Source organism: Ruegeria pomeroyi DSS-3, assembly GCF_000011965.2.
GTDB lineage: Bacteria > Pseudomonadota > Alphaproteobacteria > Rhodobacterales > Rhodobacteraceae > Ruegeria_B > Ruegeria_B pomeroyi.
In genome coordinates, this window is the sequence record NC_003911.12 from 3,423,984 (window position 1) to 3,465,000 (window position 41,017).

47 protein-coding genes, 1 tRNA gene, 2 rRNA genes and 1 pseudogene (2 of these 51 only partly in view) are annotated in these 41,017 nt (G+C 64.2%); 28 read left to right on the forward strand and 23 right to left on the reverse strand.

Features of this window, described 5'->3' with window-relative positions; all coding sequences use genetic code 11:
- The 3 genes in view from def (SPO_RS16295) to def (SPO_RS16305) are tightly spaced (each overlapping or abutting the next) and all read right to left on the reverse strand, a layout consistent with a single transcriptional unit that may run on beyond the window.
- Positions 1 to 305 carry the 5' portion of a peptide deformylase gene (gene def / locus SPO_RS16295; RefSeq protein WP_011048907.1) on the reverse strand. The gene continues 193 nt to the left of window position 1, outside the view, so the window shows 305 of its 498 coding nt (coding positions 1-305); its start codon is at positions 303 to 305; the stop codon falls past the left edge of the window.
- The gene (def, locus tag SPO_RS16300) at positions 302 to 799 is read right to left on the reverse strand and encodes a peptide deformylase (protein ID WP_011048908.1); all 498 of its coding nucleotides are present in this window, start codon (positions 797 to 799) and stop codon (positions 302 to 304) included. The genes def (SPO_RS16295) and def (SPO_RS16300) overlap by 4 nt, the downstream gene beginning before the upstream one ends.
- Complete coding sequence (gene def, locus SPO_RS16305; RefSeq protein ID WP_011048909.1) at positions 796 to 1,314, reverse strand: peptide deformylase; 519 nt, start codon at positions 1,312 to 1,314, stop codon at positions 796 to 798. Before def (SPO_RS16305) ends, def (SPO_RS16300) begins: the two co-directional genes overlap by 4 nt.
- Before the next feature lie 99 nt (positions 1,315 to 1,413).
- On the opposite strand from def (SPO_RS16305), the gene SPO_RS16310 reads away from it, so the two are divergent.
- On the forward strand, positions 1,414 to 2,586 hold the full coding sequence (locus tag SPO_RS16310) for a MalY/PatB family protein (protein WP_030003254.1): 1,173 nt from the start codon (positions 1,414 to 1,416) through the stop codon (positions 2,584 to 2,586).
- Positions 2,587 to 2,657: 71 nt separating this feature from the next.
- On the opposite strand, the gene SPO_RS16315 is transcribed toward SPO_RS16310, so the two are convergent.
- Positions 2,658 to 3,008 carry a hypothetical protein gene (locus SPO_RS16315; protein WP_011048911.1) on the reverse strand — a complete coding sequence of 117 codons (351 nt, stop codon included), beginning with the start codon at positions 3,006 to 3,008 and terminating at the stop codon, positions 2,658 to 2,660.
- 202 nt (positions 3,009 to 3,210) lie between these two features.
- Here SPO_RS16315 and SPO_RS16320 point away from each other — a divergent pair, with 202 nt between their 5' ends.
- Positions 3,211 to 4,200 carry a glutathione S-transferase family protein gene (locus SPO_RS16320; protein ID WP_011048912.1) on the forward strand — a complete coding sequence of 330 codons (990 nt, stop codon included), beginning with the start codon at positions 3,211 to 3,213 and terminating at the stop codon, positions 4,198 to 4,200.
- On the opposite strand, the gene SPO_RS16325 is transcribed toward SPO_RS16320, so the two are convergent.
- Positions 4,182 to 4,544: a response regulator transcription factor gene (locus SPO_RS16325; RefSeq protein WP_011048913.1), complete on the reverse strand. Its 363-nt coding sequence runs from the start codon at positions 4,542 to 4,544 to the stop codon at positions 4,182 to 4,184. The genes SPO_RS16320 and SPO_RS16325 overlap by 19 nt on opposite strands.
- A gap of 185 nt (positions 4,545 to 4,729) precedes the next feature.
- Between SPO_RS16325 and cobD the strand changes: the two genes are divergently transcribed.
- The 3 genes from cobD to SPO_RS16340 are packed head-to-tail and all read left to right on the forward strand — an operon-like array spanning position 4,730 to position 7,831.
- The gene (cobD, locus tag SPO_RS16330; protein WP_011048914.1) at positions 4,730 to 5,719 is read left to right on the forward strand and encodes a threonine-phosphate decarboxylase CobD; all 990 of its coding nucleotides are present in this window, start codon (positions 4,730 to 4,732) and stop codon (positions 5,717 to 5,719) included.
- Positions 5,716 to 6,636 (forward strand): adenosylcobinamide-phosphate synthase CbiB, encoded by a 921-nt coding sequence (gene cbiB / locus SPO_RS16335; RefSeq protein ID WP_011048915.1) that lies wholly within the window; start codon positions 5,716 to 5,718, stop codon positions 6,634 to 6,636. Before cobD ends, cbiB begins: the two co-directional genes overlap by 4 nt.
- Before the next feature lie 31 nt (positions 6,637 to 6,667).
- Positions 6,668 to 7,831, forward strand: a complete 1,164-nt coding sequence (locus tag SPO_RS16340; protein WP_011048916.1) for a lytic murein transglycosylase — start codon at positions 6,668 to 6,670, stop codon at positions 7,829 to 7,831.
- A 9-nt stretch (positions 7,832 to 7,840) separates the two neighbouring features.
- Here the strand turns inward: SPO_RS16340 and SPO_RS16345 are convergent, their stop codons facing one another.
- From SPO_RS16345 to SPO_RS16360, 4 genes are all read right to left on the reverse strand, one after another.
- On the reverse strand, positions 7,841 to 8,155 hold the full coding sequence (locus SPO_RS16345) for a hypothetical protein (RefSeq protein ID WP_230981748.1): 315 nt from the start codon (positions 8,153 to 8,155) through the stop codon (positions 7,841 to 7,843).
- A 104-nt stretch (positions 8,156 to 8,259) separates the two neighbouring features.
- Positions 8,260 to 11,715: a chromosome segregation SMC family protein gene (locus SPO_RS16350; RefSeq protein WP_011048918.1), complete on the reverse strand. Its 3,456-nt coding sequence runs from the start codon at positions 11,713 to 11,715 to the stop codon at positions 8,260 to 8,262.
- A gap of 128 nt (positions 11,716 to 11,843) precedes the next feature.
- On the reverse strand, positions 11,844 to 12,242 hold the full coding sequence (locus SPO_RS16355; protein WP_044028684.1) for a hypothetical protein: 399 nt from the start codon (positions 12,240 to 12,242) through the stop codon (positions 11,844 to 11,846).
- Positions 12,243 to 12,279: 37 nt separating this feature from the next.
- Positions 12,280 to 13,488: a PLP-dependent aminotransferase family protein gene (locus tag SPO_RS16360; RefSeq protein WP_011048920.1), complete on the reverse strand. Its 1,209-nt coding sequence runs from the start codon at positions 13,486 to 13,488 to the stop codon at positions 12,280 to 12,282.
- 153 nt (positions 13,489 to 13,641) lie between these two features.
- Between SPO_RS16360 and SPO_RS16365 the strand changes: the two genes are divergently transcribed.
- Positions 13,642 to 14,412, forward strand: a complete 771-nt coding sequence (locus SPO_RS16365) for a FadR/GntR family transcriptional regulator (protein WP_011048921.1) — start codon at positions 13,642 to 13,644, stop codon at positions 14,410 to 14,412.
- Positions 14,412 to 14,900, forward strand: a complete 489-nt coding sequence (locus tag SPO_RS16370) for a metal-dependent hydrolase (protein WP_011048922.1) — start codon at positions 14,412 to 14,414, stop codon at positions 14,898 to 14,900. The genes SPO_RS16365 and SPO_RS16370 overlap by 1 nt, the downstream gene beginning before the upstream one ends.
- A 109-nt stretch (positions 14,901 to 15,009) precedes the next feature.
- On the opposite strand, the gene SPO_RS16375 is transcribed toward SPO_RS16370, so the two are convergent.
- The 5 genes from SPO_RS16375 to SPO_RS16395 form a co-directional block, all read right to left on the reverse strand.
- Entirely contained in the window at positions 15,010 to 15,582 is a 573-nt protein-coding gene (locus tag SPO_RS16375; protein ID WP_011048923.1) for a F0F1 ATP synthase subunit B, read from the reverse strand.
- 5 nt (positions 15,583 to 15,587) lie between these two features.
- A complete protein-coding gene (locus tag SPO_RS16380; protein ID WP_011048924.1) occupies positions 15,588 to 16,133 on the reverse strand; it encodes a F0F1 ATP synthase subunit B' in 546 nt (181 codons plus the stop codon).
- An 86-nt stretch (positions 16,134 to 16,219) separates the two neighbouring features.
- On the reverse strand, positions 16,220 to 16,444 hold the full coding sequence (locus SPO_RS16385) for a F0F1 ATP synthase subunit C (RefSeq protein ID WP_011048925.1): 225 nt from the start codon (positions 16,442 to 16,444) through the stop codon (positions 16,220 to 16,222).
- 76 nt (positions 16,445 to 16,520) lie between these two features.
- Positions 16,521 to 17,228 (reverse strand): F0F1 ATP synthase subunit A, encoded by a 708-nt coding sequence (locus SPO_RS16390; RefSeq protein ID WP_144084073.1) that lies wholly within the window; start codon positions 17,226 to 17,228, stop codon positions 16,521 to 16,523.
- Between the two features lie 65 nt (positions 17,229 to 17,293).
- Positions 17,294 to 17,638 carry an AtpZ/AtpI family protein gene (locus SPO_RS16395; RefSeq protein WP_044029354.1) on the reverse strand — a complete coding sequence of 115 codons (345 nt, stop codon included), beginning with the start codon at positions 17,636 to 17,638 and terminating at the stop codon, positions 17,294 to 17,296.
- A gap of 230 nt (positions 17,639 to 17,868) precedes the next feature.
- Here SPO_RS16395 and SPO_RS16400 point away from each other — a divergent pair, with 230 nt between their 5' ends.
- A complete protein-coding gene (locus SPO_RS16400) occupies positions 17,869 to 18,210 on the forward strand; it encodes an ArsR/SmtB family transcription factor (RefSeq protein ID WP_011048928.1) in 342 nt (113 codons plus the stop codon).
- A gap of 9 nt (positions 18,211 to 18,219) precedes the next feature.
- Here SPO_RS16400 and SPO_RS16405 read toward each other — a convergent pair whose 3' ends face one another.
- Entirely contained in the window at positions 18,220 to 19,119 is a 900-nt protein-coding gene (locus tag SPO_RS16405) for a DMT family transporter (RefSeq protein WP_011048929.1), read from the reverse strand.
- Complete coding sequence (locus tag SPO_RS16410) at positions 19,107 to 19,985, reverse strand: LysR family transcriptional regulator (protein WP_011048930.1); 879 nt, start codon at positions 19,983 to 19,985, stop codon at positions 19,107 to 19,109. The genes SPO_RS16405 and SPO_RS16410 overlap by 13 nt, the downstream gene beginning before the upstream one ends.
- A 162-nt stretch (positions 19,986 to 20,147) precedes the next feature.
- Between SPO_RS16410 and SPO_RS16415 the strand changes: the two genes are divergently transcribed.
- A complete protein-coding gene (locus SPO_RS16415; protein ID WP_011048931.1) occupies positions 20,148 to 20,894 on the forward strand; it encodes an aspartate/glutamate racemase family protein in 747 nt (248 codons plus the stop codon).
- Positions 20,895 to 20,943: 49 nt separating this feature from the next.
- Here the strand turns inward: SPO_RS16415 and SPO_RS16420 are convergent, their stop codons facing one another.
- On the reverse strand, positions 20,944 to 21,489 hold the full coding sequence (locus SPO_RS16420; RefSeq protein WP_044028686.1) for a prolyl-tRNA synthetase associated domain-containing protein: 546 nt from the start codon (positions 21,487 to 21,489) through the stop codon (positions 20,944 to 20,946).
- A 313-nt stretch (positions 21,490 to 21,802) separates the two neighbouring features.
- Here SPO_RS16420 and nadA point away from each other — a divergent pair, with 313 nt between their 5' ends.
- From nadA to SPO_RS23530, 14 genes and pseudogenes are all read left to right on the forward strand, one after another.
- The gene (gene nadA / locus SPO_RS16425) at positions 21,803 to 22,855 is read left to right on the forward strand and encodes a quinolinate synthase NadA (RefSeq protein ID WP_011048933.1); all 1,053 of its coding nucleotides are present in this window, start codon (positions 21,803 to 21,805) and stop codon (positions 22,853 to 22,855) included.
- A 7-nt stretch (positions 22,856 to 22,862) separates the two neighbouring features.
- Positions 22,863 to 24,413: an L-aspartate oxidase gene (locus SPO_RS16430; protein ID WP_011048934.1), complete on the forward strand. Its 1,551-nt coding sequence runs from the start codon at positions 22,863 to 22,865 to the stop codon at positions 24,411 to 24,413.
- A 14-nt stretch (positions 24,414 to 24,427) separates the two neighbouring features.
- On the forward strand, positions 24,428 to 25,276 hold the full coding sequence (gene nadC, locus SPO_RS16435; protein WP_030003255.1) for a carboxylating nicotinate-nucleotide diphosphorylase: 849 nt from the start codon (positions 24,428 to 24,430) through the stop codon (positions 25,274 to 25,276).
- Positions 25,277 to 25,542: 266 nt separating this feature from the next.
- The gene (gene ffh, locus SPO_RS16440) at positions 25,543 to 27,075 is read left to right on the forward strand and encodes a signal recognition particle protein (RefSeq protein ID WP_011048936.1); all 1,533 of its coding nucleotides are present in this window, start codon (positions 25,543 to 25,545) and stop codon (positions 27,073 to 27,075) included.
- 1 nt (position 27,076) lies between these two features.
- Positions 27,077 to 27,619, forward strand: coding sequence for a GNAT family N-acetyltransferase (locus tag SPO_RS16445; protein ID WP_011048937.1), 543 nt, complete (start codon positions 27,077 to 27,079; stop codon positions 27,617 to 27,619).
- Positions 27,616 to 28,152, forward strand: coding sequence for a GNAT family N-acetyltransferase (locus tag SPO_RS16450; RefSeq protein WP_011048938.1), 537 nt, complete (start codon positions 27,616 to 27,618; stop codon positions 28,150 to 28,152). The genes SPO_RS16445 and SPO_RS16450 overlap by 4 nt, the downstream gene beginning before the upstream one ends.
- Positions 28,149 to 28,658 carry a GNAT family N-acetyltransferase gene (locus tag SPO_RS16455; RefSeq protein WP_011048939.1) on the forward strand — a complete coding sequence of 170 codons (510 nt, stop codon included), beginning with the start codon at positions 28,149 to 28,151 and terminating at the stop codon, positions 28,656 to 28,658. Before SPO_RS16450 ends, SPO_RS16455 begins: the two co-directional genes overlap by 4 nt.
- Positions 28,655 to 29,173, forward strand: a complete 519-nt coding sequence (locus tag SPO_RS16460; protein ID WP_011048940.1) for a GNAT family N-acetyltransferase — start codon at positions 28,655 to 28,657, stop codon at positions 29,171 to 29,173. Before SPO_RS16455 ends, SPO_RS16460 begins: the two co-directional genes overlap by 4 nt.
- Positions 29,170 to 29,772, forward strand: a complete 603-nt coding sequence (locus tag SPO_RS16465) for a GNAT family N-acetyltransferase (RefSeq protein ID WP_011048941.1) — start codon at positions 29,170 to 29,172, stop codon at positions 29,770 to 29,772. The genes SPO_RS16460 and SPO_RS16465 overlap by 4 nt, the downstream gene beginning before the upstream one ends.
- Positions 29,773 to 29,776: 4 nt before the next feature.
- Positions 29,777 to 30,073: a chorismate mutase gene (locus SPO_RS16470; protein ID WP_011048942.1), complete on the forward strand. Its 297-nt coding sequence runs from the start codon at positions 29,777 to 29,779 to the stop codon at positions 30,071 to 30,073.
- Positions 30,074 to 30,137: 64 nt separating this feature from the next.
- The gene (gene rpsP, locus SPO_RS16475; RefSeq protein ID WP_011048943.1) at positions 30,138 to 30,503 is read left to right on the forward strand and encodes a 30S ribosomal protein S16; all 366 of its coding nucleotides are present in this window, start codon (positions 30,138 to 30,140) and stop codon (positions 30,501 to 30,503) included.
- Between the two features lie 11 nt (positions 30,504 to 30,514).
- The gene (bluB, locus tag SPO_RS16480; protein WP_011048944.1) at positions 30,515 to 31,150 is read left to right on the forward strand and encodes a 5,6-dimethylbenzimidazole synthase; all 636 of its coding nucleotides are present in this window, start codon (positions 30,515 to 30,517) and stop codon (positions 31,148 to 31,150) included.
- 146 nt (positions 31,151 to 31,296) lie between these two features.
- On the forward strand, positions 31,297 to 31,800 hold the full coding sequence (rimM, locus tag SPO_RS16485; RefSeq protein ID WP_011048945.1) for a ribosome maturation factor RimM: 504 nt from the start codon (positions 31,297 to 31,299) through the stop codon (positions 31,798 to 31,800).
- A gap of 222 nt (positions 31,801 to 32,022) precedes the next feature.
- A pseudogene (locus SPO_RS23530) lies at positions 32,023 to 32,187 on the forward strand (IS5/IS1182 family transposase); the annotation flags it as partial.
- Between the two features lie 149 nt (positions 32,188 to 32,336).
- On the opposite strand, the gene rpmE reads toward SPO_RS23530, so the two are convergent.
- Together rpmE and rplS are read right to left on the reverse strand one after the other, a co-directional pair.
- Complete coding sequence (rpmE, locus tag SPO_RS16490; RefSeq protein ID WP_011048946.1) at positions 32,337 to 32,558, reverse strand: 50S ribosomal protein L31; 222 nt, start codon at positions 32,556 to 32,558, stop codon at positions 32,337 to 32,339.
- 11 nt (positions 32,559 to 32,569) lie between these two features.
- Positions 32,570 to 32,953 carry a 50S ribosomal protein L19 gene (gene rplS / locus SPO_RS16495; RefSeq protein WP_011048947.1) on the reverse strand — a complete coding sequence of 128 codons (384 nt, stop codon included), beginning with the start codon at positions 32,951 to 32,953 and terminating at the stop codon, positions 32,570 to 32,572.
- Positions 32,954 to 33,354: 401 nt separating this feature from the next.
- Here rplS and SPO_RS16500 point away from each other — a divergent pair, with 401 nt between their 5' ends.
- The 3 genes from SPO_RS16500 to SPO_RS16510 are packed head-to-tail and all read left to right on the forward strand — an operon-like array spanning position 33,355 to position 35,821.
- On the forward strand, positions 33,355 to 34,164 hold the full coding sequence (locus tag SPO_RS16500; protein ID WP_011048948.1) for a glycoside hydrolase family 25 protein: 810 nt from the start codon (positions 33,355 to 33,357) through the stop codon (positions 34,162 to 34,164).
- Between the two features lie 41 nt (positions 34,165 to 34,205).
- Positions 34,206 to 35,006, forward strand: a complete 801-nt coding sequence (gene trmD, locus SPO_RS16505; protein WP_044028687.1) for a tRNA (guanosine(37)-N1)-methyltransferase TrmD — start codon at positions 34,206 to 34,208, stop codon at positions 35,004 to 35,006.
- A gap of 59 nt (positions 35,007 to 35,065) precedes the next feature.
- Positions 35,066 to 35,821, forward strand: a complete 756-nt coding sequence (locus SPO_RS16510; protein WP_044028688.1) for a TylF/MycF/NovP-related O-methyltransferase — start codon at positions 35,066 to 35,068, stop codon at positions 35,819 to 35,821.
- Positions 35,822 to 35,943: 122 nt separating this feature from the next.
- Here the strand turns inward: SPO_RS16510 and SPO_RS16515 are convergent, their stop codons facing one another.
- Entirely contained in the window at positions 35,944 to 36,597 is a 654-nt protein-coding gene (locus SPO_RS16515; protein WP_044028689.1) for a glutathione S-transferase family protein, read from the reverse strand.
- Positions 36,598 to 36,711: 114 nt separating this feature from the next.
- On the opposite strand from SPO_RS16515, the gene SPO_RS16520 reads away from it, so the two are divergent.
- Together SPO_RS16520 and SPO_RS16525 are read left to right on the forward strand one after the other, a co-directional pair.
- Positions 36,712 to 37,170 carry a MarR family winged helix-turn-helix transcriptional regulator gene (locus tag SPO_RS16520; protein ID WP_011048952.1) on the forward strand — a complete coding sequence of 153 codons (459 nt, stop codon included), beginning with the start codon at positions 36,712 to 36,714 and terminating at the stop codon, positions 37,168 to 37,170.
- A 155-nt stretch (positions 37,171 to 37,325) separates the two neighbouring features.
- Positions 37,326 to 37,628 carry a hypothetical protein gene (locus SPO_RS16525; protein ID WP_044028690.1) on the forward strand — a complete coding sequence of 101 codons (303 nt, stop codon included), beginning with the start codon at positions 37,326 to 37,328 and terminating at the stop codon, positions 37,626 to 37,628.
- Between the two features lie 337 nt (positions 37,629 to 37,965).
- Here SPO_RS16525 and SPO_RS16530 read toward each other — a convergent pair.
- The 3 genes from SPO_RS16530 to SPO_RS16540 form a co-directional block, all read right to left on the reverse strand.
- Positions 37,966 to 38,042, reverse strand: a tRNA-Met gene (locus tag SPO_RS16530).
- A 43-nt stretch (positions 38,043 to 38,085) separates the two neighbouring features.
- Positions 38,086 to 38,200 (reverse strand): 5S ribosomal RNA (rrf, locus tag SPO_RS16535).
- Between the two features lie 205 nt (positions 38,201 to 38,405).
- A 23S ribosomal RNA gene (locus SPO_RS16540) occupies positions 38,406 to 41,017 on the reverse strand; it runs 284 nt beyond the window's last position.

Here is a 41,017-nt window from a genome sequence, read left to right on the forward strand (position 1 = left end):
AGCTTTGCCGAGACGCCGGGCAGGTTGGGGCTGGCCTCGTCATGTTCGCGCAGCTCGATCGAGGCATGCAGGATCTCAGGGTTCGCCAGACGCACCGCGCGGCCCCGCTCGGACGAGCCGTCGACCACCGCCAGCCGCAGCATCACCCCGATCTGCGGCGCGGCCAGGCCCACACCGGGCATCGCCTCCATCGTGTCGATCATGTCGGTCCAGATGGCGCGGATCTCGTCGGTGATCTCGCTCACCTCGGCGGCGCGGGTGCGCAGATGCTTGTCGGGCCAGGGCAGACAGCGGCGAACGGTCATGAATGGTTTCCCTCATAAGCGGACAGCATGGCGGCGCGGGCCCGCGGGTCCAGATGATCCAGCGTGACGACCCCGTTCAGATGGTCGAATTCGTGCTGGATGCAGCGCGCCTCGAACCCGTCGAAATCGGCCATGTGAATGTCGCCCTCGGGCGCGGTCCATTGCACGGTTACCGCCTTGGGCCGGGTGACGGGCACCGACAGGCCGGGGATCGACAGGCACACCTCCTCCATCTCGACCGGCACCCGCTCGGCGGCCATGATCACCGGGTTGATCATCGCCATCGGGCTGGGGGGGCCCTCTTTCCAGCCGACATCCATGACGAAAAACCGCTGCATCACGCCGACCTGAGGCGCCGCCAGACCGCGTCCCTTGGCGGCATACATCGTGTCGAACATGTCGCGGATCAGATCGTCGGGCACGATCCCCTCAACCGGATCACAGCGCCACGACAGGCGCGCATCGGGCCAGGTCAGGATCGGCAGGACGCTCACGCCCGGGCTCGCTCGCGCTTCAGCTTCTGCATCTTGCGGGTGATCATCTGGCGTTTCAGCGGCTTGAGATAGTCGATGAACAGCTTGCCATCCAGATGGTCGATCTCGTGCTGCACGCAAGTGGCCCAGAGCCCGTCGAATGTCTCGCTTTGCAATTTGCCGTCCCGGTCGATCCATTCGACATCCACCACCTTGGGGCGGGTCACCTCGGCATATTGCTCGGGGATGGACAGGCAGCCTTCCTCGTAGATATTGGTTTCGTCCGAGGCGGCCACCACGCGCGGGTTGAACATCACCAGCGGGCGCGCGGGCGCGCTTTCTTCCTTGACGCAATCGAGCACGATCAAGCGGTCGAGCACACCGATCTGCGGCGCCGCCAGGCCGATGCCCGGCGCGTCATACATGGTTTCCAGCATATCGTCGGCCAGCGCCCGCAATTCGTCCGAGATATCGGCAACGGGTGCGCAGACCTTTTTCAGGCGCGGATCGGGATGAATGAGAATAGCACGTTTCATGGCCCCGATTTAGGCGATTGCCCGCTCTGCTGCAACGCCCCTTGCGCACGGCGGCAAACAGGCTAGCCTCTGCCCGACCAGATGACCCCGGAGACACAGATGAGCTTTGACGACCTGATCGACCGCCACGGAACCTTTTGTTCGAAATGGGACATGATGGAGCCCATCTATGGCGTGCCCGCCCAGGACGGGCTGGCCATGTGGGTCGCCGACATGGATTTCCGCGCGCCCGATCATGTGCTGGCCAGGCTGCGCGAGATGACCGACCATGGCGTGCTGGGCTACGTGGATTACTCCAAACCCTATACTGACGCGATCCGTTGGTGGATGCGCAACCGCCACGACTGGGATGTGGCGCCCGAGGCGATCTTTACAACCACCGGGCTGGTGAATGGCGTCGGCATGTGCCTTGATACCTTCACCCAGCCGGGCGACGGGATCGTGCTGTTCACACCGGTCTATCATGCCTTTGCCAAGGTGATCCGCAATGCGGGCCGTCAGGTGGTGGAATGCCAGCTGGTTAACACCGATGGCCGGTACGAGATGGATTTCGCCGCCTATGACGCGCAGATGACCGGCAACGAGCGCATGGTGATCCTGTGCTCGCCGCACAATCCGGGCGGCCGGGTCTGGACACAGGAAGAGCTGCGCGCGGTGGCCGATTTCGCCAAACGGCACGATCTGCTTCTTGTGTCGGACGAGATCCACCATGACCTGGTCTATCCGGGTCACACTCATATCCCGATGCCCAACGCGGCGCCCGATATCATCGACCGGCTGTTGATGCTGACCGCGCCCTCCAAGACCTTCAACATAGCGGGCCTGCACACTGGCCAGGTCATCATCCCCGATCCCGAACTGCGCGGCCGCTTTGCCAAGCGGATGGCGGCGCTGTCGCTGGCGCCGAACTCGACCGGGCAGATGGCGACGCTGGCTGCCTATTCGCCCGAGGGGGCGGAATGGGTCGACGGGCTGCTGGCCTATCTGGACGAGAACCGGCGCCTGTTCGACAGCGCCATCGCGGCGATCCCCGGCCTGCGCTCGATGCCGCTCGAGGCGACCTATCTCGCCTGGGTGGATTTCTCAGGCACCGGCATGGAGCGGGCCGAGTTCACCGAGCGGGTCGAACAGCAGGCCAAGATCGCGGTAAACCACGGCACCAGTTTCGGCACCGGCGGCGAGAATTTCCTGCGCTTCAACCTGGGCACCCAGCGGGCCCGGATCGAAGAGGCGATCGACCGGCTGAACAGGGCGTTTGGCGATCTGCAATAAACGTGTTCCGGTGAGCGACCCCATGTCGCTCATCGCAAAACCCGTCGAGGACGCCCGCAGGGCGGAGGAGACTATCCCTTGCCCAGCAGCCCGACGGGCGCATCCGCCGCGCGTTCGAAATCCAGCGGCGCGCGGTCCTGGGCCAGCGTGTGCCGCTTGAACTCATAGACCATCTCGCCGCCCTCGCCACCCGAGGCCACGATCAGGCATTGATAGAGCAGGTTCGGCCCCTCATAGATATCGACCAGCCCGCGCAGCGCCGGCGTGGTTTCGGCCTCGACCGCAAACCCGTCGCGCCACAGCCGCAGCACGGTGTAAAACACGCCGCCATGCTCTACCCGCAGGCGGCTCATCTTCTTCAATCCGGCGATCCGGGCCCGCGCCAGATCCTCACTGACTTCTTTTGAAATATATGTGCTCATAATAGCGTCTCCCCGCCAACCTCATCAGCCTGCCGCAGCCTTCCTTAAAATCAAGCAAAGATTTTCGCTGTCTGCGGATAGTCCCAAGATGGTTGCTGTGGGGTCGCGCCCAATGTGCACCTGCGCAGGGTCGTTGCGCGGCAGCGGCGTGGCGCGCACCGTGGCAGCTCCTAAGTTCGTCTCAAAGAAACAGGAGACACCGATGGGCCTGCTGATCGAAGGTATCTGGCACGACACCTGGTATGACACCAAATCCAGCGGCGGCGCCTTCCGGCGCTCGGCCGCGCAATTCCGCAACTGGGTCACCCCCGACGGTGCCCCCGGGCCAACCGGCAAGGGGGGCTTTGCCGCGGCGTCGGGGCGCTACCACCTTTATGTCAGCTATGCCTGCCCCTGGGCGCACCGCACCCTGATCTTTCGCGAAATCAAGGGCTTGTCCGCACATATCCCGGTCTCTGCCGTGCATCCCGATATGCTGGATCAAGGCTGGACCTTTGCGCCCGAACCACAAGGCCGCACCGGCGATCGCCTTTACGGGCTGAACTATGCCCATCAGGTCTATACCCGCGCCGATCCCACCTATTCCGGCCGCGTCACCGTACCGATCCTGTGGGATAGCGAGCGTCAGACCGTCGTGTCGAACGAAAGCTCGGAAATCATCCGCATGTTCAACTCGGCCTTCGATGGGCTGACCGGCAACCGCGACGACTTTTGGCCCGAGGCGCTGCGCGAGGCGATCGAACCGGTCAATGCCCGCATCTATGATACTGTCAACAATGGGGTCTACAAATGCGGATTTGCCACCACGCAAGAGGCTTATGACGCCGCCATCGAACCGCTGTTCGATACGCTCGACTGGCTCGACTCACATCTGGCGCAGAATCGCTATCTGATGGGCGACCGGCTGACCGAGGCCGATTGGCGCCTGTTCACCACGCTGATCCGTTTCGACCCGGTCTATCATCTGCATTTCAAATGCAACCGGCGGCGGCTGGTCGACTATCCCAACCTCTGGGCCTATACGCGGGAACTCTATCAATGGCCCGGCGTGGCCGGAACCGTGCATATGGATCACATCATCCGCCACTATCACTACAGCCATGACAGCATCAATCCGCACCGAATCATACCGGTCGGCCCCGCGCTCGACCTGCTGGAGCCCCATCGCCGCGATCAACGCACGGTGGCGTAATGCTCGACCATGGCAGCCAGATCCTCGGGCGGTGTGTCGCCATGGACATAGGCACAGGCATTAGGGCTGTGGGCAAAGATCGACCCGTCCGAAAAGAAGGTCGTATTGGTGACGAAGATGATCCGGGCATCGGGGCGGCGATAGCTGGCGAAATCCGCAACCGCCAGGGCGCTGCCCTGCTCAAGCACCAGATCCAGAACGATAATCTCGAACTCTGCGCGATAGAGCGCCAGGATCGCATCCTCTTGCGAGGTCACTAACGTGACCTGCTGACCCTGACGTTGCAGGTGGCGTTGCCAGAGCGTGCCAAGCTCTGGGTTACTTTCGACGATCAACACATGCATAACAGTAAACCCGGCACTTCTGTTTGAGATCGATTGTGGTGCCAGTCTCCCTTGGCTCCGTAATCTGATCAAATGCTTTACAAATTGTTAACATCGGTTCCCGCGCACCGGAAGCCGCCTTCATCCCTTGAGCTTCGGGCGGAAATCCGCTTGATGCAAGTCGCGATGTCGGGGATGACAGGGACATGAACACGGGATTTGCCAATCCGTCCGCCAAGCCGGACGATCCGACCGATCCGCGCGCGCGCCGTGACCATGGCGGCGGGCTGGATGGGGCGATGCGCCGATACGGCGGCCAGCGCGCCGACTGGATCGACCTGTCGACCGGCATCAACCCCCTGCCCTATCCGGTTGGCACGCTGCTGCCCGAAGACTGGACGGCGCTGCCCGATCACGGCGCCTTTGGCGAGCTGATCCGCGCCGCGCGTGCGTTCTGGCATCTGCCCGAGGCGGCGGCGGTCCTGCCCGCGCCCGGCGCCTCGGCCCTGATCGCGCGCATTCCGGCGCTGGCCGATCCGGCGCGGGTGCGGATCACCCAACCCACCTATAACGAACATGCCGCCGCCTTTACCGCCCATGGCTGGCAGGTGGTCGCGGATGGCCCGGCCGAGGCGCGGGTGATCGTGCACCCCAACAATCCTGATGGCCGCATCTGGTCCGAGGCCGAGGCCGAAGGCGCGCTTTGCGTCATCGACGAAAGCTTTGGCGATGTGGCGCCCGAAACCTCGCTGGCGCATCTGGCCGCACGCCCGGGCACCGTGGTGCTAAAGAGCTTTGGCAAGTTCTGGGGGCTCGCCGGGCTGCGGCTCGGCTTTGCCGTCGCCCTGCCCGAGACCATTGCGCGGCTCAACGACCTGACCGGCCCCTGGGCTGTGTCGGGGCCGGCGCTGCGCATCGGGACAAGGGCGCTGAGCGACACCGCCTGGGCCGAAGAGACCCGCATCAGGCTGGCGCAGGAGGCCGCCCGGCTCGACACGCTGATGAGCGCAGGCGGCGTCCAGGTGCTGGGCGGCACCGACCTGTTTCGCCTTTACCAGGTCGATGATGCCGCCGCCTGGCAGGACCGTCTGGCACGGGCCCGGATCTGGAGCCGCATCTTTCCCTATTCCGACCGCTTTCTGCGGCTGGGCCTGCCCCCCGCCGAGGGCTGGGATCGGCTGGAGAGCGCATTATGAGCACCGCCCTGCTGCTCGGCTTTGCCATGCTGCTGGATGCCGCGCTGGGCGAACCCGAATGGCTGTGGTCGCGCCTGCGCCATCCGGCGGTTCTGATCGGCGACATCATCTCGGTTCTGGATGACGAGTTGAACGAGGGCGGGCATCGCCGACTCAAGGGTGTGGCGGTGACCGCGATCCTGGCGGTGGGCGCCCTGTCGGTCGGGGCGTTGCTGTCGCTGTTGGGACCGGTGGCCGAGGTGCTGATCTGCGCCATCCTGCTGGCGCAGAAATCGCTGGCCGGGCATGTGGCGGATGTGGCCGACGCGCTGCGCCTGTCGCTGCCCGAGGCCCGGCGCAGTGTTGCCCGCATCGTCTCGCGCGATACGGCAACCATGTCCGAACCGCAGGTGGCGCGCGCCGCTATCGAAAGTGCTGCGGAAAACCTCAGCGACGGGGTGATCGCGCCCGCCTTCTGGTTTCTGGTCGGTGGCCTGCCGGGCCTGCTGCTTTACAAGACGATCAACACCGCCGACAGCATGGTCGGCTATATGAACGAGCGATACGCACAGTTCGGCTGGGCCGCCGCGCGGCTGGATGACCTGCTCAACCTGATCCCGGCCCGCCTGACCTGCGGCATGATCGTGCTCTTGTCCAATGGCTGGCGCCATTGGCGCGGCATCGTCGAGGATGCCCAGCGCCATATCTCGCCCAATGCCGGCTGGCCCGAGGCCGCCATGGCCCGCGCGCTCAACATCGCGCTGGCCGGTCCGCGCAGCTATCACGGCGAGATCCGGCACCTGGCCTGGGTCAACGAGGAGGGCCGCAAGGAGATCGGCCCGCGCGAGATCGAGCGCGCGGTGACGCTGCTGTGGCAGGTCTGGGCACTGGCGCTGGGTCTGACCTTGACGCTGGTGGCGCTGGCGGCGATCTTCTGATCGCATTCCAGAACCAAACCAACAGGACATCATGCGAATTCTTCCCCAGATCATGGCCGCTATTGTGCTGGCCTCTCCGGCGCTGTCGCAATGCGGCGGCGGTTTTTCAAGCTTTGTCGATGGTCTCAAGGCCGAAGCGGTTTCGATGGGCCACGATGCGGCGCTGGTCGACCGCTTCTTTCAGGGCGCGGCGCAGGACGCAAAGGTGCTCAAGGCCGACCGTGCTCAGGGCGTGTTCCAGAAACCCTTTGTCGAGTTCTCGCGCCGTCTGATCTCGCAAAACCGGCTCGACACCGGCAAGGCGATGGGACGCAAATACGATGCGGTGTTCGACCGGATCGAGGCGGAATACGGAGTGTCGCGCGGGGTGCTTCTGGCGTTCTGGGCGTTCGAGACCGATTTCGGCGGCTTTCAGGGCGATTTCAACACCCGCAACGCCCTGATCACGCTGGCCCATGATTGCCGCCGGCCCGAGCTGTTCCGGCCGCAGATCTTCGCCGCCATCGAGCTTTACAGCCATGGCGATTTCGACCCCGCCCGCACCACCGGTGCCTGGGCGGGCGAGATCGGCATGGTACAGATGCTGCCACGCGATATCCTTGAAAACGGCGTCGACGGCGATGGCGACGGGCATGTGACCCTCAAGACCTCGGCACCGGATGCCCTGATGTCGGGCGCGCGGATGCTGTCGCATCTGGGCTGGCGCGCGGGCGAGCCCTGGCTGCAGGAGGTCACCCTGCCCGCGCAAATGGACTGGTCGTTGAGCGGGCCGGGCAAGCCGCGTTCAGCGGGTGAGTGGCAGGCGATGGGTGTGCGTCCGCGCGCGGGCGACCTTGCCGATCTGCCCGCCTCGCTGATCCTGCCGCAGGGCCACAAGGGGCCGGCCTTCCTCGCCTATCCCAATTTCGACGTCTATTTCGAATGGAACCAGAGCTTTGTCTATGTGCTGACGGCGGCCTATTTCGGCACCAGGCTGGAGGGCGGGCAGGTCTATGACGCCGGCAATCCCGCGCCCGGGCTGGACGGCGCCGGCATGAAAGCGCTGCAACAGAAGTTGCAGGCGCGCGGCCATGACGTGGGCAAGATCGACGGCATTCTGGGCGCGGGCACACGCGCCGCGGTCCAGGCCGAACAGGCCCGGCTGGGCCTGCCCGCCGACGCCTGGCCCACGGCAGAGCTGCTCAACCGGTTGTAAGGGCGCACCTCACTCGGGCCGGACCGGATACCGCTCGCCCGTTTCCGTGATCAGCAGCATCCGGGTGCCGTTCAGGACATAGAGGTCACAGCGACCCAGACCGTTGCGGAAGCGGGTGCAGATGCTGCCATCCTCGGCGATGTGATAGGTGCCGAATGCGGTGCCCCCGCCATTGGCCGGGGAATAGGTGTAGGAAAACGAGCCCCCCGCCGAATAGGTCGAGCGGCCATCATCGTAGAAGGTCAGCGTGCGCCCGGCCAGCGCCTCCAATTCGGAAGAATTCAGGGGGCGGTCGCCCTCTTTCAGACGCCATTCGGTGGCCATCAGAGGTGTCGCGACAAGGGTGCAGGCAAGGGCAATGCGCAGGATCATCTGCCAAACCTAGCCCGGCAGCACCCGCGCCCCCAGTCACGTTGCGGTGAGGCGGATCAGGCGACCAGCGCCTCGGCCTTCTTGAGGTCGACCGAGACCAGTTGGCTGACACCCTTTTCCTGCATGGTCACACCGAACAGACGGTCCATCCGCGCCATGGTCACCGCGTGGTGGGTGATGATCAGGAACCTTGTGTCGGTCTGGCGGCACATCTCGTCCAGCAGATCGCAGAACCGGGTCACGTTGGCATCGTCGAGCGGCGCGTCGACCTCGTCCAGCACGCAGATCGGCGCCGGGTTGGCGAGGAAGACGGCAAAGATCAGCGCCATCGCGGTCAGCGTCTGCTCGCCCCCCGACAAGAGCGACAGGGTCGAGAGTTTTTTGCCCGGCGGCTGGCACATGATTTCCAGCCCCGCATCCAGCGGATCGTCGCTTTCGACCATGACCAGATTGGCCTCGCCGCCGCCAAACAGGTGGCGGAACAGCATGGCAAAGTTCGAATTGACCTGCTCAAAGGCGGTGAGCAGTCGCTCGCGCCCCTCGCGGTTGAGGCTGGCGATGCCGCTGCGCAGGGTCTTGACCGCCTCTTCCAGATCACTCTTTTCCTTGGACAGCGAGTCGAATTCTTCCTGTACCTCGCGCGCGTCCTCTTCGGCACGCAGGTTGACCGCGCCCATGGCATCGCGCTGGCGTTTGTGGCGGTTGACCTCGGCCTCGAGCGCGTCGCTGTCGGGCATGGCATCGGGTTCCACGCCCAGCTTGGACAACAGCTGGTTCGGGGTTACCTGCTGTTCCTCGGCGATGCGTTCGGCAGCGGCCTGCATGGTCTCGCGGGCGGCCTCGGCCCGGGCCTCGGCGGCTGCCCGGCCCTCGCGGGCCTCGGACGCGAGACGCGCCGCCTCGCGCTCGGCCAGGGCCGCCTCGCGGTGTTTCGTCTCGCCTGAGGCGAGCCGATCCGCGGCCTCGGCCCTGCGGGCCTCGGCCGTTTCGGTCTGTTCCGCCAGATCCTCGCGTGCCTCGGCGATCTCGCCGGGCACCTGCATCGCTTCGCCCAGCTCTTCCTCGGAGGCGGCCTTGCGCTCTTCCAGCTCGGCAATGCGCTTGCCCGCGGTTTCCAGCCGGTGGCGCCAGCCGCTCAGATCCTTGGTGACCTCCTGACTGCGCTTGGTGCGGGCCTCGCCCTCGCGACGCACCTCGTCATGGGTCGAGCGGTGGGTCAGCATGGTGATCCGCGCCGCCTCGACCGCGTGGCGGATATCCTCGACCGAGGCGCGGGCGGTGTCGAGATCGCCAAGGTCAGCCAGCCCACCCTCGGCCTCGCGCAGCTGGGCGCGGGCGGCCATGGCATCCTCTTTGTGGCGGGTGACGGCCAGGCCAAGCGTTTCCAACCGGCCCTGGGCCAGGTTGCGCTCGGCCTCGGCCCGGCTTTGGGCGCGGGCGGCATCGGCCATGCGCTGATCGGCGGCGCGGCGGGCCTCGCGCGCCTGACGGTCGGCTTCGGTCACCTCGCGCAAGCGCTGCGACAGGCGGCCATGGGCCGCGCGCGCGCCTTCGGCCCGGGCGCTGACCTGCGCCAGTTCCTGCTTCAACGCCTCCAGCCGGTTGAGCTGTTCCAGCCGCATCGCCGCCGCGCTGGGGGCGTCCTGCGCCCAGGCGCGGAACCCGTCCCAGCGCCACAGATCGCCCTCGAGACTGACCAGCCGCTGACCGGGTTTCAGAGCCGCTTGCAGGCGGGCACCGGTGGCGGCGTCGACCAGACCGATCTGCGCGATGCGGCGGCTCAGCCGGTCGGGGCCGGACACATGCCGCGCCAGCGGGTCGGCCCCCTCGGGCAGCGGTTGGCCCTGCGTGTAATCGGGCAGGTCAAGCCAGCCCGAGGGCCCCTCGCCCTCGACCAGCGGTGCGCGCAGGTCATCGGCCAGCGCCGCGCCCAGCGCCTTTTCATAGCCCGGCTCAACCCGCATCAGATCGAGCACATGCCCGCCCTCGGCGGTATCACGCTCGACCAGCTTGGCCAGCGCGCCGGTTTCGGCGCGGATGGCACCCAGCTCGCCCTCGGCCTCGGACAGCTGCGCGCGGGCCTCGGCCTCGCGCGCCTGGGTCTCGCCGCGCAGCTCGTCGGCGGCGGCCAGCGCCTCTTCGGCGGCCTCGGCGGCCTCGGCGGCCTCTTCGGCGGCACTCTCGGCGCCCTCATAGGCCTCGCCTGCGCGATCCAGCGCTGCGTGGGCCTCCTCGACCGCGCCTCGGGCGCGGGTCTCCTCGGCCTCGGAGCGGGCCAGCGTCTTGCGGCTGTCCTCGACCAGACGCTGGGCCGACTGGTGGCGGGCGGCCAGCCGCGCCACATCCTCGGTCACCTGGCTCAGATGATCCTCGCGCTCTTGCAGGACGGCAGCCGCCTCGCGGGCCAGTTCCGCCGCCTCGGCCAGACGGTCGGCATGGCCGGCGCCGGCCTTGGACAGTTCGCGCGCCTCCCATTCCAGGCGCTCGATCGTGTCGCCGGCGTCGCGGTTCAGCCCGGTCTCGCGCTCGATGTCGCGGCCCAGTTGGGCGATGCGGGCAGTCAGAACCTCGATCTGCTGGCGGGCGCGCTGTTCCTGATCGTTGAGCGTGTCGCGTTGCACATGCATGCGCTGAAGCACGGCACCGGCAATCGCCTCTTCCTCGCGTAGCGCAGGCAGCGCCGCCTCGGTCTCGTTGCGCAGCGCCTCGGCCTGCCGGGCCGCCGCCTCGGCCCGCGAGGCATCGAGGGTGCGGTGGCGCAACACCTCTTCGGCCTTGGCGCGCGCCTCGTCGGCATCGCGCCAGCGGCGATAGAGCAGCTGCCCTTCGGCCAGCCGCAGCTGTTCTCCGATCTCGCGATAGCGCGCCGCCTGCCGGGCCTGACGCGCCAGCTGCGCCAGCTGGGTGCCCAGCTGCTCCAGCACATCATCCACGCGGGTCAGGTTGGTCTCGGTGCCCTTCAGCTTCAGCTCGGCCTCGTGGCGGCGCTGATAAAGGCCCGAGATCCCGGCCGCCTCTTCCAGGATGCGGCGGCGCGAGGTGGGTTTGGCATTGATCAGCTCGGCGATCTGGCCCTGGCGCACCAGCGCCGGGGAATGCGCCCCGGTCGAGGCATCGGCGAACAGGATCTGCACGTCGCGGGCGCGCACATCCTTGCCATTGGCCTTGTAGGCGCTGCCGACGTCGCGGGTGATGCGGCGCACGATTTCCAACTGATCGGCATCGTTGAACCCCGAGGGCGCCAAGCGCTCGGAATTGTCCATCAACAGCGTGACCTCGGCAAAGTTGCGCGCCGGGCGCGAGGAGGCGCCGGCAAAGATCACGTCCTCCATGCCGCCGCCACGCATCGCCTTGGGGCGGTTCTCGCCCATCACCCAGCGCAGCGCCTCGAGCAGGTTGGACTTGCCGCAGCCATTGGGGCCCACAATACCGGTCAGCCCGTCCGCGATAATCAGATCGGTCGGGTCAACAAAGCTTTTGAAGCCGGTCAGTTTGAGCCTGTTGAAACGCAAGTGCGGGCGGCTTTCGGTGATTCCAGTGTCCCGACAGCCTGCCCGGGCCGCTTGCCGCCTGTCAACGCCCCACCCCCATCATCTGGAGGGCTGGGCCGAGTTATCCCCAATATATGGCGATTTCCGGCCTAATAGGGCGTGCATTCGAAATCGGTATACTCGGTGTCACCGCTGGTCCAGCTGTCCACCTCGAAACAGTCGAACCGCAACATCGCCGCAGGCAGCGCCCAGTTGGCCGGACGCCCGTCGCAGCTGAGCACGCCGGTCGCCACCGCCTGATCGCCCAGCACACCAACCACTCGGCAGCCCGAGACCTGCGCCATGGCAAACCCGGCCCGCTCGCGGATCGGGCCAAAGCGGGGGGCGTATTGCGGATTGACCCGGATCGCCTCGGCCAGATTGCCGCGCACCCGCACGTCGAACACACTGCCGCCCACATCGACACGGGTCGCAGGCAGGCCCCGAAACTCGCGCCCGGGGCCGCCGCAACCGGCCAGCAACACGATGAGAGAGAGCAGGCGGAGCATAGGACCACTCTGCCTCAAATCAGGTTAACAGAGGGTTTCACCCAGCGCGCAGCAACTGCCCCAGCCGGGCCATGCCCTCTTCGATCATCTCCTCACTGGCGCAGGAGAAGCTGAGCCGCAGCGTGTTGGCGCCCGAGCCGTCGGCAAAAAACGCACGCCCGGGCACAAAGGCCACCCGCACCGTGTCCAGCGAGCGCGCCAGCAGCGCGGCGCCGTCCATGCCCTGGGGCAGGGTCAGCCAGACGAACATGCCGCCCTCGGGGCGGGTCCAGTCGACACCCTCGGGCATGTGCCGGGCCAGCGCCGCCAGCATGGCGTCGCGGCGGCGGCGATATGTAGCGCGCAGGCTGGCGACATGGCTGTCGAACAGGGTCTCGGCCACCCGATGAATGGCGATCTGGTTGATGGTCGAGGAATGCAGGTCGGCGGCCTGTTTCATCAGCACCAACTGGCGGATCACCGCCTGCGGCGCCACCACCCACCCCACGCGAAGGCCGGGCGAAAGCGTCTTGGAAAACGACCCGCAATAGAGCGTGCGGCACGCCTCGATCGAGCCCTTGCGCGCGATTTCAAGCGCCAGGATCGGCGGCACCGGCGCACCATCATAGCGCAGCGCCTGATAGGCGGCGTCCTCGATCACCGCGCAATCCAGCGTCTCGGCCAGATCGAGCAGGCGCTCGCGCCCGGCCTCATCCACCGTCTCGCCCGTCGGGTTGGCGAAATCGGCCGAGAGATAGGCCATCTTGACCTGTCCGCCGGCGGCCTCGGCCGCAGCGCGGTAATCTTCGGGTAAGCGGTTGGTGTTGATGTGCAGCCGGTCATAGGCTGGTTCATAGGCGTTGAAGGCCGCCAGCGCGCCCAGATATGTAGGCCAGCCCACCAGAGCGGTATCGCCGGGCGACAGGAACAGCTTGCCCAGGTAGTCGAGTGCCTGCTGCGAACCCGAGGTGATCAGGATGTTGTTGGCGCCGCAGGGCACGCCCAGCGTGCCCATGTGATCGGCCAGCCAGCTGCGCAGCGGCAGATAGCCCTCGCTCACCGAGTATTGCAGCGCCTGCGCCTGGTGTGCAGGTGTCAGCACCTCGGCAAAGGCATTCGCAAAGGCCTCGGCCGGGAACAGAGCGGGGTCGGGGATTCCTCCGGCAAAGGACAGGATATCGGGCTGGTCGAGCAGTTTCAGCAACTCGCGGATCTCCGACGCTTTCAACCGCCCGGCCCGCGTGGCAAAGATTTCTTCCAGACTCATACCCCGATCCTCCCTCTGATCGGAGCGAGACTAGGAAGGGCTGCATTTAAGTCAATAAGTCTGACCAATGTTACAACGGACGTGAACGCCCCCTGTTGCGTCCTGCGGCGCGCGGTCATATGTTTTGACCACATTCAGAGGCACCGCCCGCATATGCCATTCCAGAAAGTCCAACCCGAAAAACTGTCGACCTCGGTCGTGCGTCAGATCGAGATGCTGATCCTGCAAGGTATCCTGCGACCCGGCGAACGGCTGCCCGCCGAACGTGACCTGGCCGAGCGGCTGGGCGTGTCGCGCCCCTCACTGCGCGACGCGGTGGCCGAATTGCAGGACCAGGGTCTGCTGACCGCCAAGGCCGGGTCGGGCATCTACGTGGCCGAGGTGCTGGGGTCGGCCTTTTCCCCTGCACTGATCCGGCTGTTCGGTACCCATGACGAGGCGGTGTTCGACTATTTGTCGTTCCGACGCGACATGGAGGGATTGGCCGCAGAGCGTGCCGCGCGGCTGGGGTCGGAAAGTGACCTGAAGGTGATCCAGGCCATCTATGACAAGATGGAGACGGCCCACAGCCGCCAAGCCGCCGATGACGAGGCGCAACTAGACGCCCAGTTCCATATGGCGATCATCGAGGCCAGCCACAACGTGGTAATGCTGCACATGATGCGGTCTATGTTCGAACTGCTGCGGCAGGGCGTGTTCTACAACCGTCGAATCATGTTCCACCAGCGCACCACCCGCACCGCCATTCTGGACCAGCACTGCGCGATCAATACGGCACTGCAGGAACGAAACCCCGAAGGCGCCCGCGCGGCCGTCGAAGCACATCTGAATTATGTGGAACAGTGTCTGGCCGATCAGCAGAAAGCCGAACGCAACGAGGCCGTCGCCCGACAGCGGCTTGAGCACGAGACAGGGCAAGGCTGATGTTCGTCGGTCACCTTCCCGGCGCCTACCTGATCTTTCGCGTGGTCACACCGCGAATTGAGCGAATGGCGTTCACTGCAGCCATGTTGGGTGCGATTGCCCCCGATTTGGATATGCTCCGCTTCTATTTCGTCGATGGGCGGGCGTTTCATCATCACGAGTACCTGACTCACCGCCCGATCCTGTGGACAGGGCTGCTGCTGTGTGGCGTTTTGATCGGAATGCGATCACGGCGCATTGGAGTACCCCTCGCCTTTTTCGGCGCCGGAGGGCTGGTTCACATGCTGCTCGATTCGATTGCCGGTAAGATAGCATGGGCCTGGCCGGTCTCTGATTTTGCGGCACCGCTTGTCGTCGTTCCGGCAACCCAGTCGCACTGGATACTCTCCTTTCTCAGCCACTGGACGTTTGCGGTCGAGCTCGGGATTACGGTCCTGGCACTGGTTCTTTGGCGATGGCTGCCACGGCGGGCAACGGCCCGACGTTGAACCGCGAAATCAACGCGGAATGGCCTGCGCTTTGTATTGACTCTGGGTAGAGGTCGCAACAAAAAACCCGGCCCACAGGGCCGGGTTTCCAAGATCACACGGGATCGTTTTAGTGCAGCTTGGCACCCGCATCGGCAATGCCGGCATCGATCAGCTTGTTGGCCTCGGCCGCGGTCATGCTACTGGCGATCACATCACCTGCGGCTGCAACCGCGATTGCGATGGCCCGGTCGCGCACGTCCTTGACCGCTGCCGCCTCGGCCGAGGCGATCTGGTCCTGGGCGGCGGCCAGGCGGCGCGCAATCGACGCCTCCAGATCCACCTTGGCCTGTTCGGCCGAACGCTGTGCCTCTTCCTTGGCTGCCGCCACGATGGCGTCGGCCTGACCCTGCATTTCCTTCTGCTTGCGCTCGAAGGAGGCCAGCAGGCTCTGCGCTTCTTCACGCAGCTTGCGGGCTTCGTCCAGGTCCGACTGGATGCCTTCGGCGCGCTTGTCCAGCGCCCCGCCGATCATCGACGGCACCTTGAAGTAGAACAGGACCGCAATAAAGACGAGGAATGCGATGGTCACCACGAAATCGGTGTTCTTCAACGAGAAGAACGGGCCGCTCGCGGCAAGTGCCGGGCTGGCAACGCCAGCGATCAGGACAAGGCTCAAGACAGGGGCGAGAATGTTACGCATGTCTCTTATCCTTTCATCCGTTGATCAACGGCACCGGCAACCGAGGCAGCCTCGGCCTTGCCACCCAGCGCGTCGACCAGCGCTTCGGCGGTATCCTTGGCAACCGCTTCGATGCTTTCCAGCGCACCGGCACGGATACCGGCAATCACCTTCTCCGATTCAGCGGCCTTGGCGGCAATCTCGGCATCGGCCTTGGCGATGGCGTCGTTCAGGCCAGCCTGAATTTCAGCACGTGCCTCGGCAGCGATACGCTGCGCCTCGGCGCGGGCATCGGCGAGCGCCTTGGTATAGGCTTCTTCCGCTGCGGCGGCCTTGGCTTTCAGGTCTTCGGCAGCAGCGAGGTCGTTTGTGATGGTCCCCTGACGTTCGGCCAGGATTGCCGCGATACGCGGCAGGGCCACACGCGACAGGACCAGAAAGACGACGACCAGCGTGATGACAAGCCAGAAGATCTGGTTCGGGAACCAGTCGAAACACAGCTGCGGCATGCCGATGGCAGAGCCATAGGAATCGACGCAGGTGCTGACCGCTCCGGTTTGTTCAGTCGCCATGTTGTCCTCCGTCGGAACGTTGTCTTTACATCAGGTGGGCCGCTATGGCCTGGGCCCACCTGCGCGTAAGGATCAGGTTCCGCGAATTAGACGGCGAACATCAGCAGCAGAGCGACGAGGAACGCGAAGATCCCCAGAGCTTCTGCAAATGCGATGCCGATGAACAGGGTCGCGGTCTGCGACGCGGCGGCCGAGGGGTTGCGCAGGGCGCCGGCCAGGAAGTTGCCGGCCACGTTGCCCACACCGATTGCGGCTGCGCCGGAACCGATTGCTGCCAGGCCTGCGCCGATATGTGCGAGATCGCCTTCCATGATGAGTCTCCTTACGATTGGAAGTTGAATGTCAGGGTGTTGGATGCGTAGGGCGGGCTTCAGCCCGCCGCTGCGATTAGTGATGCGGGTGCAGCGCGTCCTTGAGGTACACGCAGGTCAGGATGGTGAACACGTAAGCCTGGATAAAGGCCACCAGCACCTCGAGACCGTACATTGCGGTGATTGCCAGAACCGAAACCGGGCTGATCGCGGCGATGGCGGCAAAGCCTGCGAACACCTTGATCACCGCGTGGCCCGCCATGACGTTGCCGGCAAGACGGATGGAGTGGCTGACGGGGCGCACGAAATACGAGATCAGCTCGATAATCGCCAGGATCGGGCGCAGGGCCAGCGGGGCGCTGGCCACCCAGAACAGGCTCAGGAACCCGGCGCCGTTCTTGACGAAGCCCAGGATGGTCACGGTCAGGAACACCGCCAGCGCCAGCACCATGGTCACCGCGAAATGCGAGGTGGTGGTGAACGACTTGGGCAGCAGGCCCAGGAAGTTTGCCGTCACGATGAACATGAACAGGGTCATGACATAGGGAAAGTATTTCACCCCGTCCTTGCCGCAGATGTCCTCGACCATCTTGTAGATGAAGCCATAGGCCAGTTCCGCGATCGACTGCATGCGGCCCGGAACGATGGCGCGTTTCGAGGTGCTCAGCACCAGCAGGCCGATGATCGCCAGCACCGCCAGACCCATCCACAGGGTCGAGTTGGTGATGGTGAACATGCCCACCGCGCCGTCGCCGAACAGCGGCTTGACGATGAACTGATCCATCGGGTGGAAGACCAGGCTACCACCCTCTGCTGCCTTGTCTGCGGCCTGTGCTTCGCTTGCCACGTCTAGTCCCTCTCGTCTCTGTCGGCCGTTGCCTTTGCGGCGTCGGCCTCTGTCTTCGCCTGGATTTCGCGCGCGCTGCGGAGCATGACATTCACCCCGGCGGCAAGACCCAGCAATGTGAACAGCACCAGGAAGATCGGGATTGTCCCGAACAGGCTGTCCAGCCCGAACCCGATGCCAAATCCGATCCCAAGACCGGAAACCATCTCGATCACCATCCGCCAGGCCAACTCGCCCTGGGCGTGGCTTGCATCCGCGCGTTTGGTGCCGGTTTCGCGGGCCTTCTTGGCCGCTTCGATCCGCGCCTCAAGCTGCGTCAGTCGCTGCTTTTGGTCGTCTTCGGTCACGGGCGGCACCCCTACGCAGTCTTGGGCATGTGCTAAGGGGGCCGGGGCACAGAGTCAACGCCTCTGTGGCCCTCGCAAAATCACGCATAACACCCTGATAGAACGAGGGATTTTCGCGCATCAACAACAGGGTGCAAATGCGCCGCAGGCGGGTCTCGGGCCAAAACCGGCAAAAATGCATATTCAACCAAACGGTTGACGATCCAGCCGGCATATGGTTCTGCCAGATCATGTCAGACCCGCTCGACGATGTCTTTTCGGCGCTTGCCGACCCCACAAGGCGCGCGATCCTCGCGATGCTTCTCGAGGATGACATGGCCGTGACCGATGTGGCCGAACCCTTCGAGATGTCTCTGGCGGCGATTTCGAAGCACCTGATGACCCTCACCCGCGCCGGGTTGATCACGCAAGAAAAACGCGGCCGGGTGAAATGGTGCAAGCTGGAGCCGAACGCGCTGCGACAGGCCTCGGTCTGGATGCAGGGGTTTGGTCAGTTCGAGCCGGTCAATCTGGACGCCTTCGAACGCTTCCTTGCGGCCGAACTCGGCGAAGACGCCCAGCCGGGCGGATGAGCCGCCCGCCTAGCGGCGCCGCGCCGGTGTCTCCAGCAACATGACCAGCGCCACCACCGTCATCGCGATCCCCACCAGAACCAGCCCGCCCGGCGCACCGTTGCCCAGCGCGATTTCCCAGCCGATCACCCACGTCGGGGTCAGATAGGTATACGCCATCACCTTGGCCGAGGGCAGCCGCAGGGTGGCGAATTGCAGCAGCACGAATGTCATCGCGCTGGCGCAGATCGACACATACAAGAGCCCGATCCAGACGATGGGCGGCAGCGTCGCCCAATCGGTCGCCCGCAGGTCGCCCCAGCCATAGAGGGTCAACAGCAGGCACCCCGCCACCAGCATGCCCAAGGTGAACACCACCGCAGGCTCGCCCCGGTTCAGCCGCCGCACCAGCGGGGTATAGATCGCATGTGCCACGCAGCCCCAGAAATAGACGATCTCGCCCTGCCCGATCCGAAACGCCCAAAGCGCAGCCCAGTCGGCGCGAAAGATCACCCACAGCGCGCCACCCGCCCCGACCGCCAGCGCCAGCGCCATGCGCGGCGTGGTCACCTGCCGTAACAGCAGCCAGCCCGCAACCGCCGACAGGACCGGGGTCAGGGTGAACACCGCCGCCGCGCTGACCGGCGGCGCCGTCTTCAGCCCCTCGAACATCAGCACGAAATAGGCCGCGAACAGTCCGCCCAGCAACAAATAGCGCCACGGCGCCCGCAGCGCTGCGCGCGGGATCCCGGTGGTCGCCGCCGCCGCAACACCGATCACCACCGCGGCAATGCCGAACCGCACCGCATTCAACGCCGCCGGCGCGATCTCGTTGGCCACCATCGAACCCAGCGAGAAGCTACCCGCCACCAGCGCCGAAAAACAGAGCATCGCCAGGTGGCCGCGCCCTTCGGGGCTCAGACCGCCCATTCGCGCGCAGCCTGTTTGAGGAACTTCAGAAAGGTCTGCACCTTGGGCGTGCGATGCAGGTCCACATGGGTCACCAGCCACAGCTTGCCAGCCCATTCCTCCAGCGCCGGATGCATCTCGATCAGGTCCGGGTCGCGCGCAGCCGCCCAGCGGGACACGAACCCGATCCCGGCCCCCGCCCGCACCGCATGGCCGGCGGAATAGGTATCTGAACAGCGAAACGAGATCGCCTCGGCGGGCACGTTCTGGCGCAGCCAGATGTGAAAGGGCGCCCGGCTGTTCTCGTCATCGCTGCCGACAAACTCGTGGTTCTTCAGGTCCGCGTCCCCCTTGAGCATGCCACGCCGCGCCACGTATCCGCGGCTGGCATAAAGCCCGACCTCCTGGTCGATGAAGGGTTGCACCACATTGTCGGGCTGGTCCGGCACCCGCCCAGCCCGGATCGCCACATGCGCCTCGCCATATTCCAGACGGAATAGGCGCGCGCCGGTCAGATAGCGCACGATCAGGCCGGGATGCTTGCGCTGGAACGCGCCCAGCACCGGCACCACCAACGGTGCCAGCGCTTCCAGCGAGGTCACCACCAGCTCACCCGAGACATCGTCGCCCACGCCCTTGAGCCGCCCGACCAGCTGGCTGAACTGGTCGTCCGTGGCCTGCGCCACCCGGAGCAGATCCAGACCCGCCTCGGTCGGGGTATAGCCGCGTGCGTGGCGCTGGAACAGCTTGACGCCCAGCCGCGCCTCGATCGCGTCGATATGGCGGATCACGGTGGCATGATGCACGCCCAGCACCTCGGCGGCGCCACTTACGGTTCCCATGCGCGCCACCTGATAGGCGGTTCGCACCTCGTCCCAATTCTCCATCCGGCTTACGGCCTCAAACTGTGCAGATTTCAACAATTACCCCAACTTTTCACGCGCGCGGTTCATCTTTGCAACATGAATTTTCCGTGATCCGGATTGCGCTGGCAAAATCGCGCGCGCCGCGTCACCCTCGGCACAGGACCAACAACAGCCAGAGGCCTCATGAAAAAGATCGGTATTCTGGGCGGCGTTGGCTGGCCCTCGACCATCGACTATTATCGTGCCATCGCGCAGGGGGCCGGGCGCTTCTTTGCCGCGCGCGGCCACGGCGCGCCGCTGCCGATTCCGCCGATGACGATCGAATCCGTCACCCAGGCCCACACCCGCGCCTTGCGCGGCACCCCCGGAGACGAGGCCAGCTGGGCCGCCTTCGATGCGGTGTTTCGCAACGCCTTGCTGACCCTGCAGGGGGCGGGTTGCGATTTTGCGGTGATCGCCTCGAACACGCCGCATGTGCGGCTGCATGCGATCCGCAAAGGGGTCGACATGACCATCCTGTCGATCTTCGACGCCACCGCCCGGGCCACTGCCGAAACAGGCGCGACCCGGGCCCTGGTGCTGGGTACCGCAGTCACCATGCAGGCACGCAACTACGCAGATGCGCTGACGGCACACAGGGTCACGGCGAACCAGACCCTGCCCTTGGAGGACATTGCCGAGATGCAGGCGCTGATCGACGAGGAGCTCAACACCGGCGTCTCGGCCAACGCGCGCCCGCGGCTGCTGGCCTATTGCGACCGTCACGCCGAACCGGGCGCCGCGATCCTGCTGGCCTGTACCGAGCTGCCGCTGATCTTTCCCGACCATGTGGACGACATCGTGTTTCGCGCCGGCGGGCATCTCTTCGTCAACCCCTCGGCGGCCCATGTCGCCGCCGCCCTCGACATGGCGCTGGCGGACGAAAGCTGACGTCCTGCTTCTTTCTGGTTGAAAATACTCGCGCCGCAGGCACGCGCCTTCAGGCGCGTTCGGACCCGTCCAGCCAGGTCACCTCACACCCGATGCGCTCCAGAAAGGCCAACAGATCCGCGCGCGCCATCGCCACCGTGCGGTCATTGACCAGCGGATGCATATAGATCACCTCGGCCTCGCGCGCCGCTGCGTCCATGATCAGACGCACCTCCTGCCCAACCCCGGTGATCATCGCCAGCGGGCTAACCGCGCCGGGTCGGATGCCCAGATGCTGCATCAGCCGATCAGACGAACCAAAGGACAAGTTGCCCGCGCCCAGCGCCACGCCCAGCGCCTTGAGGTCCACCGCCCTGTCCTGCTCCAGCGTCACCAGATAGTTGCGCTTCTTCTTATCGCGCAGGTACAGGTTCTTGATCCGGAACGCCCGTTCTCCGGGCCGGGTCAGTTCTCCCTCCACCGCCTTGGCATCCTCGACCGTCCTGAGCGGCACATGCGTATACAGCCGATAGGCCAGCCCCCAGTCGTCAAGCTGTCCAAGCAGCGCGTCCGAGGAGACGGGCAATGTGTCCTGATAGGCCGAAGAGGCGTCCATGGTCGGGCTCCCTGACAAGTCGATCCGCCTCTCTTGCCGCGATCAAAGCCGCGGCGCAACCCACGGCGCGACCAGTTCACAGCGCCTTGCGTCGTTCGCCCACGAATGACCCGAATAGGAAAAACATTCCTCGTCTCAGGCGGGCAAGGCAAAAAAATCATTTGTTTGCAAACAAACAACCCGGCGCTTAAAGTCAAAGTGTCTCCAAAATATCCCCTCATTTGGGAAATTTTCCCGCCTTCCCCTATGGCCAGGGGCGCCGAATACGCCTATCTCAGCTCCACCCCCTCGCAACAGGCAGGACCTATCGCCCGTGTTCGACCTTCCCGCTATGCGCGCCAACCTCGCCGACAAGTACGACCTTGCCCCTTCGCCCACGCTTGCCGCCGAGATGAGCGCCGAATACGCCCGCATGGCGCGGGTGGTCACCCCCGCCGACTGGGCCATTCACGCGCCCTATGTCCGCGCGATCAACCAGCTCAAGGCCGAGCGTGGCGCCGTTATCCTCGGTCATAACTACATGACGCCGGAAATCTATCACGGCATTTCCGATTTCGTCGGCGACAGCCTGCAACTGGCGATCGAGGCCACCCGCACCGACGCCGATGTGATCGTGCAATGCGGCGTGCATTTCATGGCCGAGACCTCAAAGATCCTCAGCCCGGACAAGACCGTGCTGATGCCGGATATGGAAGCGGGCTGTTCGCTGGCCGAAAGCATCACCGCCGAGGGCATCGCCCAGATGCGGGCGAAATATCCCGGCGCGCCGGTGGTCTCTTATGTGAACACCACCGCCGAGGTAAAGGCCGCCTCGGATATCTGCTGCACCTCCTCCAACGCCGCCCAGATTGTCGCCGCCCTGCCCGAACACACGATCATCATGACCCCCGACCAGTATCTGGCCCAGAACGTGGCCGCCCAGGTGCCACAAAAGAACGTGGTCTGGTGGGAGGGCTCGTGCATCGTGCACGAGCAATACAGTGCCCGCGACCTGCGCGATTTCCGTGAATGGAACCCGGGCACCCGGCTGATCGCCCACCCCGAATGCCCCCCCGATGTGGTGGCCGAGGCCGATTTCTCGGGCTCGACCAGCGGCATCATCGACTATGTCACGCGGGAGAAGCCACAAAAGGCGCTGCTGATCACCGAATGTTCGATGGCCTCGAACATCGCCGATGCCCTGCCCGAGGTCGATTTCGTCGGCCCCTGCAACATGTGCCCCTATATGAAGAAGATCACGCTGGAAAAGGTACTCTATGCGCTCGACACCATGACCGGTCAGGTCGAGGTAGACCCCGAGGTCGCCCGGCAGGCGCGGCTGGCGGTGCAGCGGATGATCGACCTCAGCCGGCAACTGGGGGTCTGAGGCCCCGATGCAGGACCTGCGCACCGACCGCGTGGTCATCATCGGCGCCGGGCTGGCCGCGATCTATGCGGCACTGAAACTGGCGCCGCACCCGGTGCTGATGATCTCACCCGATCCGCTGGGCCATGGCGCCAGCTCGGCCTGGGCGCAGGGCGGTGTGGCCGCAGCGATGGACCCTGCCGACACGCCCGAGGCGCATGCGCGCGACACCCTGCGCGCGGGCGCGGGAACGGTGCTGCAAGAGGTGGCCGACTACGTCACCCGGGCGGCGCGCGCGCATATCCTCGACCTGACCGATCTGGGCACCGCCTTCGACCGGACCCGGGACGGCGGCTATGTGATGTCGCGCGAGGCGGCGCATTCGGCGGCCCGCGTGGTGCGGGTCAAGGGCGATCAGGCCGGGGCCGAGATCATGCGCGCCCTGATCGCGGAATTGCGGCAGACCCGGTCGGTCCAGGTCCTCGAAGGCGCCCAGGTCACGCGCCTGCTGGTCGAGGCCGGGCGGGTCAGCGGCGTCTGCCTAACCTCTGCCGCGCCCGAGGGGTCGGCCCCCGTCACGTTGCGCGCGCCTGCCGTTTTGCTGGCGGCAGGCGGGGCGGCGGGGCTTTATGCCCAGACCACCAATCCCGCCCGCATCCGCGGTCAGGCCTTGGGCATGGCCGCCCGCGCGGGTGCGCGGATCGCCGACGGCGAATTCGTGCAGTTTCACCCAACCGCCATCGCGACCGGCGCCGATCCCGCGCCTTTGGCGACCGAGGCGCTTCGCGGCGAAGGCGCGATCCTGATCGACCGGCACGGCCAGCGGTTCATGCCCGCGCTGCATCCCGACGCTGAACTGGCACCGCGCGACGTGGTGGCCCGTGCCGTCTATCTGCAGACACAGGCGGGCAATGCCCCCGCGCTGGATACCCGCGCGGCCATCGGCGCGCATCTGCCCACCCTGTTTCCCGCCGTTGCCCAGGCCTGCGCCGAGGCGGGGATCGACCCGCTCTCTGCCCCGATCCCGGTGGCGGCGGCAGCGCATTACCATATGGGGGGCGTGGCCGCCGACCTGGATGGAAAGTGCAGCCTGCCAGGCCTCTGGGTCTGTGGCGAGGCCGCCTCGACCGGGTTGCATGGCGCCAACCGGCTGGCCTCGAACGGGCTCTTGGAGGCGCTGGTCTTTGCCCGCGCCTGTGCCCGCGACATCGCCCGGCAGGTGCGCCAGACAGTGGCGGCGCGGGTGGACATCTCCTTTGCTCCCGGCGGCGATGCGCCAGATGCGCAGACGGTTGCCGAACTGCGCCGGATCATGACCGATCATGTGGGCGTGGTCCGCGATGTCGACGGGCTGCGCCGCGCCCTGCGCGCCATCGCACAGATCGAGGGTGCGCATCCACCCTGCGACGCGCTTGCCAACATGACCGCCACCGCCACGATGATTGCCGCCGCCGCACTGATGCGGCAGGAAAGCCGCGGCGCCCATTACCGCACCGATTTCCCGCAGGCCGCGCCCGGCCCCGGCCAGCGCTCGGACCTGACGCTGGAACAGGCGCTGACGCTGCGCAACACGCTTTGACCCAAGGACCCGCCATGACCCATGCCCCCCTGCCCGACCTGATCCTGGAACCGCTGGTGCGTGCCGCCCTGATGGAGGATCTGGGCACGTATGGCGACATCACCACCCGTACCGTGATCGCACCCGGCACCCGCTATTGCGCCCGGCTGAACGCCCGTGCCGCCGCCACCGTCTCGGGCATGCAGATCGCGGCGCTCGCATTTCGGCTGGTCGACCCGGCGCTGCGGGTCGAGACGCTTGTGGCCGATGGCCAGACCTGCGCCGCCGGCGACACGCTGATGGTGATCGAGGGCGAGGCCGCCGCCATTCTGTCGGCCGAGCGGGTGGCGCTGAACTTTGTCGGGCGGCTCTGCGGCATCGCCACCCTGACCGCCGCGCTGGTGGCCGAGACCCACGGCACCAACGCGCGCATCACCTGCACCCGCAAGACCACTCCGGGTCTCAGGTTGGTCGAGAAACAGGCGGTGCTGCATGGGGGCGGCTTCAACCACCGCTATTCACTGTCCGACGCGATCCTGATCAAGGACAACCACATCGCCGCCGCCGGTGGTATCCGCCCGGTCCTCGAAGCGACCCGTGCCCGCGCGTCGCATATGGTCAAGGTCGAGATCGAGGTTGACCGTCTTGACCAGCTGGAAGAGGTGCTGGCGGTGGGTGGCGCCGATGCGGTGCTGCTCGACAACATGGACACGGAAACGCTGGCCCGCGCGGTGCGGATGGCGAAGGGTCGCCTGATCACCGAGGCCAGCGGCAATGTCACCCTCGACACGGTCGCCGCCATTGCCGCCACCGGGGTGGATTACATCTCGTCCGGCGCGCTGACCCATTCCTACCGCACCGTCGATCTGGGGCTCGATTTCTGATCCATGCGAGGCGCTGCCTCGCGCTCCGGAGTACTTGAGGCGAAATGAAGGGGCATGCCCCCCCTCTTGCTCGCGCGGCTTGACTCCACGACCCGATCCGCGTAATCCCGCCGCAACTGTCCGGAAGCGTCACACCTTCCGGTCCCCGGTCTTGTCCGGGGATCGCCCTCCACCAGCGTGTTACGCCCGTGGAGGCGATTGTGTATTGATCCACCGCTTCCTACCTTGGGGGCGCCACCGCAACAGGCAAAAGGAGCCGGAGAGCCATGTTTGAAAATCTGTCCGAACGCCTCTCTGGCGTCTTCGACCGCCTGACCAAGCAGGGCGCGCTGAGCGAGGAAGACGTCAAGACCGCCCTGCGCGAGGTGCGCGTCGCGCTGCTCGAGGCGGACGTGTCGCTGCCGGTGGCACGTGACTTCGTCAAGGCGGTGCAGGACAAGGCCACAGGCCAGGCGGTGACCAAGTCGGTCACGCCGGGCCAGCAGGTCGTCAAGATCGTCCATGACACGCTGGTCGACGTGCTGCGTGGCGCCGAAGACCCGGGCAAGCTGAAGATCGACAACCCGCCCGCGCCGATCCTGATGGTCGGCCTGCAGGGTGGCGGCAAGACCACAACCACCGCCAAGCTCGCCAAGCGCCTGAAAGAGCGCGAAGGCAAGAAGGTGCTGATGGCCTCGCTCGACGTCTATCGCCCGGCGGCGATGGACCAGCTGGCGGTGCTGGGCGCGCAGATCGGCGTCGACACCCTGCCGATCGTGCCGGGCCAGAAGCCGGTGGATATCGCCAAGCGCGCCAAGCAACAGGCGATGATGGGCGGCTATGACGTCTACATGCTCGACACCGCCGGCCGCCTGCATATCGATCAGGTGCTGATGCAAGAGGTCGAGGATGTCCGCAACGTCGTAACCCCGCGCGAAACCCTGCTGGTGGTCGATGGCCTGACCGGCCAGGTCGCCGTCGAGGTGGCCGAGGAATTCGATGCCAAGATCGGCATCTCGGGCGTGGTCCTGACCCGGATGGACGGCGACGGGCGCGGCGGCGCCGCCCTGTCGATGCGTGCGGTGACCGGCAAGCCGATCCGCTTTGTGGGCTTGGGCGAAAAGATGGACGCTCTCGAAACATTCGAGCCCGAACGTATCGCCGGCCGCATCCTGGGCATGGGCGATATCGTTGCCCTGGTCGAAAAGGCCCAGGAAACCATCGAGATGGAACAGGCCGAGCGCATGATGAAGCGCATGGCCAAGGGTCAGTTCAACATGAACGACCTCAAGATGCAGCTGGAACAGATGATCCAGATGGGCGGCATGCAGGGCATGATGGGCATGCTGCCGGGCATGGGCAAGATGGCCAAGCAGATGGATGCCGCGGGTCTGGACGACCGTGTCCTGAAACAGCAGATCGCGCTGATCCAGTCGATGACCAAGAAGGAACGCGCCAATCCCGCCCTGCTCCAGGCCAGCCGCAAGAAGCGAATCGCCGCCGGCTCCGGGATGGAGGTCAGCGACCTCAACAAGCTTCTGAAAATGCATCGCCAGATGGCGGACATGATGAAGAAGATGGGCAAGATGGGTAAGGGCGGCATGCTGAAACAGGCCATGAAGGGCATGTTCGGCAAGGGTGGCACACCCGCCGACATGGCCGAGATGGCCAAGGGCATGGACCCCAAGGCGCTCGAGGCTGCGGCCAAGGCGATGGGCGGCGGCAAGGGTCTTGGCGGCGGTCTGCCAGGTGGCCTGCCCGGCCTGGGTGGCGGCATGGGCCTGCCCCCGGGGCTGAGCGGGCTGGGAAAGAAGAAGTAACGTGACCCCGATCCCCACCATATCGACCGAGCGGCTGACGCTGCGCGCGCCGGAGCAACGGGATTTCCCGGGCTTTGCGGCCTTCTTTGCGTCAGAACGGTCGAAATTTGTGGGCGGGCCGGTCCCGGCGGAACAAAGCTGGCGCATGCTGGCAGTCGAGCTGGGCCATTGGCAGCTGCGCGGCTATGGCCGCTGGGCGGTCGAAGAGACCGCAACCGGCCGCTTTGCCGGCATCATCGGGCTGTGGAACCCCGAGGGCTGGCCCGAGCCGGAAATCGGCTGGGACCTGATGGATGGGTTCGAGGGCAAGGGATACGCGACCGAAGCCGCCCGCGCCGCCCGCGATTATGCCTATGACGTACTGGGTTGGCCCACCGCGATCAGCCTGGTCGCGCCCGGCAATGACGGCTCGCGCCGTGTCGCCCAGCGCCTGGGCGCCACGCAGGACGGGCTGTTCACCCATGAACGGTTCGGCACGCTGGAGATCTGGCGTCACCCGGCCCCGTCCGAACTGTCGGATGGCGGCATGGAGGCCTATGCATGATCGACCTGCAGATCCCGACCCTGACCACCGACCGCCTGATCCTGCGCGCGCCCGAGGCACGCGATTTCGAAGGCGTGGCCACCTTCTTTGCCGATGCCGAGCGCAGCTGGGGCTTTGGCGGCCCGCTCAGCCGCAACGAGGCCTGGCGTTGGTTCGCCTCGATGATCGGCCATTGGGTGCTGCATGGCTATGGCTTCTGGATGGTCGATACCCGCGAGGGCGAGCCGGTCGGCTTTGTCGGTATCTGGTCGCCCGAGGGCTGGCCGGAACCGGAACTGGGCTGGGTCGTCTACCAAGGCGCCGAGGGCAAGGGATATGCCCGCGAGGCCGCCGAGGAGATTCGCCGTTACGCCTATGCGGTGCTGGGCTTTGAAACGCTCAGCTCGAACATCATCCCGGGCAATGCCCGCTCGGTCGCGCTGGCCGAGCGTATGGGCGCGCAGTACGAGCGCAGCTTTGAGAATGTCACCCATGGGACCGAGATGGTCTATCGCCATCCCGGCCCTGACGATTTGGCCGAGGGGGCGGCATGAGCATCCCCACCCTGCATACCGAGCGCCTGACCCTGCGCGCCCCGCAACTTGCGGATTTCGAGCATTGGGCCGCCTTCTTTGCTTCGCCCCGCGCGGTGCATGAACGCGGCATGATGGACCGCGCCGCCGCCTGGCGTGTCTGGGCCTCGGACGTGGCAATCTGGACCCTGCGCGGCTATGGCCCCTTCGGCGTCGAACTGCGCGACACCGGCACCTATGTGGGCGAGGTGGGCATCTACGAACCCGACGGCTATCCGGGCCCGGAATTGGGCTGGTTTGTCATCCCCGAGGCCGAGGGCAAGGGATACGCCGCCGAGGCGGCGCGCGCGGTGATGATCTGGGCGCGGCGCAATTTCGGCTGGGACCAGCTGACTAATATCATCGACCCGGCCAACCAGCGCTCCATCGCGCTGGGCCTGCGTCTGGGCGGCGTGATCGACCCCGACGGCATCGGCGAAGACCCGGGCGACGTGGTGATCGCGCACGATCTGCGGGGGCTGGCATGACCCTCTCCATTCCCGTGATCGAAACCGAACGCCTGATCCTGCGCGGCCCCCGCGAAAGCGATTTCGAGGCATTCGCCGCCTTTGGCGCCTCGGACCGGTCGCGCTTTGTCGGCGGCCCCTTTCCCCGCTTCCGCAGCTGGGGCGGGTTCCTGGCCACCTATGGCCACTGGGCATTGCGGGGCTATGGCATGTGGATGGTCGAAGAGCGCGCCACCGGCGCCACCGCCGGGCGCATCGGCTTCATCTTCAACGATGGCTGGGACGAGCCGGAGCTGGGCTGGCACATCTTCGACGGGTTCGAAGGCAAGGGTTACGCCTATCAAGCCGCCAGCGCGGCCCGGGCGCATGGGGCGCAGCACTTCGGCCTCGACGGGGTGATCTCTTATATCGACCCGGCCAACACCCGTTCGCTCCGTCTGGCGGAACGGCTGGGCGCGCAGTACGAGCGCGACGGAGAGGTCGCAGGCCACCCCTGCCAGGTCTGGCGCCATCCGCATCAGGGGGCGGCCGCATGACCCACACCATCCCCGTCATCGAAACCCGGCGCCTGATCCTGCGCGGCCCCGAGCCCGAGGATTACCCGGATTTCAAATCGACCTTCACCAGCTATCGCGCCCGCTTCATGGGCGGGCCGCTGAACCCCTATGAGGCGTGGATGCTTTACGCCGCCGAGATCGGCCATTGGCAGATCCGCGGCTATGGCATGTGGATGATCCACGACAAGGTGACGGACGAGACCTATGGCATGGCGGGCGGCTGGAAACCTGCGAAATGGCCCGAGGCCGAGATCGCCTGGGTAATCTGGCCCGATGCCGCCGGCAAGGGCTATGCGCTGGAGGCCACCCACGCGGCGCGCAAACATTTCTACCGCTATCTCGGCTGGGAAACCGCGGTCAGCTATATCGACCCCAAGAACCTCGACTCGATCCGCCTGGCCGAGCGGCTGGGGGCCAAGAAGGACCCCGAGGCGCCGACCATCGACGGCAATGACGCGGTCTATCGCCATCCCTCGCCCGCCAAACTGGATGGCACCCAGCTGGCGCATGGGATCGACATGGAAATCGCCCACTACGCCGACCCGCTGTTCAAACCGAAAGGATGGGCCATTGACTGACCAGATGCCTGATCCCGTGGCCCGCGCCGCCGAATTGCTGAAAGGCCACCGCGCCAGCATCGACCGGCTGGACGCGATCCTTGTCTACACGCTTGGCGAGCGGTTCAAACACACCCAGGCCGTGGGCAAGCTCAAGGCCGAACACGACCTTCCCCCGTCCGATCCGGTGCGCGAGGCACAGCAGATCGAGCGGCTCGAAGACCTGGCGAAGGAGGCCGATCTGGACCCCGACTTCGCCAAGGCTTTCCTGAATTTCATCATTCAGGAAGTCATCCGGCACCACAGGAAACACCAGGAATAACCGGAATGACCCCGGTCAACACGAAACACGCCCCCGGCGTGATGCCAATCAAAGGAGAAACCCAATGGCAATGAAAATCCGTCTGGCCCGTGGCGGCTCGAAAAAGCGTCCCTTCTACCGCATCGTGGCCGCAGACAGCCGCATGCCGCGCGACGGCCGCTTCATCGAGAAGCTGGGCACCTATAACCCGCTGCTGCCCAAAGACAGCGAAGAGCGCGTGAAGATGGACGTCGAGCGCGTGCAGTACTGGCTGAGCCAGGGCGCCCAGACCACCGATCGCGTCGCCCGCATGCTCGAAGCTGCTGGCGTCGTCGGCAAGACCGAGCGCTCGAACCCCAACAAGGCCGTGCCGGGCAAGAAAGCCAAGGAACGCGCCGAGGAGAAGGCCGCAAAGGCCGCTGCAGCAACCGAAGCGGCAGCTGAAGAATAAGCAGGACACGCGTGCGGGATCAGAGCTTTTCCGACGATTTCCGCACGCAGTTCGACCTGCTGATGCGGCTCCGGCGCGATGTACGCCGGTTCCGCACCGATCCGGTGGACGAGGCAGTGCTGACGCGCTGCCTCGACACCTTTCGCCTGGCCCCTTCGGTGGGGCTGAGCGAACCCTGGCGCGTGATCCGCGTCGAAAGCGATGCTGCCCGCGCGGCAGCACTTGAGAATTACCAGAGCGCGAACGGCGAGGCCCTCAAGGGGTACTCGGGCGAGCGGGCGCAGCAATACAGCCAGCTGAAACTGTCAGGCATGCAAGAGGCGCCGGTGCAACTGGCGGTGTTCTGCGATGACGCGACGGCCAAGGGGCACGGGCTGGGCGCTGGCACCATGCCGGAAATGCGGCGGTATTCGGTCGTGTCGGCCATCACGCTGTTCTGGCTGATGCTCAGGGCCGAGGGGCTGGGGCTGGGCTGGGTGTCGATCCTCGATCCCGACAGGCTGTGCCGCGATCTGCGTGCACCCGAAACCTGGCGGCTGATCGGGTATTTCTGCATCGGCTGGCCGCAAGAGTGTTCGGACATACCGGAGCTGGAAACCGCCGGCTGGGAGGTGCGCGACCGCCGCCTGACGGTCGAGATCCGTTAGGCACAGATGTTCCGCCCTGTCCGATTGCTCTTGTTCGTCACAGTCGCCTTTGTCGGCGGAGTGGTATACGAACGCAATGCCCACCGCGACCGCTGTCTGGATGCCGGCGGGCGGGTCGAGATGGATTTATGCGAGGGATGGCGGAAATGAGCGATCTGATTTGCGTCGGTTCGGTGGCGGGCTCTTTCGGGGTGCGCGGCGAGGTGCGGCTGAAAAGCTTCTGCGCGGTCCCCGAAGATATCGAGATGTATTCGCCGCTGACCGACGAGAGCGGTACGGCGCGCTATCCCATCGTGCTGACCCGCGCGATCAAGAACGGGTTTGCTGCCCATCTGGGCGGGGTCGAGACCAAGGAAGAGGCCGACGCGCTCAAGGGGTTGCGCCTTTACACACAACGCGACCGGCTGCCTTCGCTGCCCGATGACGAGTTCTATCATACCGACCTGATCGGGCTTGAGGTGTTCGACACCGGCGGCACGCTTCTGGGCAAGGTGATCTCGGTGCAGAATCACGGCGCCGCGGACCTGCTGGAGATCGGCGGCGCCGGGCTGAAATCGCCCGTTCTGTTGCCCTTCACCCAGGCTGCCGTTCCCACCGTGGACCTGGAGCAACGCCGCATCGTCGCCGACCCGCCCGAAGGGCTGTTCTGAAATCGGCGGCATTTGCCCGGCTTTCGATCTCTACTGATCCATCAATAGTTCGGGTGCTGCGGAGCGGTGATCCGGACTTTGCCGCTGTTTGGGGTGTGCCCGATTACAGCACACTTTGTCGCCACATTGCCCGGAACGCGGCAGAACCCCTCGCGATACCTTGCCGCGCGATCTGGCGTCCCTCTCGACAGCCGCTCGCGGCCGCGCCTGCCGGGCAACGGATGGTGCGGATATCACCGTCGCAGCCGCGTCGAGACCAAGATGCATCGTGTCGAACCTCTAGGCGGGTGACACATCGCGCGAGGCTTCGACCGGCAGGGTGCGGAACTCCAGGCCCACGCCGCGCGCTCCGCCCCTGACCCACCTGTCACAGGTGCGACAGGATAAACCCGTTCTGGGGAGAGCGGCGCACCTCCACCACAGGACTTGTGCAACACAGACAAAAAGGCACCGGCGTTTGCAAGAGCACCGGGGTCATCCAATGAAAAACGCCGCCCACAAGGGACGGCGTTTGCGTTGCGATGGTCGGAAATGGATTAGAAACCCAGACCTTCGTATTTCTTCTTGAACTTCGACACGCGGCCGCCGGTGTCCATCAGGCGGGACGAGCCGCCAGTCCAGGCCGGGTGCGAAGAGGGGTCGATTTCCAGCGACAGGGTGTCGCCTTCCTTGCCCCAGGTGGATTTCATCTGGATGACGGTGCCGTCGGTCAGCTTGACGTCGATCATGTGGTAGTCGGGATGGATGTCTTTTTTCATCTTTCCGGTCCTTACGCTTCGGCGTCAGCCTTGGGCTTGTAGTTTGCGACTTCGGCGATACGGGCCGATTTGCCACGGCGCGCACGCAGATAGTACAGCTTGGCGCGGCGCACGCGGCCACGGCGCACGACGGTGATGCTGTCGATGTTGGTCGAATAGAGCGGGAACACACGTTCCACGCCTTCGCCGAACGAAATCTTGCGAACGGTGAACGAGCCGGCGATGCCGCTGCCGTTCTTGCGGCTGATGCAGACGCCTTCGTAGTTCTGCACACGCGAACGGGTGCCTTCGGTCACCTTGTAGCCGACGCGGATGGTGTCACCGGCCTTGAAGTCGGGGATATCTTTCCCCAGGGCGGCAATCTGTTCCGCCTCGAGCTGTGCGATAAGATCCATCGCTATTCTCCTGGTTTGCCCGTGGTTCTACCCACGAAGATATGTGCGTCCCGAGAGCTCGTGGTCTTCGATCGGGTCCGCCGCAGCGCCCGCCCGAGATCGGATCGTCCGTTTCTTTGTACCCGCCCCGTTGCGCCGGATATCCGGTCGAAGTAACCGGACGGGGTGCTGCAACAGAACAAAGACCGGAGTCGCCAAAGGCGATTCCAGACCGGCCTCGTTTAGGCAATACCGGGGCGGGGATCAAGGACATTGAACGGCTCGCAACGATCTTTTTCGCACAGGCTCGCAGTGGCCCCGCCGATTTCCGCCAATTGGGCGGTGGGTGGTTGCTTTTGGCCGCCGCCGCGCCAATTTCTGAAAGAGATTCGATTTCAGTCCCGGTTTCACAGCGAGTCATTATGCGCCCCCTGATCCTGCTATTTGTCCTTCTTTCCCTGATGGCCGCCTGCGGCCGCCGCGCGCCCGAACCCGAGCCGGTGCCGGCCCCCGACCCGATGCGCGCCGAACTGGCGCAACTGGTCACCTATCCGAAGTTCGGCGATGCCGATCCGCACCCCTGGGACGGGCGCGCGCCCCAGAGCTATCCGATCCACGGGATCGATATCTCGCGCTGGCAGGGCAATATCGACTGGGCAACCGCCCGCGCGGCCGGGGTGAACTTCGCCTTTATCAAGGCCACCGAGGGCGGCGATGTCGCCGACCCCAAATTTGCCGAGCACCGCCGAGGTGCACAGGCGGCGGGCGTCCCCTGGGGGGCCTATCACTATTACTACTTCTGCCGCCCGGCAGAGGAACAGGCGCGCTGGTTCATCCGGCATGTGCCGCGCGGCGCCGACCTGCCGCATGTGCTGGACATGGAGTGGACGCACCGCTCGCGTACCTGCCCGCTGCGCCCCGAGGGCGCCAAGGTGCGGGCCGAGGCGCGCAAGTTCCTCGACCTGCTCGAGGCGCATTACGGGCGGCGGCCGATCATCTACACGACGGTTGATTTCTATCGCGATACCGGCATCGGTCAGTTGCGCGATACCGAGTTCTGGCTGCGCTCGGTCGCGGGCCATCCGCGCCAGGTCTATCCCGGCGCCTATTGGACCTTCTGGCAATATACCGGCACCGGGCTGGTGCCCGGGATCGAGGGTAAGGTGGACATCAACGTATTCCGCAGCGCCCCCGATATCTGGCTGCGCTGGAAGGCCGGGCAGATCGGCTGAGGCGCTTCCCTCGGCTCGCACCTTGCCCTATGACAGCGGCCATGAGCAACGCACCCACCCGTTCCCATGGCCGCAAGGCCATTCGCCCGACGCTGCAACCGCGCGAGTTGATGACGCCGACGCCCGAATTGCACGGCGTCTGGCAGGCACGGATCATCACCCTGTTCCCCCAGGCCTTTCCCGGCGTGCTGGGCGAAAGCCTGACCGGCAAGGCCTTGCAGGACGGGTTGTGGCAACTGCACACCACCGACCTGCGCCGGTTCGGGGTGGGCAAGCATCGCAATGTTGACGACACCCCGGCGGGCGGCGGCGCGGGCATGGTGCTGAGGCCCGATGTACTGGGCGCGGCGATCGAGGCGACGATGCAGGGCACCAGCAGCAACTGGCCGCTGATCTACCTGTCGCCGCGCGGGCGGCCGATGGATCAGGCGCTGATGCAGTCGCTGGCGCGCTGCGACGGGGTGACATTGCTGTGTGGTCGGTTCGAGGGCGTCGACGAGCGGGTGCTGGAGCATTACGGCATCCAGGAGGTCTCGCTGGGCGATTTCGTGATGACCGGCGGCGAGATCGCGGCGCAGGCACTGATCGACGCCACCGTGCGGCTGTTGCCCGGTGTTCTGGGCAACCAGGCCTCGACCGAGGAGGAGAGCTTTTCCTCGGGCCTTCTGGAACATCCGCAATACACCCGCCCCGCCGAATGGATGGGCCGCCCCATCCCCGAGGTGCTGATGTCGGGCCATCACGGCAAGGTGGCCGAATGGCGCCGCGCCCAAAGCGAAGAGATCACGCGACGCCGCCGCCCCGACCTGTGGCAACGTCATCAGGCGACCAAGGACGATTGACAGCCCCTGTGCCCGGATGTGCAGATTGGGGGATGCGATTTCGGGAAAGAAGGTTTTACATGTTTTACGGAAAGCTTCAGGGCGAGAATGGTGACCGTTTCCGTGCCGCGCTGCAAACGATGCAAGAGCTGTTCGGTTCCGTCTATGCCTCGGACAACCTGATCGGCCTGCAGCGGGCGGGCGGCTTTCGCGAGGACAAGAAATTCGTCGAGACCCTGCGCCGGAACGCCCAGACCCAGCAAGAGCTTTCCATCGCCTGGCGGCTGCATACGCTGCTTTGGGCGGCGCAGAACGTGATGCATCTGCCCGGTGATTTTGTCGAATGCGGTGTGTGGAAAGGGTTCTGTTTCGCTTTCCTGACCGACTATCTGGACTTCGCCAAATCGGACAAGACGCTATACCTGTATGACACCTATCAGGGTATTCCCGAGGCGATGAATTCCGAGAAGCGCTCGAACCAGGTCTATGAAAAGGATATTGCCCAGGACCCGAACGCGATCCTGAAAGTGGTGCAGCAGCGGTTTGCCAATGTGCCCAATGCACGGATTGTTCAGGGCATGGTGCCCGACAGTTTCGCTGAGGCCTGCCCCGAACGGATCGCGCTGTTACATATCGACATGAACTCGGCCGCGTCAGAGATTGCGGCGCTTGAGGCGCTGTTTGACAAGGTGGTGCCGGGCGGCATGATCGTGTTCGATGATTACGGCTGGACCGGCTATGCCGCGCAGCGCCACGCCGAAAACGCCTTCATGGCCGCGCGCGGACATACGGTGCTGGAAATCCCCACCGGCCAGGGGTTGGTGATCAAGCATTGAGGCGGGGCGTTCCCGGTCTGGCCATTTCCGCCCTTGGATAAGGCAGGACGGCAACGCAAGGCAAAGCTGCCAGTTTCCGAAGGGTCCTCACCGGCAGCTTTGTGCTTGGTCTTGCTCCAGCCTCAACTGAGTTGGCGCTTCATGAGCTGGGACAGGTGCGAGTTGCGGTTGAGCAAGAAAACCCTGAGGAGACTCGGATAGTTTGCGGATACCGCTTGTTTGACCGAAGGTCGCGCTGCCAACTCCTTGCGCCACGCCGCCACCTTCTCCTTGCCCAGCAGGATGCCGAAATCGGCGATTTCATCGAACGTGTCGAAGTATCTGAAAATCGGCGCAAAAACGGTATCGACAAGAGTAAACGCGTTACCTGCAAAAAAGGCCCCCTCTCCCAACTGCCGCTCCAGCTGAGCGAACTTTGCTTCCAATGCTGCCGTTTTCTGGTCGAAGGCGTCTTCCGTCTGAGCATTGTACAGCCCGGCAATGTCGTTGAGGATGGACGAGCCGAATTCGATCCATCCGCGGTGCTGAGCGCGTGTTATCGCAGCCTTGGAGTGGAGAGGCGGCGACTGAGTATCTTCCAGGTACTCCAAAATCGCAGTTGATTCGAATATTGCTTGTTGGTTGTCCAACAGGACCGGCGTCTTGCCGAGCGGCGAGATTGCGAGAAACCACTCGGGCTTTTTTGCAAGGTCGATGTCAGTGCGTTCAAAAGAAACGCCTTTTTCAAGCATCGAGATTGCCGCCCGTTGGACATAAGGACAGAGAGCGTGGCTCATTAGGTGAAGGGTCACTTGATGTCTCCATGTTGATGCACTTGCATCTATATGGAGGTCAGGGGATGAGACGTCAAGGTTGATGCACCCGCATCTATCTGGGTATACTAGCTTACGATGACACCCAGCGAACAGACAACAAGAGCATGGACCTCACTTCTCTCAGTCGGCCAAGCCTTGCTTGGCGACATTGAAGCTGAGCTGCAGACCCACGGGCTTCCAAAACTGAGTTGGTATGATGCGTTGTTTGAAATTGAAAAAGCCGGTGCAGACGGCATACGCCCTTACGAACTGAAAGAGCGGTTATTGCTTCCACAGTATGGAACCTCGCGTCTGCTGGATAGGATCGCCAAGGCTGGCCTCGTCACGCGCGAGGATGTCATTGGCGATGGCCGGGGGCAGATCATCAGGCTTACCCCTAAAGGGATAGAAACCCGTAAAGAGATGTGGCCGATCTATGCCGAGATGTTGATCAAATCGGTTCAGCAAAAACTCAGCCAACCCGAACTTGACGAGCTGGTGCGCCTCCTTGGCAAGCTCGCAAGTACCAACAAGTTACGTTCGTCTATCCCGTAGCACCGGTGAGTAAGGGCTCATACCCACCAATCGACGCCGCGCGTGAAAATCTTTGGCTCCGTGAATCTGCCTGCCGACTTCAACTCTACCCGCGTTCAAAACTGCCTCTCGGGTGGGTCGGCGATGCCGCTTCCCGAGGCGAGATTTCCGAAGAATTGCAGGAGCGTCTGTCCTGGATCGGTGTCAGTGTTGCCGTCACCCTGATCGGGTTTTCGACCCTGATGCTGGGCACGTTCTCCCGCTTTGGCCTTTGGCCGCAACTGATCGCCGCCTTTGCCGGGCTGATTGCGCTTGAAGGGATGCGCAGCACCGCCACGGCCTTTGTCGGATCGCATCCCGGGCTGTGGTGGGTCCAGCACGCACCCGCCCTGGGCGGTATCGCGCTATCGATCCTGTTCCTCAAGCTCGCAGGCCGACCGTTGCGCCTGCGCCGGTATCCAGACACCGGCAGCGTTTGACGTCGAAGCCTTCGTTTTTGCTCTCATGGGAATACTCCCTTCAAGCGCTCTCCCGCCTGGTCAGTGAAGCTCTTCGACGCGGTTAACCAGCCGGATCGGCACCACCCGACAAGCTGGCAATCCGCGTCTCATGGCTTCCCCGTGGAACTCGCCGCGGGCGTCCCGTTGATCGGGTTGCGGTTGGAGCGAACCCGGGTACTCCAAGACGGCGCGGCAATAGGTTAGGGGGGCAACGCCCCAGACGCGACTGCCCTCAGGGAGAGAGCAAGTGGCCAATCAGGGGTGCTGACAAAAATGAAAAAAGCCCCCGCTGATGGCGGAGCTTGATCCGTAAGTTTGGTTGCGGGAGCAGGATTTGAACCTGCGACCTTCAGGTTATGAGCCTGACGAGCTACCTGGCTGCTCCATCCCGCGCCGGTTGTTTTTTGATCGTTGTAGAGAGATGAGTATTTATTAGGTTTGGCGGTGACCTACTCTCCCGGGGCTTGAGCCCGAGTACCATTGGCGCGGAGGCACTTAACTTCCGGGTTCGGGAAGGGACCGGGTGTATTGCGCTCGCTATGACCACCAAACCGAATAAATACTCACTGTCCGCCTTGCGGACAGTGAGGGTGGCAGGCAGCGTTTTCCGGAGGAAAGCGCGTTGCCACCCGTATTGTCCGGGCGGGAGTATCAATCGGGTGTTGTCCAAGTCGAGTTGGTGCTTTTGGTTCTTGATTTGGCCTGGCGCGCGGAGCGCTACTTGAGGCCATTTGATCAGTCTTTCTGTTACTGGATCGGATCAAGCCTATCGGGCGATTAGTACCGGTCAACTGAACGCATTGCTGCGCTTACATCTCCGGCCTATTGACGTGGTGGTCTTCCACGGCCCTCAGGGATACCTTGTTTTGAGGGGGGCTTCCCGCTTAGATGCCTTCAGCGGTTATCCTGTCCGATCATAGCTACCCTGCACTGCTGCTGGCGCAACAACAGGTCCACCAGTGGATCGTTCACCCCGGTCCTCTCGTACTAGGGGCAACTCCTCTCAAGTATCCTACACCCACGGCAGATAGGGACCGAACTGTCTCACGACGTTCTAAACCCAGCTCACGTACCTCTTTAAACGGCGAACAGCCGTACCCTTGGGACCTGCTCCAGCCCCAGGATGAGATGAGCCGACATCGAGGTGCCAAACACTGCCGTCGATATGGACTCTTGGGCAGTATCAGCCTGTTATCCCCGGCGTACCTTTTATCCGTTGAGCGATGGCCCTTCCACTCGGGACCACCGGATCACTATGGCCGACTTTCGTCTCTGCTCGACTTGTCAGTCTTGCAGTCAGGCTGGCTTCTGCCATTGCACTCAACGAGCGATTTCCGACCGCTCTGAGCCAACCTTCGCGCGCCTCCGTTACGCTTTAGGAGGCGACCGCCCCAGTCAAACTACCCGCCACGCAGGGTCCCGGATCCGGATAACGGACCGCGGTTAGACATCAAGAGTGCGAAGGGTGGTATCTCAAGGTTGGCTCCACGGGAACTGGCGTTCCTGCTTCAAAGCCTACCACCTATCCTGCACATCACAATCCTGATGCCAGTGCGAAGCTGTAGTAAAGGTGCACGGGGTCTTTCCGTCTAACCGCGGGAAGCCTGCATCTTGACAGGCAATTCAATTTCGCTGAGTCGATGTTGGAGACAGCGGGGAAGTCGTTACGCCATTCGTGCAGGTCGGAACTTACCCGACAAGGAATTTCGCTACCTTAGGACCGTTATAGTTACGGCCGCCGTTTACCTGGGCTTCAATTCGGAGCTTGCACCCCTCCTTTTAACCTTCAGGCACCGGGCAGGCGTCAGACCCTATACGTCGTCTTGCGACTTCGCAGAGCCCTGTGTTTTTAATAAACAGTCGCCACCCCCTGGTTTGTGCCCCCGGATCCAAGTTGCCTTGAACCCGGGCCTCCTTCTCGCGAACTTACGGAGGTATTTTGCCGAGTTCCTTCAACATCGTTCTCTCAAGCGCCTTGGTATTCTCTACCAGTCCACCTGTGTCGGTTTAGGGTACGGTCTGATGGAGGGCTATTTCCAGGGACCACTCAGCAGCCCAGCCAATCCGATAAGGCTGAACTACATCCGTGATCCGTCACATCCTCCTGGCCTAGGAATATTAACCTAGTTCCCATCGCCTACGCCTTTCGGCCTCGGCTTAGGGGCCGGCTTACCCTGCTCAGATTAGCTTTAAGCAGGAACCCTTGGACTTTCGGCGAGAGTGTCTCTCACACTCTTTGTCGCTACTCATGTCATCATTCTCGCTAGTGATCTCTCCACCGGATGGCTCACGCCCCGGCTTCATCGAAAGCCTCGCGTCTCCGACGCTCATTTTTGATGCCCTACCGCTTCGCTACTTGAGGGCAGTTGCCTGCACCCACTCAGCGATTGGTCGAGATCAAATGAGCTAAAGAGACATGAGACTATGTCACACTACGCTCCGCTACCATGCCTTACGGCATCCTCAGCTTCGGCTCATGGCTTGAGCCCCGTTACATCTTCGCCGCAGGACGTCTTGATTAGACCAGTGAGCTGTTACGCTATCTTTAAAGGATGGCTGCTTCTAAGCCAACCTCCTGGTTGTTTTGGACATCCCACCTGCTTTCCCACTTAGCCATGAATTGGGGGCCTTAGCTGGAGGTCAGGGTTGTTTCCCTCTCCACTACGGGCGTTAGCACCCGCAGTGTGTCTGCCATCTAGTACTCCCGGGTATTCGGAGTTTGGTTAGGATCAGTAAGCCTGTGGGGCCCCATTACCCATCCAGTGCTCTACCCCCCGGGGTATTCGGATGACGCTCTACCTAAATAGATTTCGCGGAGAACCAGCTATCTCCGAGTTTGATTGGCCTTTCACCCCTAGGCACAGCTCATCCCGATCCTTTTCAACGGATGTGGGTTCGGTCCTCCAGCAAGTGTTACCTTGCCTTCAACCTGGCCATGCCTAGATCACTCGGTTTCGGGTCTGATCCCACGAACTCGACGCCCTATTAAGACTCGCTTTCGCTGCGCCTACACCTAACGGCTTAAGCTTGCTCGTGAGACCAAGTCGATGACCCATTATACAAAAGGTACGCCGTCAGGACTCGAGGTCCCTCCGACTGCTTGTAGGCGTCCGGTTTCAGGTACTGTTTCACTCCCCTCGTCGGGGTGCTTTTCACCTTTCCCTCACGGTACTGGTTCGCTATCGGTCAGCAAGGAGTACTTAGCCTTCGAAGGTGGTCCTCCGATCTTCAGACAGGATTTCACGTGTCCCGCCCTACTTAATACGTCCCATCGAACTTCGAATACGGGGCTATCACCCGCTATGGCCATGCTTCCCAACATGTTCTTCTCATTCTCAAGGCTCGGCTGATCCCCGTTCGCTCGCCAC

Coding starts and splice junctions, on each gene's coding strand:
- def (WP_011048909.1), bottom strand. CDS start 1,314: ATGAAACGTGCTATTCTCATTCATCCCGATCCGCGCCTGAAAAAGGTC.
- SPO_RS16310 (WP_030003254.1), top strand. CDS start 1,414: ATGAGCTTTGACGACCTGATCGACCGCCACGGAACCTTTTGTTCGAAA.
- SPO_RS16315 (WP_011048911.1), bottom strand. CDS start 3,008: ATGAGCACATATATTTCAAAAGAAGTCAGTGAGGATCTGGCGCGGGCC.
- SPO_RS16320 (WP_011048912.1), top strand. CDS start 3,211: ATGGGCCTGCTGATCGAAGGTATCTGGCACGACACCTGGTATGACACC.
- SPO_RS16325 (WP_011048913.1), bottom strand. CDS start 4,544: ATGCATGTGTTGATCGTCGAAAGTAACCCAGAGCTTGGCACGCTCTGG.
- cobD (WP_011048914.1), top strand. CDS start 4,730: ATGAACACGGGATTTGCCAATCCGTCCGCCAAGCCGGACGATCCGACC.
- cbiB (WP_011048915.1), top strand. CDS start 5,716: ATGAGCACCGCCCTGCTGCTCGGCTTTGCCATGCTGCTGGATGCCGCG.
- SPO_RS16340 (WP_011048916.1), top strand. CDS start 6,668: ATGCGAATTCTTCCCCAGATCATGGCCGCTATTGTGCTGGCCTCTCCG.
- SPO_RS16345 (WP_230981748.1), bottom strand. CDS start 8,155: ATGGCCACCGAATGGCGTCTGAAAGAGGGCGACCGCCCCCTGAATTCT.
- SPO_RS16355 (WP_044028684.1), bottom strand. CDS start 12,242: ATGCTCCGCCTGCTCTCTCTCATCGTGTTGCTGGCCGGTTGCGGCGGC.
- SPO_RS16360 (WP_011048920.1), bottom strand. CDS start 13,488: ATGAGTCTGGAAGAAATCTTTGCCACGCGGGCCGGGCGGTTGAAAGCG.
- SPO_RS16365 (WP_011048921.1), top strand. CDS start 13,642: ATGCCATTCCAGAAAGTCCAACCCGAAAAACTGTCGACCTCGGTCGTG.
- SPO_RS16370 (WP_011048922.1), top strand. CDS start 14,412: ATGTTCGTCGGTCACCTTCCCGGCGCCTACCTGATCTTTCGCGTGGTC.
- SPO_RS16375 (WP_011048923.1), bottom strand. CDS start 15,582: ATGCGTAACATTCTCGCCCCTGTCTTGAGCCTTGTCCTGATCGCTGGC.
- SPO_RS16380 (WP_011048924.1), bottom strand. CDS start 16,133: ATGGCGACTGAACAAACCGGAGCGGTCAGCACCTGCGTCGATTCCTAT.
- SPO_RS16385 (WP_011048925.1), bottom strand. CDS start 16,444: ATGGAAGGCGATCTCGCACATATCGGCGCAGGCCTGGCAGCAATCGGT.
- SPO_RS16390 (WP_144084073.1), bottom strand. CDS start 17,228: ATGGATCAGTTCATCGTCAAGCCGCTGTTCGGCGACGGCGCGGTGGGC.
- SPO_RS16400 (WP_011048928.1), top strand. CDS start 17,869: ATGTCAGACCCGCTCGACGATGTCTTTTCGGCGCTTGCCGACCCCACA.
- SPO_RS16405 (WP_011048929.1), bottom strand. CDS start 19,119: ATGGGCGGTCTGAGCCCCGAAGGGCGCGGCCACCTGGCGATGCTCTGT.
- SPO_RS16410 (WP_011048930.1), bottom strand. CDS start 19,985: ATGGAGAATTGGGACGAGGTGCGAACCGCCTATCAGGTGGCGCGCATG.
- SPO_RS16415 (WP_011048931.1), top strand. CDS start 20,148: ATGAAAAAGATCGGTATTCTGGGCGGCGTTGGCTGGCCCTCGACCATC.
- SPO_RS16420 (WP_044028686.1), bottom strand. CDS start 21,489: ATGGACGCCTCTTCGGCCTATCAGGACACATTGCCCGTCTCCTCGGAC.
- SPO_RS16430 (WP_011048934.1), top strand. CDS start 22,863: ATGCAGGACCTGCGCACCGACCGCGTGGTCATCATCGGCGCCGGGCTG.
- nadC (WP_030003255.1), top strand. CDS start 24,428: ATGACCCATGCCCCCCTGCCCGACCTGATCCTGGAACCGCTGGTGCGT.
- ffh (WP_011048936.1), top strand. CDS start 25,543: ATGTTTGAAAATCTGTCCGAACGCCTCTCTGGCGTCTTCGACCGCCTG.
- SPO_RS16450 (WP_011048938.1), top strand. CDS start 27,616: ATGATCGACCTGCAGATCCCGACCCTGACCACCGACCGCCTGATCCTG.
- SPO_RS16455 (WP_011048939.1), top strand. CDS start 28,149: ATGAGCATCCCCACCCTGCATACCGAGCGCCTGACCCTGCGCGCCCCG.
- SPO_RS16460 (WP_011048940.1), top strand. CDS start 28,655: ATGACCCTCTCCATTCCCGTGATCGAAACCGAACGCCTGATCCTGCGC.
- SPO_RS16465 (WP_011048941.1), top strand. CDS start 29,170: ATGACCCACACCATCCCCGTCATCGAAACCCGGCGCCTGATCCTGCGC.
- SPO_RS16470 (WP_011048942.1), top strand. CDS start 29,777: ATGCCTGATCCCGTGGCCCGCGCCGCCGAATTGCTGAAAGGCCACCGC.
- rpsP (WP_011048943.1), top strand. CDS start 30,138: ATGGCAATGAAAATCCGTCTGGCCCGTGGCGGCTCGAAAAAGCGTCCC.
- rimM (WP_011048945.1), top strand. CDS start 31,297: ATGAGCGATCTGATTTGCGTCGGTTCGGTGGCGGGCTCTTTCGGGGTG.
- rpmE (WP_011048946.1), bottom strand. CDS start 32,558: ATGAAAAAAGACATCCATCCCGACTACCACATGATCGACGTCAAGCTG.
- rplS (WP_011048947.1), bottom strand. CDS start 32,953: ATGGATCTTATCGCACAGCTCGAGGCGGAACAGATTGCCGCCCTGGGG.
- SPO_RS16500 (WP_011048948.1), top strand. CDS start 33,355: ATGCGCCCCCTGATCCTGCTATTTGTCCTTCTTTCCCTGATGGCCGCC.
- trmD (WP_044028687.1), top strand. CDS start 34,206: ATGAGCAACGCACCCACCCGTTCCCATGGCCGCAAGGCCATTCGCCCG.
- SPO_RS16510 (WP_044028688.1), top strand. CDS start 35,066: ATGTTTTACGGAAAGCTTCAGGGCGAGAATGGTGACCGTTTCCGTGCC.
- SPO_RS16515 (WP_044028689.1), bottom strand. CDS start 36,597: ATGAGCCACGCTCTCTGTCCTTATGTCCAACGGGCGGCAATCTCGATG.
- SPO_RS16520 (WP_011048952.1), top strand. CDS start 36,712: ATGACACCCAGCGAACAGACAACAAGAGCATGGACCTCACTTCTCTCA.